59 protein-coding genes (1 of these 59 cut by a window edge) are annotated in these 55,111 nt (G+C 66.9%); 31 read left to right on the forward strand and 28 right to left on the reverse strand.

The window, feature by feature from the left end:
- Window positions 1–178: 178 nt before the first annotated feature.
- From DDE13_RS22800 to mdh, 4 genes are all read right to left on the reverse strand, one after another.
- Complete coding sequence (locus DDE13_RS22800) at window positions 179–322, reverse strand: hypothetical protein (protein ID WP_162630911.1); 144 nt, start codon at window positions 320–322, stop codon at window positions 179–181.
- Between the two features lie 18 nt (window positions 323–340).
- Complete coding sequence (locus DDE13_RS07860; RefSeq protein WP_111403170.1) at window positions 341–859, reverse strand: hypothetical protein; 519 nt, start codon at window positions 857–859, stop codon at window positions 341–343.
- A gap of 4 nt (window positions 860–863) precedes the next feature.
- Window positions 864–2,057 (reverse strand): ADP-forming succinate--CoA ligase subunit beta, encoded by a 1,194-nt coding sequence (sucC, locus tag DDE13_RS07865; RefSeq protein ID WP_111403172.1) that lies wholly within the window; start codon window positions 2,055–2,057, stop codon window positions 864–866.
- 315 nt (window positions 2,058–2,372) lie between these two features.
- Window positions 2,373–3,335 carry a malate dehydrogenase gene (gene mdh, locus DDE13_RS07870; protein WP_111403289.1) on the reverse strand — a complete coding sequence of 321 codons (963 nt, stop codon included), beginning with the start codon at window positions 3,333–3,335 and terminating at the stop codon, window positions 2,373–2,375.
- A gap of 164 nt (window positions 3,336–3,499) precedes the next feature.
- On the opposite strand from mdh, the gene DDE13_RS07875 reads away from it, so the two are divergent.
- From DDE13_RS07875 to DDE13_RS07935, 13 genes are all read left to right on the forward strand, one after another.
- A complete protein-coding gene (locus DDE13_RS07875) occupies window positions 3,500–4,252 on the forward strand; it encodes a sulfite exporter TauE/SafE family protein (RefSeq protein WP_111403174.1) in 753 nt (250 codons plus the stop codon).
- 162 nt (window positions 4,253–4,414) lie between these two features.
- Window positions 4,415–5,287, forward strand: a complete 873-nt coding sequence (locus DDE13_RS07880; protein WP_111403291.1) for an HpcH/HpaI aldolase/citrate lyase family protein — start codon at window positions 4,415–4,417, stop codon at window positions 5,285–5,287.
- A gap of 1 nt (window position 5,288) precedes the next feature.
- The gene (locus DDE13_RS07885; protein ID WP_111403176.1) at window positions 5,289–5,840 is read left to right on the forward strand and encodes an NnrU family protein; all 552 of its coding nucleotides are present in this window, start codon (window positions 5,289–5,291) and stop codon (window positions 5,838–5,840) included.
- On the forward strand, window positions 5,833–6,048 hold the full coding sequence (locus DDE13_RS07890) for a DUF1737 domain-containing protein (protein WP_235868634.1): 216 nt from the start codon (window positions 5,833–5,835) through the stop codon (window positions 6,046–6,048). Before DDE13_RS07885 ends, DDE13_RS07890 begins: the two co-directional genes overlap by 8 nt.
- Window positions 6,048–7,082 (forward strand): MaoC family dehydratase, encoded by a 1,035-nt coding sequence (locus tag DDE13_RS07895; RefSeq protein WP_111403180.1) that lies wholly within the window; start codon window positions 6,048–6,050, stop codon window positions 7,080–7,082. The genes DDE13_RS07890 and DDE13_RS07895 overlap by 1 nt, the downstream gene beginning before the upstream one ends.
- A gap of 27 nt (window positions 7,083–7,109) precedes the next feature.
- Window positions 7,110–7,520: a hypothetical protein gene (locus tag DDE13_RS07900; protein ID WP_111403182.1), complete on the forward strand. Its 411-nt coding sequence runs from the start codon at window positions 7,110–7,112 to the stop codon at window positions 7,518–7,520.
- Window positions 7,521–7,692: 172 nt separating this feature from the next.
- A complete protein-coding gene (gene sdhC, locus DDE13_RS07905) occupies window positions 7,693–8,076 on the forward strand; it encodes a succinate dehydrogenase, cytochrome b556 subunit (protein ID WP_111403184.1) in 384 nt (127 codons plus the stop codon).
- A 10-nt stretch (window positions 8,077–8,086) separates the two neighbouring features.
- Window positions 8,087–8,458, forward strand: a complete 372-nt coding sequence (gene sdhD / locus DDE13_RS07910) for a succinate dehydrogenase, hydrophobic membrane anchor protein (protein WP_111403186.1) — start codon at window positions 8,087–8,089, stop codon at window positions 8,456–8,458.
- Window positions 8,459–8,494: 36 nt separating this feature from the next.
- Window positions 8,495–10,297 carry a succinate dehydrogenase flavoprotein subunit gene (gene sdhA / locus DDE13_RS07915; RefSeq protein WP_111403187.1) on the forward strand — a complete coding sequence of 601 codons (1,803 nt, stop codon included), beginning with the start codon at window positions 8,495–8,497 and terminating at the stop codon, window positions 10,295–10,297.
- Window positions 10,298–10,309: 12 nt separating this feature from the next.
- Complete coding sequence (locus DDE13_RS07920; protein WP_111403189.1) at window positions 10,310–11,089, forward strand: succinate dehydrogenase iron-sulfur subunit; 780 nt, start codon at window positions 10,310–10,312, stop codon at window positions 11,087–11,089.
- A 10-nt stretch (window positions 11,090–11,099) separates the two neighbouring features.
- Window positions 11,100–11,801, forward strand: coding sequence for a ZIP family metal transporter (locus DDE13_RS07925; protein ID WP_235868635.1), 702 nt, complete (start codon window positions 11,100–11,102; stop codon window positions 11,799–11,801).
- 3 nt (window positions 11,802–11,804) lie between these two features.
- Window positions 11,805–12,023, forward strand: a complete 219-nt coding sequence (locus tag DDE13_RS07930; protein ID WP_111403193.1) for a hypothetical protein — start codon at window positions 11,805–11,807, stop codon at window positions 12,021–12,023.
- Window positions 12,020–12,889, forward strand: a complete 870-nt coding sequence (locus tag DDE13_RS07935; RefSeq protein ID WP_111403195.1) for an urea carboxylase-associated family protein — start codon at window positions 12,020–12,022, stop codon at window positions 12,887–12,889. The genes DDE13_RS07930 and DDE13_RS07935 overlap by 4 nt, the downstream gene beginning before the upstream one ends.
- Here the strand turns inward: DDE13_RS07935 and deoD are convergent.
- On the reverse strand, window positions 12,886–13,596 hold the full coding sequence (gene deoD, locus DDE13_RS07940; protein ID WP_111403197.1) for a purine-nucleoside phosphorylase: 711 nt from the start codon (window positions 13,594–13,596) through the stop codon (window positions 12,886–12,888). The genes DDE13_RS07935 and deoD overlap by 4 nt on opposite strands.
- A gap of 81 nt (window positions 13,597–13,677) precedes the next feature.
- Window positions 13,678–15,645, reverse strand: a complete 1,968-nt coding sequence (locus tag DDE13_RS07945) for a protein meaA (protein ID WP_111403199.1) — start codon at window positions 15,643–15,645, stop codon at window positions 13,678–13,680.
- Window positions 15,646–16,050: 405 nt separating this feature from the next.
- Between DDE13_RS07945 and ccrA the strand changes: the two genes are divergently transcribed.
- The 4 genes from ccrA (at window position 16,051) to DDE13_RS07970 (ending at window position 20,749) form a co-directional block, all read left to right on the forward strand.
- A complete protein-coding gene (ccrA, locus tag DDE13_RS07950; RefSeq protein WP_111403201.1) occupies window positions 16,051–17,343 on the forward strand; it encodes a crotonyl-CoA carboxylase/reductase in 1,293 nt (430 codons plus the stop codon).
- Window positions 17,344–17,702: 359 nt separating this feature from the next.
- A complete protein-coding gene (locus DDE13_RS07960; protein WP_111403205.1) occupies window positions 17,703–18,416 on the forward strand; it encodes a helix-turn-helix transcriptional regulator in 714 nt (237 codons plus the stop codon).
- Between the two features lie 94 nt (window positions 18,417–18,510).
- Entirely contained in the window at window positions 18,511–19,152 is a 642-nt protein-coding gene (locus DDE13_RS07965) for an acyl-homoserine-lactone synthase (RefSeq protein WP_111403207.1), read from the forward strand.
- Between the two features lie 40 nt (window positions 19,153–19,192).
- Complete coding sequence (locus DDE13_RS07970; protein WP_111403209.1) at window positions 19,193–20,749, forward strand: ATP-dependent DNA helicase; 1,557 nt, start codon at window positions 19,193–19,195, stop codon at window positions 20,747–20,749.
- Here DDE13_RS07970 and DDE13_RS07975 read toward each other — a convergent pair.
- From DDE13_RS07975 to trpS, 11 genes are all read right to left on the reverse strand, one after another.
- Window positions 20,720–21,487, reverse strand: coding sequence for a TIGR02186 family protein (locus tag DDE13_RS07975; protein WP_111403211.1), 768 nt, complete (start codon window positions 21,485–21,487; stop codon window positions 20,720–20,722). The two genes, DDE13_RS07970 and DDE13_RS07975, sit on opposite strands and share 30 nt — an antisense overlap.
- Window positions 21,484–22,398, reverse strand: coding sequence for a sulfite exporter TauE/SafE family protein (locus DDE13_RS07980; RefSeq protein WP_111403213.1), 915 nt, complete (start codon window positions 22,396–22,398; stop codon window positions 21,484–21,486). The genes DDE13_RS07975 and DDE13_RS07980 overlap by 4 nt, the downstream gene beginning before the upstream one ends.
- Before the next feature lie 98 nt (window positions 22,399–22,496).
- Window positions 22,497–23,465 carry an ABC transporter permease gene (locus DDE13_RS07985; RefSeq protein ID WP_111403215.1) on the reverse strand — a complete coding sequence of 323 codons (969 nt, stop codon included), beginning with the start codon at window positions 23,463–23,465 and terminating at the stop codon, window positions 22,497–22,499.
- Window positions 23,462–24,553 carry an ABC transporter permease gene (locus tag DDE13_RS07990; protein WP_111403217.1) on the reverse strand — a complete coding sequence of 364 codons (1,092 nt, stop codon included), beginning with the start codon at window positions 24,551–24,553 and terminating at the stop codon, window positions 23,462–23,464. The genes DDE13_RS07985 and DDE13_RS07990 overlap by 4 nt, the downstream gene beginning before the upstream one ends.
- Window positions 24,550–26,130 (reverse strand): ABC transporter ATP-binding protein, encoded by a 1,581-nt coding sequence (locus DDE13_RS07995; protein ID WP_111403219.1) that lies wholly within the window; start codon window positions 26,128–26,130, stop codon window positions 24,550–24,552. Before DDE13_RS07995 ends, DDE13_RS07990 begins: the two co-directional genes overlap by 4 nt.
- 4 nt (window positions 26,131–26,134) lie before the next feature.
- Window positions 26,135–27,130, reverse strand: coding sequence for a BMP family lipoprotein (locus DDE13_RS08000; protein WP_111403221.1), 996 nt, complete (start codon window positions 27,128–27,130; stop codon window positions 26,135–26,137).
- Between the two features lie 105 nt (window positions 27,131–27,235).
- Window positions 27,236–27,712: a ribosomal protein S18-alanine N-acetyltransferase gene (gene rimI, locus DDE13_RS08005; RefSeq protein WP_235868636.1), complete on the reverse strand. Its 477-nt coding sequence runs from the start codon at window positions 27,710–27,712 to the stop codon at window positions 27,236–27,238.
- A complete protein-coding gene (gene tsaB / locus DDE13_RS08010; RefSeq protein WP_111403225.1) occupies window positions 27,709–28,362 on the reverse strand; it encodes a tRNA (adenosine(37)-N6)-threonylcarbamoyltransferase complex dimerization subunit type 1 TsaB in 654 nt (217 codons plus the stop codon). Before tsaB ends, rimI begins: the two co-directional genes overlap by 4 nt.
- 12 nt (window positions 28,363–28,374) lie before the next feature.
- Window positions 28,375–28,935: a NifU family protein gene (locus DDE13_RS08015; protein ID WP_111403227.1), complete on the reverse strand. Its 561-nt coding sequence runs from the start codon at window positions 28,933–28,935 to the stop codon at window positions 28,375–28,377.
- Window positions 28,936–29,029: 94 nt separating this feature from the next.
- Window positions 29,030–29,485: a universal stress protein gene (locus DDE13_RS08020; RefSeq protein WP_111403229.1), complete on the reverse strand. Its 456-nt coding sequence runs from the start codon at window positions 29,483–29,485 to the stop codon at window positions 29,030–29,032.
- A gap of 55 nt (window positions 29,486–29,540) precedes the next feature.
- Window positions 29,541–30,587, reverse strand: a complete 1,047-nt coding sequence (trpS, locus tag DDE13_RS08025) for a tryptophan--tRNA ligase (protein ID WP_111403231.1) — start codon at window positions 30,585–30,587, stop codon at window positions 29,541–29,543.
- An 81-nt stretch (window positions 30,588–30,668) separates the two neighbouring features.
- Here trpS and DDE13_RS08030 point away from each other — a divergent pair, with 81 nt between their 5' ends.
- Complete coding sequence (locus DDE13_RS08030; protein WP_111403233.1) at window positions 30,669–31,376, forward strand: rhomboid family intramembrane serine protease; 708 nt, start codon at window positions 30,669–30,671, stop codon at window positions 31,374–31,376.
- Window positions 31,377–31,583: 207 nt separating this feature from the next.
- Entirely contained in the window at window positions 31,584–31,721 is a 138-nt protein-coding gene (locus DDE13_RS23185; protein ID WP_222626056.1) for a hypothetical protein, read from the forward strand.
- Between the two features lie 13 nt (window positions 31,722–31,734).
- Here DDE13_RS23185 and murJ read toward each other — a convergent pair whose 3' ends face one another.
- The 3 genes from murJ to DDE13_RS08045 are packed head-to-tail and all read right to left on the reverse strand — an operon-like array spanning window position 31,735 to window position 37,275.
- Window positions 31,735–33,294, reverse strand: coding sequence for a murein biosynthesis integral membrane protein MurJ (murJ, locus tag DDE13_RS08035; RefSeq protein WP_111403235.1), 1,560 nt, complete (start codon window positions 33,292–33,294; stop codon window positions 31,735–31,737).
- Entirely contained in the window at window positions 33,291–36,095 is a 2,805-nt protein-coding gene (locus tag DDE13_RS08040) for a [protein-PII] uridylyltransferase (protein ID WP_394340291.1), read from the reverse strand. The genes murJ and DDE13_RS08040 overlap by 4 nt, the downstream gene beginning before the upstream one ends.
- A gap of 25 nt (window positions 36,096–36,120) precedes the next feature.
- A complete protein-coding gene (locus DDE13_RS08045; RefSeq protein WP_111403237.1) occupies window positions 36,121–37,275 on the reverse strand; it encodes a penicillin-binding protein activator in 1,155 nt (384 codons plus the stop codon).
- Between the two features lie 125 nt (window positions 37,276–37,400).
- Between DDE13_RS08045 and rsmI the strand changes: the two genes are divergently transcribed.
- From rsmI to gshB, 3 genes are all read left to right on the forward strand, one after another.
- Window positions 37,401–38,279, forward strand: a complete 879-nt coding sequence (gene rsmI / locus DDE13_RS08050; protein ID WP_111403239.1) for a 16S rRNA (cytidine(1402)-2'-O)-methyltransferase — start codon at window positions 37,401–37,403, stop codon at window positions 38,277–38,279.
- Between the two features lie 43 nt (window positions 38,280–38,322).
- On the forward strand, window positions 38,323–38,661 hold the full coding sequence (locus DDE13_RS08055) for a YraN family protein (protein WP_235868637.1): 339 nt from the start codon (window positions 38,323–38,325) through the stop codon (window positions 38,659–38,661).
- A gap of 73 nt (window positions 38,662–38,734) precedes the next feature.
- Window positions 38,735–39,682: a glutathione synthase gene (gene gshB / locus DDE13_RS08060; RefSeq protein ID WP_111403243.1), complete on the forward strand. Its 948-nt coding sequence runs from the start codon at window positions 38,735–38,737 to the stop codon at window positions 39,680–39,682.
- A gap of 12 nt (window positions 39,683–39,694) precedes the next feature.
- Here gshB and DDE13_RS08065 read toward each other — a convergent pair whose 3' ends face one another.
- The 3 genes from DDE13_RS08065 to cobU all read right to left on the reverse strand — a co-directional run bounded on the left by DDE13_RS08065 (window position 39,695) and on the right by cobU (window position 42,384).
- Window positions 39,695–41,203: a YifB family Mg chelatase-like AAA ATPase gene (locus DDE13_RS08065; protein WP_111403245.1), complete on the reverse strand. Its 1,509-nt coding sequence runs from the start codon at window positions 41,201–41,203 to the stop codon at window positions 39,695–39,697.
- Window positions 41,204–41,278: 75 nt separating this feature from the next.
- Window positions 41,279–41,851 carry a histidine phosphatase family protein gene (locus DDE13_RS08070; RefSeq protein WP_111403295.1) on the reverse strand — a complete coding sequence of 191 codons (573 nt, stop codon included), beginning with the start codon at window positions 41,849–41,851 and terminating at the stop codon, window positions 41,279–41,281.
- Window positions 41,848–42,384, reverse strand: coding sequence for a bifunctional adenosylcobinamide kinase/adenosylcobinamide-phosphate guanylyltransferase (gene cobU / locus DDE13_RS08075; protein WP_111403247.1), 537 nt, complete (start codon window positions 42,382–42,384; stop codon window positions 41,848–41,850). Before cobU ends, DDE13_RS08070 begins: the two co-directional genes overlap by 4 nt.
- A gap of 85 nt (window positions 42,385–42,469) precedes the next feature.
- Here cobU and DDE13_RS08080 point away from each other — a divergent pair, with 85 nt between their 5' ends.
- The 6 genes from DDE13_RS08080 to DDE13_RS08105 are packed head-to-tail and all read left to right on the forward strand — an operon-like array spanning window position 42,470 to window position 49,005.
- Window positions 42,470–43,348 carry an RNA polymerase factor sigma-32 gene (locus DDE13_RS08080; protein ID WP_111403249.1) on the forward strand — a complete coding sequence of 293 codons (879 nt, stop codon included), beginning with the start codon at window positions 42,470–42,472 and terminating at the stop codon, window positions 43,346–43,348.
- Window positions 43,341–44,168 (forward strand): ChaN family lipoprotein, encoded by an 828-nt coding sequence (locus tag DDE13_RS08085; protein ID WP_111403251.1) that lies wholly within the window; start codon window positions 43,341–43,343, stop codon window positions 44,166–44,168. The genes DDE13_RS08080 and DDE13_RS08085 overlap by 8 nt, the downstream gene beginning before the upstream one ends.
- A gap of 39 nt (window positions 44,169–44,207) precedes the next feature.
- Window positions 44,208–45,410 carry a bifunctional phosphopantothenoylcysteine decarboxylase/phosphopantothenate--cysteine ligase CoaBC gene (gene coaBC, locus DDE13_RS08090; protein WP_111403253.1) on the forward strand — a complete coding sequence of 401 codons (1,203 nt, stop codon included), beginning with the start codon at window positions 44,208–44,210 and terminating at the stop codon, window positions 45,408–45,410.
- On the forward strand, window positions 45,407–45,874 hold the full coding sequence (dut, locus tag DDE13_RS08095) for a dUTP diphosphatase (RefSeq protein WP_111403255.1): 468 nt from the start codon (window positions 45,407–45,409) through the stop codon (window positions 45,872–45,874). The genes coaBC and dut overlap by 4 nt, the downstream gene beginning before the upstream one ends.
- The gene (locus DDE13_RS08100) at window positions 45,874–46,944 is read left to right on the forward strand and encodes a HesA/MoeB/ThiF family protein (protein ID WP_111403257.1); all 1,071 of its coding nucleotides are present in this window, start codon (window positions 45,874–45,876) and stop codon (window positions 46,942–46,944) included. The genes dut and DDE13_RS08100 overlap by 1 nt, the downstream gene beginning before the upstream one ends.
- Window positions 46,945–46,977: 33 nt before the next feature.
- On the forward strand, window positions 46,978–49,005 hold the full coding sequence (locus tag DDE13_RS08105) for a M3 family metallopeptidase (protein ID WP_111403259.1): 2,028 nt from the start codon (window positions 46,978–46,980) through the stop codon (window positions 49,003–49,005).
- 297 nt (window positions 49,006–49,302) lie between these two features.
- On the opposite strand, the gene DDE13_RS08115 is transcribed toward DDE13_RS08105, so the two are convergent.
- The gene (locus DDE13_RS08115; protein ID WP_111403261.1) at window positions 49,303–50,226 is read right to left on the reverse strand and encodes a cation diffusion facilitator family transporter; all 924 of its coding nucleotides are present in this window, start codon (window positions 50,224–50,226) and stop codon (window positions 49,303–49,305) included.
- 99 nt (window positions 50,227–50,325) lie between these two features.
- The gene (locus DDE13_RS08120; protein WP_235868638.1) at window positions 50,326–50,880 is read right to left on the reverse strand and encodes an SH3 domain-containing protein; all 555 of its coding nucleotides are present in this window, start codon (window positions 50,878–50,880) and stop codon (window positions 50,326–50,328) included.
- A gap of 177 nt (window positions 50,881–51,057) precedes the next feature.
- On the opposite strand from DDE13_RS08120, the gene DDE13_RS08125 reads away from it, so the two are divergent.
- The 3 genes from DDE13_RS08125 to DDE13_RS08135 are packed head-to-tail and all read left to right on the forward strand — an operon-like array spanning window position 51,058 to window position 52,811.
- The gene (locus DDE13_RS08125) at window positions 51,058–52,044 is read left to right on the forward strand and encodes a 2-hydroxyacid dehydrogenase (RefSeq protein WP_111403263.1); all 987 of its coding nucleotides are present in this window, start codon (window positions 51,058–51,060) and stop codon (window positions 52,042–52,044) included.
- Window positions 52,041–52,310, forward strand: coding sequence for a hypothetical protein (locus DDE13_RS08130; RefSeq protein WP_111403265.1), 270 nt, complete (start codon window positions 52,041–52,043; stop codon window positions 52,308–52,310). Before DDE13_RS08125 ends, DDE13_RS08130 begins: the two co-directional genes overlap by 4 nt.
- 9 nt (window positions 52,311–52,319) lie before the next feature.
- Window positions 52,320–52,811, forward strand: a complete 492-nt coding sequence (locus DDE13_RS08135) for an asparaginase domain-containing protein (protein ID WP_111403267.1) — start codon at window positions 52,320–52,322, stop codon at window positions 52,809–52,811.
- Window positions 52,812–52,949: 138 nt separating this feature from the next.
- Here DDE13_RS08135 and DDE13_RS08140 read toward each other — a convergent pair whose 3' ends face one another.
- The 3 genes in view from DDE13_RS08140 to DDE13_RS08145 are tightly spaced (at most 37 nt apart) and all read right to left on the reverse strand, a layout consistent with a single transcriptional unit that may run on beyond the window.
- Window positions 52,950–53,915 (reverse strand): 2-hydroxyacid dehydrogenase, encoded by a 966-nt coding sequence (locus tag DDE13_RS08140; protein ID WP_111403269.1) that lies wholly within the window; start codon window positions 53,913–53,915, stop codon window positions 52,950–52,952.
- Window positions 53,916–53,929: 14 nt separating this feature from the next.
- Window positions 53,930–54,091, reverse strand: coding sequence for a hypothetical protein (locus tag DDE13_RS23190; RefSeq protein WP_222626057.1), 162 nt, complete (start codon window positions 54,089–54,091; stop codon window positions 53,930–53,932).
- Window positions 54,092–54,128: 37 nt separating this feature from the next.
- A protein-coding gene (locus DDE13_RS08145) for an amidase (RefSeq protein WP_111403271.1) crosses the window boundary here: on the reverse strand, window positions 54,129–55,111 show its 3' portion. Its footprint extends 364 nt past the window's final position; only the last 983 of its 1,347 coding nucleotides appear in the window; its start codon lies off the right edge, out of view; its stop codon occupies window positions 54,129–54,131.

The raw sequence follows: 55,111 nt of genomic DNA on the forward strand, positions 1-55,111 counted from the left end.
CCCGGCGACGGCACCGGCGGCCCCGGTCGCGGCCGACCCTACGGCCCCGGCTGCCGCGCCGATCCCGCTGCCCACGGCCGACCCGGCGGCCATCAGCGTCTTGCCCGGCGAACAGGCCGCAAGCCCGACCGCAGAGACGACCATGATGACAGGGGCAGGGGGCAACGGGCGCATCGGGTCAATCCTTCACCGCCGCCATCGTTTCCGCATCGTCCCCGCCCCTCGTGCACGGCGCGATGGCCTGCCCGCCGGGAAATGCCCCCGGCGAGCCGGTGAAGCCCCGGCAGTTGATCCGGGCGGTTGCATCGATGAGAACGGCCATGGCTGGTCCTCGCGTTCGTTATCCGGGAAACGCCATGGACACTTCGACCGTGCCCGGCGCTTCGTACCTGTGGTTGTCGGCGATCGTGCGCAGCGTGATGATGAGCGGCAGCTCCGCCGCGCCACGCACGATCCATTCGTTCGGTCCCCGCAGTTCGGCGCCCGCGTATTCCGGCCAGAGCGCGTTCGAAACGATCTGGCGCACAGCGTCCTCACCGAGATGGCGGGTCAACACCTTGCACAGGCCCATAGGCCCGTCCGCTGCCATCACTTCGGCCTTGGCCGTCTCCGCCGGGGCATCGAAGAAGTGGTCCACGCCGAGCGCGACACCATGGTCATTGGTGCCACGGTCGATCGCGCGATACGCAAAGCCCGACGACCCGAAAAGGGAACTGGCGCTCGATCCCGACATCATGCCGTTGGTGCACAGCGTGACGGCCAGCGCCACGTTTGCCCGGACCGCGTCCTCGAAGCTCTGCGAGGACGCCATGGGCGCGCTGGCCAGTGCAGCGACGAGGGTCAGCCAGGCAACACGCATCGGCTCAGCCCTTGACCGCCTTCACGATCTTCTCCGCGCCGTCCTTCAGGTTCTCGGCGGCGATCACGTTCAGGCCGGAATTGGCGATGATCTCCTTGCCCTTCTCGACATTGGTCCCTTCCAGACGCACCACCAGCGGCACCTGAAGCCCGACTTCCTTCACCGCCGCGATCACGCCTTCCGCGATCACGTCGCAGCGCATGATGCCGCCGAAGATGTTCACGAGGATCCCCTTCACGTTCGGATCGCTCGTGATGATCTTGAACGCTTCGGTGACCTTGTCCTTGGTCGCCCCGCCGCCCACATCGAGGAAGTTGGCAGGTTCCGCACCGTAAAGCTTGATGATGTCCATCGTCGCCATGGCCAGGCCCGCGCCGTTGACCATGCAGCCGATCTCGCCGTCCAGCGCGATGTAGTTCAGGTCATACTTGGACGCCTGCAATTCCTTGGGGTCTTCCTCCGTCTCGTCGCGCAGGGCGGCGATGTCTGGATGCCGGTAGATCGCGTTCCCGTCGAAACCGAACTTGGCGTCCAGCACCTTCAGGTCCCCGCCATCGGTCACGATCAGCGGGTTGATCTCCAGCATCTCCATGTCCTTGTCGGTGAACAGCTTGTAGAGCGTCCCCATCAACGCGACGCACTGTTTCACCTGCGGACCCTTCAGGCCCAGCTCGAACGCGATGCGGCGCCCGTGGAAGGGTTGGTAGCCGGTCACGGGATCGACCGAGAAGGACAGCAACTTCTCGGGCGTGTTCGCCGCGACTTCCTCGATGTCCATGCCGCCCTCGGTCGAGCAGACAAAGGAAATCCGCGACGTCACACGGTCCACCAGAAGCGCCAGGTACAGCTCCGTCTCGATGCCCGACCCGGCCTCGATATAGACGCGGTTGACCTGTTTGCCCGCGGGGCCGGTCTGGTGCGTGACCAGCGTGCGGCCAAGCATCTTCTGGGCTTCCTCGGCGGCTTCCTCCACCGACTTGGCAAGACGGACACCGCCCTTTTCACCGGCGGACGCTTCCTTGAAGCTGCCCTTGCCGCGCCCGCCCGCGTGGATCTGCGCCTTCACGACCCAGAGCGGGCCATCCATCTCGCCCGCCGCGGTCTTGGCCTCTTCGGCCTTCATCACGATCCGCCCGTCCGACACCGGCGCGCCATAGCTGCGCAGCAGCGACTTGGCCTGATATTCATGGATGTTCATGAAGCTGTCCCGTCCCTAGTGTATTGTCGCACCCGACTAAACACAGGATACGGGCCTCGGAAAACACCATAAGGTCGCAGTTCCGCAGATTTTACGGAAAAAGCGCCTTATGTGATCACAGCGAAAAAACGTGTGATCACAAACCTGCACGATGCAACGCGATCGCATGGCGGCGGCGCATCGGACGGGGCGACCGGCGGGGCTTTCCCAGCGTCAGGCGAATCACGTTCCCGCCCGGAACCCGCCGCCTGAACGCGAAAAGGCCGCGCCCCCCCGGGGGCACGGCCTTCCTGTCGTGGCGGCGGCGCGGTCCGCTCAGGCGAGCGTCTCGTCGATCCCCTTGCAGGCGGTCACGAGACCCTTCACCGCGTCCACGGACTTGTCGAACATGGCCTGTTCGTCCTTGGTCATGGAAATCTCCATGACCCGCTCGATGCCGCCTGCGCCGATCACCGTGGGCACACCCACATACATGCCCTTCAGCCCGAACTCGCCGTCGCACCATGCCGCGCAGGGCAGAACGCGCTTCTGGTCCTTCAGATAGGCCTCGGCCATCTCGATGGCGCTCGTGGCGGGGGCGTAGAACGCGCTGCCGGTCTTCAGCAGGCCGACGATCTCGGCCCCGCCGTCGCGGGTGCGCTGGACGATCGCGTCCAGCTTGTCCTGGCTCGTCCAGCCCATCTTCACCAGGTCCGGCAGCGGCACGCCCGCCACCGTCGAATACCGCGTCAGCGGCACCATCGTGTCGCCATGCCCGCCCAGCACGAAGGCGGTCACGTCCTTCATGGACACGTTGAATTCCACGCTCAGGAAATGACGGAAGCGCGCGCTGTCCAGAACGCCCGCCATGCCGCAGACCTTGGCATGGGGCAGGCCGGAAAACTCGCGCAGTGCCCAGACCATCGCATCCAGCGGGTTGGTGATGCAGATCACGAACGCGTCGGGCGCGTTGGCGGCGATTCCTTCGCCCACGGCCTTCATGACCTTCAGGTTGATGCCCAGCAGGTCGTCGCGGCTCATGCCCGGCTTGCGCGGCACGCCCGCGGTCACGATGCACACGTCCGCGCCCGCGATGTCGGCATAGTCGTTCGTGCCCTTCAGCGTGGCGTCGAACCCGTCGGCGGGGCCGGATTGCGCGATGTCCAGCGCCTTGCCCTGGGGGGTGCCTTCGGCAATGTCGAACAGAACGACATCGCCAAGTTCCTTGAGCGCGACGAGATGGGCAAGCGTGCCGCCGATCTGCCCCGCACCGATCAGGGCGATTTTGGGTCTGGCCATGGTCATTGATCTCCGATCCAGTGGATGACGTGCGCGGTGCGTAGTCCGATTGCCCCAGCGGTGCAAGCACGGGTGACGCGGCGTTCGGTTGCAGCCAGCGCGATCACCGGGCAAGAGTGCAACCGAAGCGGTGCCAGGGGCGTGGCGCAGCACCGGGGCAGGGCATGGATATCGACATTTTCTTTCTCGTGGCCGCCATCGGCGGGGTGCTGATTGCGGGCCTGTCCAAGGGCGGGTTCGGCGGCGGCGGGTCCTTCGTGGCGACGCCGATCCTCGCGCTGGTGATCGACCCGGGGCTCGCGCTCGGGGTGATGCTGCCGCTGCTGATGGTGATGGATGTCGCCGGCCTGCGCGCCTATTGGCGGCAATGGTCCGGGCCTGTCTCGCGGCGGCTGATCGTCGGCGGTCTGCCCGGAATCCTGCTCGCGGCAGCGGTCTGGCGGTTCGCCGATCCGGACCTGTTCCGATTCCTGATCGGGGCGGTGTCGCTGTGGTTCGTGGTCTCGCAACTGGGCCGCGCGCGGGGCTGGTGGGTGCCGCGCGCGCGGCCCTTGCCCCCGGCCGTGGGTTACGGGGTCGGCGCGGCGGCGGGTTTCACCAGCTTCGTGGCCCATGCAGGCGGCCCCCCGGCGCTGGTCTACCTGCTGTCGCAGGGGCTGACCAAGCTGCAGTTCCAGGCGACGACCGTGGCGGTCTTCGCCGTCTACAATATTCTCAAGGCGGGGATCTACGGCGGCATCGGCATCTTTAGCGCCCAGACCCTGATGCTGTCGCTGTGGCTCGCGCCCGTGGCGCTCGTGGGCGTGCTGATCGGCGTGCGCGCCCATCGCGCGATCCCGGAGCGGGCGTTCTTCGGCCTGACATACGTGCTGCTGACCGGGGCGGGGGTGAAGCTGATCTGGGATGCGCTGGGCTGATCGCGTGGCGCGCGGGTCCGACCGGAATCATATGGGATTCATATGCGAGTCATATGGAATTCATATGCCACCGCATCGATGACGCAGCGCAGCATTCTTCCGGCTTCGGGGTTCCCCGCGCATGATTATTATGCGATTGCAGCATCAGCAAACGAGGGAATCATGACCGCCACAGCCCGCCCCTTCCGTTCCGTTCTCTACATCCCCGGCGACAAGCCCCGCGCGCTCGACAAGGCCCGCGGCCTGCCCGTGGACGCCATCATCTTCGATCTCGAAGACGCCGTCGCCGTCGAGGCGAAGGCCGATGCGCGCGCCACGCTGGCCGATGCGCTGGCACAGGGCGGATACGGACAACGCTTTGGAATCGTGCGGATAAACGGGATGGACAGCGACTGGGGCAGCGCCGATCTGGACGCGATCCTGCCCGCCGGCCCGCAGGCCGTGCTGCTGCCCAAGGCGGAATCCGCCGCCCAGGTCGAAGCGGTCGCAGCGCGGCTCGACGCCGTGCCGGCCTGCGCCACAACGCAGATCTGGACCATGATGGAAACGCCGCGCGGTATCCTCAACGCGGCCGCGATTGCTGCGGCGCCGCGCATGGGCGGGTTTGTGATGGGCACCAACGATCTGGCGAAGGAGCTGCGCACCCGCTTCACCCCCGACCGCCAACCCCTTGTAACGTCACTGCAAATCTGCCTCCTGGCCGCCCGCGCGGAAGGCATCGCCATCGTGGACGGGGTCTATAACGCCTTCAAGGACGACGACGGCCTTCGCCGCGAGTGCGAACAGGGCCGCGACATGGGCTTCGACGGCAAGACCCTGATCCATCCCGCCCAGATCCCCGTTGCCAACGAGATTTTCGCGCCTTCTCAAGACGATATCGACCTCGCCCGCCGCCAGATCGAAGCCTTCGAGGCGGCGGAAGCCGAAGGCAAGGGCGTCGCGGTCGTGGACGGCAAGATCGTCGAGAACTTGCACATCGTGACCGCCCGTCAGACACTCAGCAAAGCCGAAGCCATCGCCGCACTGGAGAGCTGACATGGGATTCCCCTTTCTGATACTGGGACTTGCGCTATGGGTCGCAGCGCATCTGTTCAAACGGGTCGCCCCGGAACGGCGTGCCGCACTGGGCGACAAGGGCAAAGGCATCGTCGCCGTCCTGCTGCTTGTGTCGCTGGTCCTCATCGTTATCGGCTACCGCAACACGATGCAGATCGACCTGTGGTATCCGCCGTTCTGGCTGACGCATCTGAACAACGTGCTGATGCTGGCGGCTTTCTATTCCTTCGGCATCGGCGCCTCCAAGGGTCGCCACGCGCAGAAGATCCGCCATCCGCAACTGACCGCGGTGAAGATCTGGGCCGTGGCGCACCTGATCGCCAACGGCGATCTCGCGTCGCTACTGCTGTTCGGAACGATGCTTGGCTGGGCCGTGGCAGAGGTCGTGCTCATCAACAAGGCGGAAGGCCCGTGGCAGAAGCCCACCGAGATCCGCCCCAACGGTGACATCAAGAATGCGGTCATCGCCGCGGTTCTCTACGCCATTGTCGCGGGTATCCATGTCTGGCTCGGAGTCTATCCCTTTGGCTGACACTTCAACGCTGTACCGTTTCCTGTCGGGGGACGACACGTCCGAGTTCTGCCACAAGGTCAGCGCGGCACTTGCCCGCGGCTGGGCCTTGCACGGCAGCCCGACATACGCTTTCGACGCGACGCGCGGCGTGATGCGCTGCGGGCAGGCCGTGACCAAGACCGTTTCGGTTCCCTACGCGCCCGACATGAAGCTTGGGGACCAGTGATGGCCAAGACGAACCCGGGCCGCTTCTTCGAGGATTACACCGTCGGCGACGTGATCCCCCATGCCGTCCCCCGCACGGTGGCCGAAGGCGAGCGCGCGCTTTACCACGCGCTCTACCCGGCGCGCCACGCGCTCTATTCCTCGGACGTGTTCGCGCAGGATTGCGGACTGGACGGGTCGCCCATCGACGATCTTGCCGCGTTCCATGTGGTGTTCGGCAAGACTGTGCCGGACATCTCGCTCAATGCCGTGGCCAATCTTGGCTATGCCGAGGGGCGGTTCCTGCGCCCGGTCTGGCCCGGCGATACTCTGCGCGCGATGTCCAAGGTGATCGGGGTCAAGGAGAACTCCCACGGCAAGACCGGCGTGGTCTGGGTCCGCTCCACCGGGCTGAACCAGGACGATGAATCGGTGATGTCCTATATCCGCTGGGTCATGGTGCGCAAGCGGGACGAAGCCGCGCCCGCACCCGAAACGGTCGTGCCGAACCTGAAACCGGCGCTGGATGCGGCCGACCTTGTAATCCCCGAGGGGCTGGATTTCACCCGATACGATTTCGCGCTGGCGGGGGAACCGCATCGCTGGGGTGACTACGAGATCGGGGAAATCATCGACCACGTCGATGGCGTGACGCTGGAAGAATCCGAGCACATGATGGCCACGCGCTTGTGGCAGAACACCGCCAAGGTGCATTTCGACGCGACCTTCCGGCCCGACGGGCAGCGGCTGATCTATGGCGGGCACATCATCAGCCTGGCGCGGACGCTGTCCTTCAACGGGCTGGCCAACGCGCAGATGGTGGCGGGGATCAACGCGGGTGCACATGCCAACCCTGCCTTCGCCGGGCTGACCGTGAAGGCGTGGTCGGAAGTGCTGGACAAGGCCCCGACCGACGCGCCGGGGGTCGGCGCGATCCGGCTGCGGCTGGTGGCGGTCAAGGCCGGGTCGGAACCGGGCGCGCTGCGGGCCGAGGATGGGAAGTACCTGCCCGAGGTGCTGCTGGATCTGGACTACTGGGCATTGATGCCGACCTGACGCCCCCGACTGCTAGGGGAGGGCCCCATGAGTTTCGCAGAAGCCGTGCAGACGATGGCCGTGCCGCTGCGGCTCTGGGTGCTGTGGCTGACGGTCGCGATGGTGGCGGTGCCGCTGATATTGCTGATGTTCCGCGCAACCCGGCGCGACGGGGTGATCGTTCTGGCCAGCACCGTGGCGGTGATGGTGTCGATGCATGCGCTGTATCAGGCCGTCGGATTTGTCCGACTCCTCGGTCTGCCGCATGTGGTGATCTGGGGGCCGCTGGCGGTATGGCTGGCGTTCCGGTTGCGCGACGCTGCACTGCCGCGACCGGCGCGGGCGGTGATGGCGGTCTTCCTGCTGACGATATGTGTCTCGCTCGTCTTCGACGTGATCGATGTGGCCCGCTGGGTTGCCGGGGCGCGTGAGTCGATGTTGCCGGAGCGTGCAGGCTAAATTGTGATCACGAAATTTCCTGCTGTGATCACAAATCTTGTTCGTTATCGCTAAATATCGTGTCTTGCGCCAAAACACCGCGCCTGACGCAGGGTGCGGCCCGTGACTCGGTCGTGAAAGGTGATATCACTACGGCCATCAACGCATGTGGATATGCCAAAGGATTGCCCCCATGGCTGACGTCAACCGCGGGAACCGCCCGCTTTCGCCCCATCTTCAGGTCTATCGCCCGCAACTGACATCGATCACGTCGATCCTGACCCGCATCACCGGCAACGCGCTTCTGCTCGCCGCACTTCTGATCGTCTGGTGGCTGCTCGCCGCAAGTTATGGCCCCGACTATTTCGCAACCGCCGACGCTGTTCTGACTTCGTGGTTCGGGGATCTCGTGCTGGCGCTGTCGGTGCTGGGGTTGTGGTATCACACGCTGGCTGGCGTGCGGCACCTGGTCTGGGACTCCGGCCACGGGTTCGAGGTCAAGACCGCCGAGCGGATGGGCCTGGCCTGCATCGGCGGTTCCGTCGTTCTGACGCTCATCACCCTGATCGCCGTCTGAGGAGGCACCCATGGCATTCCTGACCGATATCAAGCGCGCGCGCGGCATGGGGTCGGCCAAGTCCGGCACCGAGCATCACTGGCAGATGGTCGTGTCGTCCGTGGCGCTTCTGGTGCTGATCCCGCTGTTCGTCTTTACCGTCGGGCCGATGATCGGCGCGCCCTATGAAGACGTCGTCGCCCATTTCGAACGGCCCTTCCCGGCCATCGTGACCGGGCTGACCATCGTCGTCGGGTTCCTGCATTTCAAGGGCGGTGTGCAGACCCTGATCGAGGACTATGTCCACGGGATGGCTCGCAAGGTCTGGATCATCGCCATGATCTGTCTCAGCTACGCGGCGATCGGCACCGGCCTGTTCGCGCTTGTGCGCCTTGCGCTGTGACCCCCCCGCGCGCTGTGATTTGACGGAGTGAACCGAATGGCTGCTTACGAATACGAGACGCATGAATTTGACGTCGTTGTGGTGGGTGCGGGCGGCGCCGGGCTGCGCGCGACGCTGGGCATGGCGGAACAGGGTCTGCGCACCGCCTGCGTGACCAAGGTGTTTCCGACCCGGTCGCACACGGTGGCGGCACAGGGCGGCATCGCGGCCAGCCTTGGCAACATGGGCCCCGACAGCTGGCAATGGCACATGTACGACACCGTGAAGGGGTCTGACTGGCTGGGCGATACGGACGCGATGGAATACCTCGCCCGCGAGGCGCCCAAGGCCGTGTACGAGCTGGAACATTACGGCGTGCCGTTTTCGCGCACCGAGGACGGCAAGATCTACCAGCGGCCCTTCGGCGGGCACACCACGCAGTTCGGTGAAGGCCCGCCCGTGCAGCGCACCTGCGCCGCGGCGGATCGCACGGGCCACGCGATCCTGCACACGCTCTACGGCCAGTCGCTGAAGCAGAAGGCGGAATTCTACATCGAGTATTTCGCCATCGACCTGATCATGTCCGAAGACGGCACATGCCAGGGCGTTCTGGCGTGGAAACTGGACGACGGCACGCTGCACCTGTTCAACGCCAAGATGACCGTGCTGGCCACGGGCGGCTATGGGCGGGCCTATTTCTCGGCCACCTCGGCGCATACCTGCACCGGCGACGGCGGCGGGATGGTGGCGCGGCAAGGCCTGCCGCTGCAGGACATGGAATTCGTGCAGTTCCACCCGACAGGGATCTATGGTGCCGGGTGCCTGATCACCGAGGGTGCGCGGGGCGAGGGCGGGTATCTGACCAACTCCGAAGGCGAGCGGTTCATGGAACGCTACGCGCCGACCTACAAGGATCTGGCGTCGCGCGACGTGGTCAGCCGCTGCATGACGATGGAAATCCGCGAAGGCCGCGGCGTGGGCCCGGATGGCGATCACATCCACCTGCACTTGAACCACCTGCCGCCCGAAACGCTGCACCTGCGCCTGCCCGGCATTTCCGAGTCCGCGCGCATTTTCGCGGGCGTGGACGTGAACAAGGAACCGATCCCGGTGCTGCCGACCGTGCACTACAACATGGGCGGCATTCCCACGAACTACTGGGGCGAGGTGCTGAACCCGACCGCCGATGACCCGGACCGGCTGGCACCCGGCCTGATGGCCGTGGGCGAGGCCGGCTGCGCGTCTGTGCACGGGGCAAACCGGCTCGGCTCCAACAGCCTGATCGATCTGGTGGTCTTCGGGCGCGCCGCGGCCATCAAGGCGGGTGAAGTCGTGGACCCCAAGGAACCGAACCCGCGGGTCAACACGGCTTCGGTGGAAAAGGCACTCGACCGGTTCGACGCGTTGCGCCACGCCAACGGCACCACGGGCACGGCCGAACTGAGGCTCGAGATGCAGAAGACCATGCAGCAGGATGCCGCCGTCTTCCGTACCGACAAGACTCTGGCCGAGGGCTGCGAGAAGATGGACAGCGTCGCCGGCAAGATGGACGACCTGAAGGTCACCGACCGGTCCATGGTCTGGAACACCGACCTGATGGAAACGCTGGAACTGACCAACCTGATGCCCAACGCGCTGGCGACGATCCATTCGGCCGAAGCGCGCAAGGAAAGCCGCGGCGCCCACGCGCATGAGGACTATCCCGACCGCGACGACGAGAACTGGCGCAAGCACACGCTGGCCTGGGTGAACGGCAAGGTGGACCTTGATTACCGCCCGGTGCACCTGAACCCGCTGATGGGCCACAACGAAGGCGGCATCGACCTCGCCAAGATCGCGCCCAAGGCGCGGGTCTATTAAGGAGCGAACGACATGGTTCAACTGACCCTGCCCAAGAACTCGCGTATCACGATCGGCAAGACATGGCCGAAGCCCGAGGGGGCCAAGAACGTGCGGAAATTCCAGATCTATCGCTGGAACCCGGATGACGGGAAGAACCCGCAGGTCGATACCTACTATGTCGACCTCGACACCTGCGGGCCGATGGTTCTGGATGCGCTCATCAAGATCAAGAACGAGATCGACCCGACGCTCACGTTCCGCCGGTCTTGCCGCGAAGGCATCTGCGGATCGTGCGCGATGAACATCGATGGGATCAACACGCTCGCCTGCATCTACGGGATGGACGAGATCAAGGGCGACGTGAAGATCTACCCGCTGCCGCACATGCCGGTGGTCAAGGACCTGATCCCGGACCTGACGCATTTCTATGCGCAGCACGCGTCGATCATGCCCTGGCTGGAAACCAAGACCAACACCCCCGCGAAGGAGTGGCGCCAGTCGGTGGAAGACCGCGAAAAGCTCGACGGTCTTTATGAATGCGTCATGTGCGCGTGCTGCTCGACCTCGTGCCCGTCCTACTGGTGGAACGGCGACCGCTACCTTGGACCCGCGGCGCTGCTGCACGCCTATCGCTGGATTATCGACAGCCGGGACGAGGCGACGGGCGAGCGGCTGGATGATCTTGAGGACCCATTCAAGCTCTATCGCTGCCACACGATCATGAACTGCGCCAAGACCTGCCCCAAGGGGCTGAACCCCGCGAAGGCGATCGGGTCCATCAAGAAGATGATGGTCGAGCGGCACGTCTGATCCGATGTTGATGACGGGACTTGCATTGGCCGCCCTTGCCGGGGCGGCCATTCCGTTTGGGGCATGGCTCGGCACTCGTGGCTTTGCGCCCGGCCCGAACACGCTGGCCCTGCAACACGGAATCGTGGCGTTCGGGGCCGGGGCGCTTCTGTCCGCCGTGGCGCTGGTACTGGTGCCCGAGGGGGCCGAGCGCGTGCATCCGGTCGCGGTGCCGCTGATCTTCGTCGCGGGCGGTGCGGCCTTCGCCTTCGTGGATCGGGCGCTGGCGCGTCGGGGCGGGCATGTGGCGCAGTTCCTTGCCATGATGCTCGATTACCTGCCCGAGGCGCTGGCGCTGGGGGCCATGCTGGCGGGCGACCGCGCGACGGCGATACTTCTGGCGCTGCTGATCGCCATGCAGAATCTGCCCGAAGGGTTCAACGCCTTCCGCGAGATGCGCGGCGCCAACGGTTGGTCGGACCGGCGGCTACTGGGCCTGTTCAGCGCGATGGCCTGCCTGGGTCCGGTCATGGCCTTCATCGGCATGGCGGTGATCGAGGCGGATTCGCCGCTGCTGGGCGGGATCATGCTGTTCTCGGCGGGCGGTATCCTTTACCTGCTGTTCGAGGACGTGGCCCCAAAGGTGCCGCTGGAAAACGTCTGGGCGCCGCCCTTCGGTGCCATTGCCGGGTTCGCTTTGGGTCTGGCCGGGCATCTGGCGACCGGGGGTTAGGCCATGCCGATCCTGCTGATCGTCGCCCTCGGCGTGTTCGTCTGGATGCTGCTGACCTATCGCGCCCGGCAGCGCACGAAAAACTGCCGCTGGCGCGAGGATCGCAGCCGCGACACGCCGGAGGGGCGGTATTTCACCTGCGTGTCCTGCGGGGCGGAGACGTTCAGCCCCGACAACATGCCGCCCCGCGTCTGCCTGAAACCCGAAGGGTCCGAAAGATGAAGCCAGCCGAGCCACGCCACGCTGCCCCTGCCGATGCCGAGACGCGCCGCGCCGTGGCGCCGGTGATCTGCTATCCGCCCGATACGCTGCCGCAACCCGACATGGCCCGGTATCGCGCGGCACAGGACGGCATGGTTGCAGCCGGCGCGGTGACGGTGCCCCCGCGCGGTGCGGCCTGCTTTCGCGTGCGGGCCGGGCAGTTGTTTCGTATCACTTGTACCGAAGGGGCGCAGGTCGGGGACCTGAATCTCTGGGCCGCCGATGACCTGTCCGAACGATTCTACGCGGGCAAGACCCGGGCGCTGCACGGCACGCATCTGTCCACGGGCGATCGGCTCTGGTCCGCGTTTCCGCATATGCGGCCCATGGCGACGATCATCGACGACAGCCTCGACTGGTACGGGTTCGACGCCGATGGCGGGTCGGTTCATGACGTGATCGGCACGCGCTGCGACCCCTATACCGGGCGGGTGCTGTCAGGGACGGATTATCACCACTGCTGTCATTCCAACCTGACACGGGCGCTGGCCGCCGCAACGGGTCTGTCGCTGGCCGAGGCCGAGCACCATGTCCACGACGTGCTCAACGTCTTCATGTGCACCGGGTTCAACCGAGACACGGGGCAATACTTCATGAAGGCAAGTCCGGTGCGCCCGGGAGATTACCTGGATTTCATGGCCGAGATCGACCTGCTGGGCGCGTTGTCCGCCTGCCCGGGCGGCGATTGCGGAGCGGAACACTCCAGCGACACTGCGTCCTGCCACCCGCTGCTTGTGCAAGTCTTCGACCCCGCGCCCGGCAGCATGGAAGGCTGGGCACCGCCCGCACGCAATGCCTATGGCGGCGGGCACGGCGCTTCGGGTTAGGTCTCGGCGAAGGCGGCTGTCAGGGCGATCTCGACCATGTCGGCGAAGCTGTTCTCCCGCTCGCGGCCCTCGAGTGCAGCGCCGGTCAGAAGGTGATCGCTAACGGTCAGGATGGCCAGCGCGCGCGCGCCATGCCTGGCGGCGAGGGTGTAAAGCTCCGCCGCCTCCATCTCCACCGCCAGAACCCCGTGGCGTGTCATCTGCTTGTTCAGATCGGGGCGTTCGTCGTAGAACGTGTCCGATGAATAGATGCCGCCCACATGGGTCGGCACGCCCTTCGCCTTCGCCGCATCTGCCGCCGCGCGCAGGAGGCTGTAATCGGCGCAAGGCGCGTAGCGCAACTCGCGGAAGATGGTGGAAGACGGCGTCGACACGCTGGAACAGGTCATCGCGAGTACTAGGTCGCGCAGGCTGACATGATCCTGCATGGCACCCGTGGAGCCGATCCGGATCAGGGTCTTCGCCCCATAGTCGCGCAAGAGTTCGTTCGCGTAGATGGACAAGGACGGCATGCCCATTCCCGACCCGTGGATCGTGACCCGGTGGCCGTTCCACGTGCCGGTATAGCCCAGCATCCCGCGCAGATCGTTCACGCAGACCGGATCGGTCAGGAATGTCTCGGCCGCCCATTTCGCCCGGCGCGGATCGCCGGGCATCAGGACGGTTTCGGCGATGTCGCCCGGCTTGGCGGCGATGTGGATGGTCATGGCGCTTCCCCGTCTGCACGTTGCGCGTGCGACCTTAGGAGCGCACTGGCGGGGGGGAAAGCACGATCTGGCGGCTACGGGCTATTCCGCGGCGACAGCTTCGGGGTCGGCCAGTGTCACGATATCGAACATGATCCTGTTCAGCTCGAAATCCTTGGGCGTATAGACCCGCGCGACACCCATGGCGCGCAGTTTGCGGGCATCGTCTTCGGGGATGATGCCGCCGACCAGCACCGGGATTTGGTCCAGCCCCTCGGCGCGCAGCTTGCCCATCAGGTCTTCGACCAGCGGCATGTGGCTGCCCGACAGGATCGACAGGCCGATGACATGGGGTTCCTCGCGCCTGGCGGCGGCGATGATTTCGTCCGGGGTCAGGCGGATGCCTTCGTAGTCGATCTCCATCCCGCAATCCCGCGCGCGGAACGCGATCTGTTCGGCGCCGTTGGAATGGCCGTCCAGCCCCGGCTTGCCCATCAGGAACTTCAACCGGCGGCCCAGCTTGTCCGACACCGCATCCACGGCGGCGCGGATATCGTCCAACCCCTCGGTCTTGTTGCTGATCGCGCGGCTGACACCGGTCGGGCCGCGATACTGGCCGAAGACCTGTCGCATGGTTTCGGCCCATTCCCCCGTGGTCACGCCCGCCTTGGCGGCCGCGATGGATGGGCCCATGATGTTTGTTCCATCCTGCGCCGCCTTGCGCAGGGCCGCCAGCGCCGCAGTCACCCCATCGGCATCCCGCGCCGCCCGCCAGTCGTTCAGACGCCCGATCTGGTCGGCCTCCACGCCCGGATCGACGGTCATGATGCCACCCTGCTCGTCCACCAGCGGCGAGGGTTCGCCCTCGACGTAACGGTTCACGCCGACGACCACTGTGACCCCCGTTTCGATCCCGTTCACACGGTCGGCATTGGCATCGACCAGCCGGCCCTTCATGTACTCGATCGCGGCGACGGCCCCGCCCATCGCGTCGATATTGGTCAGTTCGGCGCGGGCGATCTCTTTCAAAGCTTCGACCTTCTGTTCCACCGCCGGGTTGCCGTCGAAAAGGTCATCGTATTCCAGAAGGTCGGTCTCGAACGCCATGATCTGCTGCATACGCAGCGACCATTGCTGGTCCCACGGGCGGGGCAGGCCAAGCGCTTCGTTCCAAGCGGGCAATTGTACGGCCCGGGCGCGCGCGCGCTTGGAGAGCGTCACCGCCAGCATCTCGATCAGGATGCGGTACACGTTGTTTTCGGGCTGCTGCTCGGTCAGGCCAAGCGAGTTGACCTGCACGCCATAACGGAAACGGCGGAATTTTTCGTTTTCCACGCCATACCGGTCGCGGCAGATTTCATCCCAGAGGTCCACGAAGGCGCGCATCTTGCACATTTCGGCCACGAACTTGATGCCCGCGTTGACGAAGAAGCTGATCCGCCCGACGAGGATCGGGAAATCGTCCTCGGGCACCTTGCCCTTCAGGTCGTCCAGCACCGCACAGGCGGTGGCCAGCGCGAAGGCCAGTTCCTGCTCGGGCGTCGCCCCGGCCTCTTGCAGGTGATAGGAACACACGTTCATCGGGTTCCATTTGGGCACGTTGGTGTAGCAATAGGCGGCCACGTCCGTGATAAGCCGCAGCGACGGGGCGGGCGGGCAGATATAGGTGCCGCGCGACAGGTATTCCTTGATGATGTCGTTCTGGACCGTGCCCTGAAGCTGCGCGATATCCGCGCCCTGTTCCTCGGCCACGGCGATGTAGAGCGCGAGCAGCCACGGCGCCGTCGCGTTGATCGTCATCGACGTGTTCATCTGTTCGAGCGGGATATCGTCGAACAGCGTGCGCATGTCGCCCAGATGGCTGATCGGCACGCCGACCTTGCCGACTTCGCCGCGCGCCAGTTCGTGATCGCTGTCGTAACCCGTCTGTGTGGGCAGATCGAAGGCGACGGACAGCCCGGTCTGCCCCTTGGCGAGGTTCCCGCGATAGAGCGCGTTGGACGCCTTGGCCGTGGAGTGGCCGGCATAGGTGCGAAACAGCCAGGGCTTGTCTCTCGGAACGTCACTCATCGGTCGCCTCTCACCGTTTGATTGCGTAATTAACATGCGCAGAAATGGCCATACTTGAAATAAACTGTCCCTGTCAATGTGCTGCGCCGCGGCAGGGCCAGCGCGGAAACCGATCGCCCCACGTGGAAGGATATCGGATAATGCTGCAAAGCAAAGTGAAACGCAGCGGCTTCTGGCAAGCTGATACCTTTGCGCCGTTCGTTGTTGCGTTGCAGCGTTGCGCCGGGCACGGTCACCGGCAGCGCATCGAGCGACTATAACCGGCAAATTTGCTGCATACTTGGACAGAAAGTTTCAAATGGTGACCCTTGTCCGTTGCAATGTTGCGCGGCTCCGTCTAAGCCATGGCCAAATGGCGCGTCGATTCTGCGGCGCGGCACCGGCTTGAAGGATCAAGGAGGCTCCATGGCACTGGACAAGAACCCGGCGATCGCCGCGTATGAAGCACCGCAGAAGGACCTCTATGAAGTGGGCGAGATGCCCCCGATGGGGTTCGTTCCGCCGAAGATGTATGCATGGGCCATCCGGCGCGAACGCCATGGTGAACCCGACAAGTCCTTTCAGGTCGAAGTGGTCGATACGCCGACACTCGACAGCCACGAGGTGCTGGTTCTCGTGATGGCGGCGGGCGTGAACTACAACGGGGTGTGGGCCGGGCTCGGCGTCCCGATCTCGCCTTTCGACGGGCACGGGCAGCCCTATCATGTCGCCGGGTCCGATGCGTCTGGCATCGTTTGGGCGGTGGGCGACAAGGTCAACCGCTGGAAGGTGGGCGACGAGGTCGTGATCCACTGCAACCAGGACGACGGCGATGACGAGGAATGCAACGGGGGCGACCCGATGTATTCGCCCAGCCAGCGCATCTGGGGATACGAAACCCCCGACGGGTCTTTCGCACAGTTCACGCGCGTGCAGGCCCAGCAGCTCATGCCCCGGCCAAGGCATCTGAGCTGGGAGGAGTCGGCCTGCTACACGCTGACGCTCGCCACGGCCTACCGGATGCTGTTCGGGCATCACCCACACGAGTTGAAGCCCGGTCAGAACGTGCTGGTCTGGGGCGCATCCGGCGGGCTGGGGTCCTTCGCGATCCAGCTGGCCAACACCGCGGGCGCGAACGCCATCGCCGTGATCTCGGACGAGGACAAGCGCGACTTCGTCATGGGGCTGGGCGCGAAGGGCGTCATCAACCGCAAGGATTTCAATTGCTGGGGGCAATTGCCGCCGGTCGGCACGACCGAATACAACGAATGGTTCAAGGAAGCGCGCAAGTTCGGCAAGGCGATCTGGGACATCACCGGCAAGGGCAACAACGTGGACATGGTGTTCGAGCACCCCGGCGAATCGACCTTCCCGGTTTCCACCTTCGTGTGCAAGAAGGGCGGCATGGTGGTCATCTGTGCCGGCACGACCGGGTTCAACTGCACCTTCGACGTGCGCTACATGTGGATGCACCAGAAGCGCCTGCAGGGTAGCCACTTCGCCCATCTCAAGCAGGCGTCCGCGGCCAACAAGCTGGTGATCGAGCGCCGGATCGATCCCTGCATGTCCGAAGTCTTCCCCTGGGCAGAGATACCGGATGCGCACATGAAGATGCGGCGCAACGAACACAAGCCGGGCAACATGGCCGTTCTGGTGCAGGCGCCGCGCACCGGTCTGCGCACCTTCGAGGACACGCTGGAGGCGTCTGTCCAGGCCTGATCGTATCGATCCGCATCACGCCATTGACGGGGCCGTCCCGGCGGGGGCGGCCCTTCGTCTTTGCGGGGTGTGTTTCGGATCAATGGCTTGGCGCTAGTAGCCTCGCCATTTTGGGGAAGCCCGTTGCCGCGAGTATTCCGGCACGAAGCGCCATGCTACCGTGGGTTTAACGGTTTCTTAAGCAATAGGGGTAAGGGTGATGCGCGATGACTGGGTTCTCGACGTCCTGGCGGATTTGCGAGCCTTTGCGCGCCAGAATGCATTTTCGGCCTTGGCGGAACAACTCGACGACACCATTATCGTGGCGGCGGCAGACATCCATCGGACCTGCCAGGTCCAAGCGGGGCGGGCGGGCGATCATGAAGGACAAGCTGGAATCGCTCATCACCGGTCTGGAGGCGGCGACTTCCCATGCTGATCTTCAGGATGTCATCATCGGCCTGCGCGATGTCTACGACGTCGACCATATTGTCTATCACGCCGTCAACAGGTCCGGTCAGCAATACGCGGCGCTGACCTATGACCCCGACTGGGTCGATCGGTACATCGAGAAGGAATATGCCCGGATCGATCCGGTGGTGCAGGGCTGCTATCAGCGGTTCCACCCGGTCGACTGGAAGATGCTCGACTGGTCCAGCCCCCGCGCGCGGAACTTCATGGGCGAGGCATCGGAAGCCGGTGTCGGCAACCAGGGTCTGTCGGTGCCTATCCGCGGCCCGAACGGGCAGTTCGCGCTGTTCACGGCCAGCAGCCGCAGTTCGGACCAGACATGGGAACGCTATGCGCGCAGCAACGTGGGCGAGCTGATCCTCGTGGCGCATTTCGTCAACCAGAAGGCGCTCGAACTGGACAACGGCACCGATGTCCAGAAAACCGCCAGCCTGTCCCCGCGGGAGGTCGATACCCTCAGCCTTCTGGCGATGGGGTATTCGCGGGCACAGGCCGCCGACAGCCTGTCGATTTCCGAGCACACACTGCGGGTATATATCGAATCCGCGCGGTTCAAGCTGGGTGCGCAAAACACGACTCATGCCGTTGCCAAGGCCATCGCCCACGGGCTCATAGCCGTCTGAACATCGCGTTAATGCACCGCGCGCAGGCGCCGCACGCGGTTAAGCGATTCGCCTCGAAGGTCTGCCAATGAACAGATCACAGGGGACGACGACAATGCTGCACTACATCTACGCCGACCAGCTGCATCTTCATCCTGGCCTGCGCGACACGATGTTCCGCGACCGGGCCGATCAGTTCGCAAGCCGCCTTGGCTGGGAGGTCGCGGTCGACGCCAACGGGGAAGAACGGGACGCCTATGACGCGCTGAACCCGCTATACGTCATCTGGGAAAACGCCGATGGCAGCCATGGCGGGTCCATGCGGTTCCTGCCGACTTCGGGTCCGGTCATGGTCAACGACCACTTCCTGAACCTGCTCGATGGCCATCCGATCCGTAATCCGCTGGTCTGGGAATGTACCCGGTTCTGTCTGGCGCGCAACTCCGCCCCGCGCGTCTCGGCGGCGCTGATGCTCGCGGGGGCAGAGTTGGGGCTCGGGTTCGATCTGACCTTTTCGCTGGGCGTGTTCGATGCGCGCATGGTGCGGATCTACAGTCGTCTCGGTTGGCCGCCAATGGTGCTTGGGACCGCCGGCGAAGGCCGCGACGCGATCAGCGCGGGTCTGTGGAGCTTCTCCGAAACGCGGGCCAACGCGCTGGCAGAGAAGGCGGATATCCCGCGCGGTTTGTCGCGGTTGTGGTTCCACAAGGCGATGTCGTGCGGCGAACCTGCTCACGCGCTCAAGCGGATTGCCTGACCCTCTGGCAGACCGTCGCGGCAGGGGATAGGGTCCCGCCATGGCGCGCGGCACTCCCCCAACCCTGTCGGACGATCAGAAGGCCGCCCACGGGCGCCTGAGCGCCATGCTGGCGAAGGCAGGCATCGATCTGGCCACGGGTTCGCTGATGCCGCCGGGCAAGTCGACCGCCGTCATGGCCGTGCTGGGCAAGGCCGGGTCGGGCAAGACGCTGCTGCTGGCGCAACTCTACCAGGCGCTCAGGGCTGCGGGGGTGGAGATCGTGTCGGGCGACTACGAATCCCGGCGCAAGCGGGAACGCCGCAGCCTCGCGATCCTTGCCCCGACCAACAAGGCCGCAAGCGTGTTGCGCATGCGCGGCGTGCCCGCCACGACGATCCACCGGGTGCTCTATACCCCGGTCTATGACCCGGAATACGAAAAGATCGCCGAATGGCTGGCGGGCAAGGGCGACAAGCCCGTGACGGACCTGCTGCCCGATGCGGCACTCGATCGGGCTGCCGCTTTCTATGCGCAGCACGCGTCGGTGCCCGGCGCGCTGGCCTCTGCGGGGTTGCGGGGGTCGGATTTCATCACGGGCTGGAAACGCCGGGACGAGCCGCTGGATATCGGCTTCGTCGACGAAAGCTCCATGCTCGACAAGCGCCAGCTCGACGACCTGCGCGAGATCTTTCCGACCCTCGTGCTGTTCGGGGACCCGGCCCAGCTCGCGCCCGTGGGCCAGTCGGGCGAAATGGTGTTCGACGCGCTGCCGGACCCTGACCGGATCGTCCTGTCACGCATTCACCGGCAGGCGCGCGGGAACCCGATCCTCGATCTGGCGCACGCGCTGGGGGACCCGCACCTTCAGTTCGAGGACTTCGAACGCATGGTCGAGGACGCCGCGGCCCGCGACGACCGCGTCGTGATGGCGGGGCGGGTGGAAGCGGACCTGATGGCGCGCTCCCCCGTGCTTGTGTGGCGCAACGCGACACGCATCCGGCTGATCCAGGCGTTCCGCGCGGCCCATGATGCGCCGGCCGATGCGCTGCTGCCCGGCGAGCCGCTGATCTGCGACGGGTTGGAACTGCCGCTCAAGCACCGCAAGCGGCGGCTGGACCTCGAAGCGCGGGGGCTCATCAAGGGGGCGCAGGTCGTGTTCCTCGGCCCCGGGCGGCGCGACGGGTTTGCGCGGCTGCACGTGGTGGGCGCGCCGGAACCGCAGGTATCGGCGGCGTCGATCATCAAGATCGAACATCCCGACGAGGAAGAACCCTTCATCCCTTCCGCCGCGCGGATGGGGGCCGCGTTCCTGCATGGCGCGGCGGTGACGATCCACAAGGCGCAGGGGTCGCAATGGCCCGCGGTGCAGGTCTTCGCCCCGGACCTCTACGCCGCTGCCCGCGCCGGGCGCTCCGAGGCCGGTCTGCCCCTGTGGATGCGGCTGGCCTATGTGGCGATCACGCGGGCGGAGGAACGGCTGCACTGGGTCACGCGCTACCGGCTGGGCAAGCCGACGGTGCCGCTGGGCATCGACGATCTGGCCGTGCCGGCCGCGCCCGACCTGATCCGCGAGCTGGATCCCGACCTAGCGCTGCAACAGCCGGAACAGGGCTGACGCGCCCCAGCCCGCGGCAATGGCGATGACCAGCGACATCAGACCATACAGCACCGGCTGCGTGTTCGCGGTGGTATAGAGCCAGCGTTCCATCCCGACCTTGCGCACCGGGATGCCGGTCGTGAATATGTCCACCACATCGCGGTTGCGCAGCAGGAAAATCCGGGTCTGGTAGCTGCCTTCGACAAGGTTCGACGGCAGCTCGATGGACGTGCGGAACAGTGTCTGCTGGTCCAGCGCGACACTGCCCTCGTTGATCTGGTAGAGTCCCTCGCTTTCGCGGATGCGGCGCAGCGCGGCGGTGAAATTCTCCACGTCCTGCACGCTTTCCCGCGCGCCCACGGTGTTGATGACCTGACCGAGCGTGATGCCGTGGCGCAGGTCCTCCACGGGTGACAGTATATCCTTCAGCGGCCCGGTGCTGGCGACGGCGTAGAAACTCGGCGCCTCAGACAGCCACACGCTGTCGGCGTTGACCCAGATGCCGAACTGCCGTTCCTTGCGCCGCACGTCCAGCGGGCCAAGCGGACCGGTCACCGTGATGATCACCTCCAGCCGGCCGTCCGACGGGATGGGTGCCTCGCGGCTGACCGCGCCGAAGATCAGCAGCGACGAGCCGTCGAAGGTGGCGGTGATCGCCACCTCGTCCTGTGAAAGGCCAAGCACGATCCGTTCCGAGGCAAGACCGGGCAGCGTGCCGACCCACAGGATCGCCGCGGCAAGGACTGCACGGATCATTGCGCCACCTCGAGACTGTAGAGTTCGGACGGTTCCAGCAGCAGGTCGAGCGCGAGCTTGCCGCACACAAGCAGCACCAGCGATGCAAGCAGGATGCGCAACTGTTCCGCCTTCAGGTTCGTGCCCATGCGCGACCCGATCTGCGCCCCGATCACCCCGCCGAGGATCAGCAGAACCGCCAGCACCACGTCCACGGATTGCGTGGTGATCGCGTGCATCAGCGTGGCGAAGGCGGTGACGAAGATGATCTGGAACAGCGATGTGCCGATCACGACCTTTGTGGGCATGCCGAGCAGATAGATCATAGCGGGCACCATGATGAACCCGCCGCCGACACCCATGATGGCCGACAGGATACCCACGCCTGCGCCGATCAGGACAGGGGGAATGACCGAGATATACATCCCCGACGTGCGGAATTTCATCTTCAACGGCAGCGCATGGATCCAGTTGTGCCTCTTGCGTTTGGATACAGGGCCGCCGGGGTTGCGGGCACGGCGCATGGATCGCAGGCTTTCCCAGAACATCAGCCCGCCCACGGCCCCCAGGAACACGACGTAGAACAGGGTCACCAGAAGATCGACCTGGCCGCGCGCCTTGAGGGCCGCGAAGACCTGAACGCCCAGACCCGCACCCACGAGCCCGCCGGCAAGCAGCACCCCGCCCATGCGAAAATCCACGGTCTTGCGGCGCAGATGCGCCAGCACGGCGGAAAAGGAAGAGGCCACGATCTGGTTTGCGCCCGTGGCCACGGCGACGGCGGGCGGAATGCCAACGAAGAACAGCAGCGGTGTCATCAGGAAGCCGCCGCCCACCCCGAACAGGCCCGACAGCAGGCCCACCAGACCGCCGAGACCGAGCAGAAGCAATGCGTTCACCGCGACCTCGGCGATGGGCAGGTAGATCTGCATCCCAACTGGGCCCTTTCCGGCGGCGATGGCGTATGGTGTGAACCTAGAACGGCGCGGGCGCCAATGCAAAGCCCCGCTTGGGCCGGCGCGGAGGACCTCTAGCGTTCCTTGACGTAGGGGGTGCCGCCGGCGCGGGGCGGGGTCGCCTTGCCGACGAAACCCGCGAGGATCACGACGGTAAGGATATAGGGCAGGGCCTGCATGAATTGCGTGGGCACCGTCGCGCCGAACAGATCAAGGCTCTGGAACCTGTTGCCGAGCGCGTCGAGCAGCCCGAACAGCAGGCACGCCCCCAGCGCATACCAAGGCCGCCACTTGGCAAAGATCAAAGCTGCAAGCGCGATGAACCCGCGCCCCGCGCTCATGTCCTTGACGAAGCCCGCGGACAGGCCGGTGGCCAGATGTGCGCCCGCAAGCCCGCACAGAAGCCCGCAGATGATGACGGCGGAATAGCGCAGCCGGACGACCGAGATACCGGCCGTGTCCACTGCACCGGGGTTCTCGCCCACGGCGCGCAGCCGCAGGCCGAACCGCGTGCGGAACAGCACGAACCACGTTGCCGGGACCGCAAGCAGCCCGACATAGACCAGGATGGAATGGCCCGACAGCACCTCGGCATAGAGCGGCCCGAGAACGGGAATGCCCGACAGCGTGCCGGCCAGCGGCAACGTGATCTCCTGAAATCGGGCCGCTCCCTCCAGCGCGGGGGTGCGCCCGCCCAGTTCGAACCACGCCTCGCCGATCACCACGGTCAGCCCGGCAGCCAGGAAATTGATCGCCACGCCGGATATCAGCTGGTTGCCGCGGAACGTGATCGACGCCGCGCCATGCAGCAGCGACAGCGCCACTGAGGATGCGATGCCCGCGACCAGACCCAGCCAGACCGAACCGGTCATCGCGGCGGCGGCGGCGGCGAAGAACGCCGCGGCGAGCATCTTGCCTTCAAGTCCGATGTCGAAGATGCCCGCGCGTTCGGAAAACAGTCCCGCCAGGCAGGCGAACAGCAGCGGCGTGGCCAGCCGCAACGTGCTGTCCAGAAGCTGGATCAGGGTCGATAGGTCCATCATGCGGCCCCTTTGCGCGGGCGGCGGAACATCCCCTCGACCGGGCCGCGCACCATGTTGTCGAGCGCGCCTGTAAACAGGATGACGAGTGCCTGGATGACCACGATCATCTCGCGCGAAATCGCGGGGATCTCGAATTCAAGCTCTGCCCCGCCCTGGTAGAGCGCCCCGAACAGGATCGCCGCCAGCAGCACGCCCAGCGGGTGCGACCGGCCCATCAGCGCCACGGCGATGCCCACGAAGCCCGCGCCCTGCACGCTGTCGATGATGAGCCGCTCGGCCTCCCCCTGCACTGCGTTGACGGCCATCAGGCCCGCCAGCCCGCCCGAGATCAGCATGGCGATCATGATGGTGCGCACGGGGCGGATGCCGGCGTATTTCGCCGCCGGTTCCGACTGCCCGAAAGCGCGGATTTCATATCCGAGCCGCGTCTTCCAGATCAGCACCCAGACCGCGACGCAGCACCCGAGCGCGAGGAAGAATGCCACGTTCAGCGGCGCGGACCGCCCGAAGCCCATCCATGCGCCCCAGTCATAGGCCGAAGGCAGCCGCGCGCCTTCGGGAAAGCGGGCGGTTTCGGGGGCCATGGAACCCGGCACCTTGAGCACGTTCACCAGAAGATAGACCAACAGCGCCGAGGCGATGAAGTTGAACATGATCGTGGTGATGACGATATGGCTTCCGCGCGTCGCCTGAAGCCAGGCGGGGACTGCCGCCCATGCCGCGCCGAACAGCGCCGCACCGAAGGACGCTGCGACCAGCGCCAGCGTCCAGTGCGGCCACGGGATCGCAAGGCACACCAGCGCCACGCCAAGGCCCCCCAGCGCCGCCTGGCCTTCGCCGCCGATATTGAACATCCGCGCATGGAACGCCACGGCGACGGCAAGCCCAGTGAAGATGAAGTTGGTCGCATAGTAAAGCGTGTAGCCCCAGCCATAGGCCGACCCGACAGCGCCCCGGATCATCACGCCCATCGCGTCGGCCGGGTTCTCGCCGATCAGTGCAATCACCAGCGCGGAAACCAGCAGCGCAAGCGCGAGGTTGATCAGAGGGATCAGCGCGATATCGACCCAGCGGGGAATTCCGTTCATGTCCGGCGTCCTTCGGCCATCCCGGCCATCATCAGCCCCAACTCTGTCTCATCGGTCTGTTCGGGCAAGCGTTCGCCCATGATGCGCCCGTCGAACATCACCGCGATCCGGTCGGACAGGGCGAAGATCTCGTCCAGTTCGACGCTCACCAGCAGGATCGCTTTGCCCGCGTCCCGCATCTCGATCAGGCGCTGGTGGATGAATTCGATCGCGCCGATATCCACGCCGCGCGTGGGCTGGCCCACCAGAAGCAGGTCGGGATCGCACTCGATCTCGCGGGCGAGCACGATCTTCTGTTGGTTGCCGCCGGAAAAGTTCTTGGCATGCAGCCAGCAATCGGCCGGCCGAACATCGAAACGCTGCATCTTGCCTTGCGCATCGCGGCGCATGGCTTGCTGGTCGATCAGCGCGCCGGTGCCATACTCGGCCCGATCCTGGTATCCGAAACCTGTATTTTCCCATGCGGTGAAATCGAGGATCAGGCCCAGCCGGTGCCGGTCTTCGGGGACATGGGCAATGCCCGCATCGCGGCGCGCGCGCCCGTCGGCCCGCGGTCCGGTCAGGTCCAGCGGCTGGCCGTTCAGCGTGACAGCGCCGGAAGCCTCGCGGATACCGCCCAGCACCTCCAGCAGTTCCGACTGCCCGTTGCCCGCCACGCCCGCGATCCCGAGGATCTCGCCCGCGCGCACCTGGAAATCGATCCCGCGCAGCCGTTCCACACCCTTGCCGTCGGTCACGCGCAGGCCTTGCACGTCGAGAACCACGGCGCCGGGCTGTGCCGGGGTCTTGTCCACCCGCAGGAGCACCTTTCGCCCGACCATCAGCTCGGCAAGGTCCGTGGGCGATGTGTCTGCGGTGCGCACGGTCGCCACCATTTCGCCCCGCCGCATGACGCTGACATTGTCGGTCACGTCCATGATTTCACGCAGCTTATGGGTGATCAGCACGATGGTCTTGCCCTCGTCCCGCAGCCCGCGCAGGATCCGGAACAGGTGGTCGGCCTCGGACGGCGTCAGCACGCCTGTGGGCTCGTCGAGGATCAGGATATCGGCCTGCCGATACAGCGCCTTGAGGATCTCCACCCGCTGCTGCATCCCGACGCCCAGATCTTCTATCTTGGCGTCCGGGTCGACCTGCAATTCGTATTCCCGCGCAAGGTCCACGAGAAGCTTGCGCGCCTTCGCAAGCGAAGGACGCAGCATCGCGCCGTCTTCGGCCCCGAGCACGACATTTTCCAGCACGGTGAAGTTTTCCACCAGCTTGAAATGCTGGAACACCATGCCGATGCCCGCGCGGATCGCGGCCTGGCTGTCGGGGATCTCGGTCCGCTGCCCACCGATCAGGATCTCGCCCGCATCGGCCTTGTAGAACCCATACAGGATCGACATGAGCGTCGACTTGCCCGCGCCGTTCTCGCCGATGATGCCGTGGATCGTACCGCGCTCCACCCGGATCGCGATGTCCTTGTTGGCCTGCACCGGCCCGAACGCCTTGGAAATGCCGCGCAGCTCGATCGCTGGCACCTTGCCGGGGGCGGCCGCACCGGGCCGCCCCGCGATTGTGTCGATTGCCGTCATCCGGTCAGTAGGCCGGACAGCTGCTGTCGGTGGTGTAATCGTGCACGACGATATCGCCCGCGATGATGCGTTCCTTGGTTTCTTCCACCGTGGCTTTCATCGACTCGGTGATCAGGTCCGCGTTGTATTCGTCCTGCGCCCAGCCGACCCCGTTGTTGTCGAGCCCCATGACCTTGATCCCCGGCTCGAACGTGCCGTTCATGCCGGCCTCGAACGCTTCATACACGGCGTTGTCCACGCGCTTGACCATCGAGGTCAGGACCTGCCCCGGGTGCAGGTGGTTCTGGTTGCTGTCCACGCCGATGGACAGGATGCCTTCGTCCGCCGCCGCTTGCAGCACGCCGATCCCCGTGCCGCCCGCTGCCGCATAAACCACGTCGGACCCCTGGCTGATCTGCGACCGGGTCAGTTCCGCACCGCGCACCGGGTCGTTCCACGCGGTCGGCGTGGTGCCGGTCATGTTGACGATCACGTTCGCATCCGGCTTCACGGCCTTCACGCCTTGCGCGTAGCCGCAGGCGAACTTGGAAATCAGCGGCACATCCATCCCGCCCACGAAGCTGACGGTGCCGGTTTCGGATGCCATCGCGGCCAGCACACCCACGAGATAGCTGCCTTCGTGTTCCTTGAACACGACCGACTGCACGTTCGGCGCATCCACGACCATGTCCACGATGGTGAAGTTGGTATCCGGATAATCCGGCGCGACCTTTTCCAGCGTGGAGGCATTGGCGAAGCCCAGCACCACGACCGGATTCGCACCGCTTTCGGCCATCCGGCGCATTGACTGTTCGCGCTGCGCCTCGGACGCCAACTCGGATTCGCGATAACTGCCGCCCGTGTCCTCCATCCAGCGCTGCGCACCGGTAAACGCGCTTTCGTTGAACGACTTGTCGAACTTGCCGCCCAGGTCGATGATCAGGCCCGGTTCTGCCAGCGCGGCACCCGCGGCGAACGTGGCAAGGGCGGTCGCGCCGAGAAAGGATGCGATGCGTGTCATGGATGTCTCCTGCTGCTGGTTCCCGGCCCGGATCGATCTCCGGCCCGGCAATGCGGCCTTGCGGCCTGTTTCATTGGCCAAATAGTTCGCAGCCGCCGGGCAGGGTCAATAGCTTTCTGGAGCTGCGGGTTCACGACGCTGCGCGGTCGTGCGGCGCATGGGCAGATCGCAGGCCATCACGCGCGCATCGCAGGCGGTTCCGTCCGGCATGCGGTAGTATCGCGGACGCAGGCCGACCTGACGAAATCCGAAGCGGTCATAGAGACGGCAGGCCGCCGCATTGTCTGCCGCCACTTCGAGGAAACACGACCGGGCACCGGCTCTGGCAGCGCGATCCAGCAGTCTTGCCAGCAGGGCCGTGGCGACGCCCTGACCGCGGGCTTCCGGCGCCGTGGTAATGGTGAGCAGTTCCGACTCGTCCAGTGTCACGCGCAACAGCGCGAAGCCCGTCTCGGCGGCCTCCAGCAACGTGTCGGGCCGCGCAAGCAGGTCGGCGAAGGCCGCTTTGGACCAGGGCGGCGGCACCGCGAACCCGGCGCGGTGCAGGTCCGCCATCCATGCGGCGGTCCGGTCCTGCGTCACGGCAGGATCGCGGGCGGGCGGTCGCTGGCCGGCGCGGCGTCGGCGGCACGCAGATAGAGCGGGCGGGGCCGATCCGCGGTGTCGGCGGCGCGTGCGCAGGCGATGCGCGCGATCGACACAGCGTGCGGGGCGGCGGGACGAACGACCGTGCCCCCGATCCGCGCCGCCACATCGTTCGCTACGTCGCCGCAGACGGGTACCGGCGGCAGGGCTGCTGCGGCCAGTTCATCCAGCGTCAGGGTCTCGGGCGCGTGAACCTCGCCCTGCCTGTGGCGTTGCAGATAGATCGAACCGCGCCGCGCCGGCACGACGGTCAGACAGGGCTGGGGCAGGCCGTGGGCGAGCGCGTCCAGCGTGCTCACTCCGATAGCCGGGCAGCCCAGCGACAGGGCCAGCCCGCGTGCGGCCGCGACGGAAATGCGGATGCCGGTGAAATTGCCCGGCCCGGTGCCGACGCCGATCCGGCCCACGTCGCCCCATGCCAGCCCGGCGGCGCTCAGAAGCTCGTCCAGCAGCGGAAACAGCCGTTCAGCCTGTCCGCGCGCCATCTGTTCGACCGTGTCCGCGATGATCGTTTCACCGGACAGGATTGCGGCGCAGCAGGCAGGGCCGGACGTGTCGAAAGCCAGCGTAACCACGCCGGGCAGCATGTTCGCCACGGATCACACGGCGACGGGTCGGACCTCGACCACTTCGGGGATGTAATGGCGCAACAGGTTCTCGATCCCCATCTTCAGGGTCAGGGTCGAAGACGGGCAGCCGGCGCAGGCTCCCTGCATGTGCAGGTAGACCACACCGCGGTCAAAGCCGTGGAAGGTGATGTCGCCGCCGTCCTGCGCCACGGCGGGCCGCACGCGGGTGTCGAGCAGTTCCTTGATCTGACCCACGATCTCGGCATCCGGTCCGTCGTGGTCGGCATGGCCCGCGCTGTGGCCCTCGCCCTCGATCGCTGCCTCGCCCGACTGGAAATGCTCCATTACCGCACCGAGAATGGCGGGTTTGACATGGTCCCAATCGACGTCGTCGGCCTTTGTCACGGTCACGAAGTCGCTGCCGAGGAAAACCCCCGTTACCCCGCCAACGGCGAAGATCCGGCGTGCCAGCGGCGCGTTGCCCACCGTGTCCGCCGACGGGAAATCGGCAGTGCCGGTTTCCAGAACGGTCTGGCCGGGCAGGAATTTCAGGGTGGCGGGGTTGGGTGTGGACTCGGTCTGGATGAACATGGCGTATCCTCTGGTTGACCCTCGATATGCGCATCTGCGCGGCTCGAGTCAATGTTTGGAACGGTTCCAAACTGGTCGATGCGTGTCGGGATCGTCAGGTCACCGCCTCAAGATCGTCGCGCGACATGCCCCCCGGCACGACCGTAAAGGGGATGCGCAGGCTGCCCGACGCCTTGACGATCTGCGTGACCAGTGGGCCGGGGCCGTTCTTGTCGGTGCCCGCACCGAGCACGAGCACGCCGATATCGCGGTTCTCGTCGATCTGCGCGAGCACCTCGCGAAACACGTCGCCTTCGCGGATCGCAAGGGTCGGGTTGACCCCCTGCTTGTCACGCATCCACTTGGCGAAAACCTCGAAATGGGCTTCGATCCGTTCGCGGGCCTCTTCGCGCATGATGTCGCCTACGCCGATCCAGTGGTTGAAATCCTCCGGCGGGATCACCGACAGGACTTCGACGCCGCCGCCCGTGCGCGCGGCGCGCATCGCGGCGAAGCGCATGGCGTTCAGGCATTCGCGGCTGTCATCGAGCACGACAAGGAATGTGCGCATCAGGGCCTCCGCCTCTGACGATGCCAGCAAGCACGCCAGGAAGGCAAGCCGCCTGTCAGCCCACCATCCCGACGATGTCGTAGGTGCGGCGCAGGATCGGTGCCGCGATGGCGCGGGCGCGGTCCGCCCCGTCGGCAAGGATGCGGTCGATTTCCGCCGGATCCTGCATCAGCCGGGCCATTTCCGACGACAGGGGGGACAGCTTTTCCACCGCCAGATCGGCCAGCGCGGGCTTGAAGGCGGAAAAGGGCTGGCCCGCGAACTCGTGGATCACGGCGTCGGGCGTGGTGTCGGCCAAAGCGGCGTAGATGTTCACGAGGTTGCGCGCCTCGGGCCGCTCCGCGAGCGCGTCAAGATTGTCGGGCAGGGGATCCGGGTCGGTCTTTGCCTTGCGCAGCTTCTTGGCGATCGTGTCGGCATCGTCGGTCAGGTTGATGCGGCTCATGTCCGACGGGTCGGATTTGCTCATCTTCTTCGTGCCGTCGCGCAGGCTCATGACGCGGGTGCCCGCACCTTCGATCACCGGCTCGGTGACGGGGAAGAAATCGACGCCATAGTCGTTGTTGAACTTGATGGCGATGTCGCGGGTCAGCTCCAGATGCTGCTTCTGATCCTCGCCCACGGGCACCTTGGTCGCGTGATAGGCCAAGATATCGGCAGCCATCAGGTTGGGATAGGTGAACAGCCCCACCGACGCGGCCTCGCGGTTCTTGCCGGCCTTGTCCTTGAACTGGGTCATGCGGCTCAGCCAGCCCATGCGTGCGACGCAGTTGAACACCCAGGCCAGTTGCGCATGTTCGGGCACGCGCGACTGGTTGAACAAGATCGACCGCGCGGGATCCAGCCCGGCGGCGATGTATCCCGCGGCCAGTTCGCGGGTCGCGCGGGTCAGGTCGGCGGGGTCCTGCCAGACGGTGATCGCATGCATGTCCACGATGCAGTAGATCGTTTCGATCCCGCTGTCCTGCATGGCGACGAACCGTTTGACCGCACCAAGGTAGTTGCCCAGTTGCAGGTGGTTCGTCGGCTGGATGCCGGAAAACACCCGCGGCGTGAAACCGGCATTGGCATCCGCGGCGGTGTGGGTGTCCGCATCCGTCATGGGGCTTGGTCTCCGTCTGGAACTTCGTGCCCGGTTCGCTTATCCGGGGCATCAGATGCCGTCAATCACGGGAGACGCGGGATGCCGCAGCCACAGCCCAGCCGACAACTCCCGCCCGTGCAGGGGCCGGTGAACCCGCTGCCCGCCGCAGTGATCGCGCTGGCCGCCGTCATCATCGGGGTGGAGGCGCTGTTCAACCTTGCGGACCGCGGCATCATCGGCGGGGCCGGCGGCGTCGGGATCCGCAGCGCGGCCATCCGCGATTACGCCTTCTTCGGCGAGGCGCTGCAATGGATGCTGGCGAATGGCCGGTTCCCGCCGGACATGCTGGCCCGCTTCGTGACCTATCCGTTGCTGCATCTCAGCTTCACGCATGCGCTGTTCGTGTGCGTCTTCGTGCTCGCCATGGGCAAGATGGTGGGCGAGGCGTTAGGGAACATGGCGGTTCTCGTGATCTTCTTCGGCGCGTCCATCGGGGGGGCGCTGGTCTATGGGCTGCTCCTGAGCGATCCTTTCCCGCTGGTGGGGGGCTATCCCGGCGTCTACGGGCTGATCGGCGGCTATACCTTCCTGATGTGGGTGCAGGCGCGGCTATTGCAGGAAAGCCAGGTGATGGCGTTCCGGTTGATCGGCCTGCTGCTTGGTATCCAGTTGCTGTTCGGGCTGCTGTTCGGGTCGCGCAACGACTGGCTGGCTGACCTGGCGGGGTTCGGCGTGGGGTTCGGGCTGTGTTTCCTGCTGGTGCCGGGCGGTTGGCGACGGCTGCGAGCGATGATCGCGCGGCGCTGAACGAAACCGCTTGCGCGAAACCGGAATCGGGCGCAACGCTGTTACGTTCGCGCACGCAACGGGCTTGGGGATCATACCTGATTCCATGTCGGGTGTCGTGACCGGACCGGATCGACCGGGCGCGTTCCGCCCGTCCGCACCCGCCATCTCATCCCACGTTCACCGGGCGGCATTCGCTGCGCCGGTCCCTGTCTGAAAGGCAATTCCATGAGCAAGGGCGACAAGCAGCGCGGCAACCGCGAAGTCAAGAAGCCGAAGCAGATCAAGGCCAAACCCTCTGCCGTACCCGAGGGGCTGGTCAGCAAGATCACGACCGCATCCGCGGCCGGGAAGAAGAAGCGCTAGGCGCCGTGCAGGATCACCCGGCGGTGCGGTTCCCCGACCGCCGGAAAGCGGCCTTCAGGTCCGACAGCGGCAGACCCCGCAACACATGGGCGGCGGCAAAATAGGCCGCGCCGCCCGCGCCCACCAGCAGCGCGAGCGCGGCGTAGCGAAGGCCGGGCATGTGCAACGCGGTGTCGAGCACGTTCGCCCCGCCCCACAGCATGACACCCATGAGTCCCGCCGCCGCCGCGATCCGGGGGATGCGCCGGACGAAACGTGCGTCGAAGCGTGCGACATCGCCCATTCCGCGCGCCCCGCGCCACAGGAACAGCACCATCGCCCACGCGGCCAGCGTCGTCGCCAGCGCGGCGGCAGGCCAGCCCAGCACAGGCGCCAGACCGATGGCGCACGCGGCGTTCACGGCCATCGCCCATAACGCGAAGCGGAACGGGCTTCGCGTGTCCGAACGCGCGAAATAGAGCGGCTGAAGCACCTTTTGCAGCACGAAGGCGGGCAGGCCCGCGCCATAGATCGCACAGGCAAGCGCGGTGGCCGCCGTGTCCTCGGGCGTGAAGCGGCCCCGTTCGAACAGTACCGACACGAGCGGGCCGGGTATCACCATCAGCGCCACCGCCGCCGGAAGGGTCAGGGCCAGAGCGATTTCCCCCGCGCGGCTGAGCGCGGCCTGTCCGCCCGCATCGTCGCCCGCCGCCAGCCTGCGCGACAGGTCCGGCAGCAGCACGATCCCCACGGCGACGCCGACCACCCCCAGCGGCAACTGGTAGAGCCGGTCGGCGGTATACATCCAGTCGATGGCCCGGTCAAAATAGCTGGCCACCTGCCGCCCCACCAGCAGGTTGATTTGCACCACGCCCGAGGCAAGCGCCGCCGGTGCCGCGATCACGGCGAGTGCGCGGATTTCCGGGGTCAGGCGTGGCCAGGCGGGGCGCATGGCGAATCCCGCCTGCCGCGCCGCGTGCCAAAGCAGCGCAAACTGCGCCATTCCCGCGACGGGCACCGCCCAGATCAGCGCGCGGCCCACGTTCCAGCCAAGCGCCGCGGCCGCGGCCATGAACCCGATGAAGATGATGTTGAGCAACACGGGCGCCGCAGCCGCGACGGCGAAGCGGCCCGTCGCGTTCAACACACCCGACAGCATCGCCGCGAGCGCGATGAACAGGATATAGGGAAAGGCGATGCGCCCGAAATCCACTGCAAGGTCGAATTCGGGCCCGCCGCGAAAGCCACTCGCCATCGCCAGCACGAGGAACGGCATCGCCAGTTGTGCCAGCAGCGTCAGCGCGATCAACACCCCCGACAAGGCCGCGAAGGCCTCCTGCGCGAAATCCGCCGGGCGGTCGCCGGTCTCCAGTCGCTTCGCGAACAGCGGCACGAAGGCCATGTTGAACGCGCCCTCGGCAAAAAGGCGCCGGAACATGTTGGGCAGTGAAAAGGCCACGATGAAAGCCGAATAGGCGGGGCCGGTGCCCAGAAGCGCCACGATCATGGCATCGCGCACGAAGCCGAGCACACGGCTGGCCATGGTCCAGCCGCCTACGGTCAGCAGCCCGGACAGCAGGCGGATGGGCTTCATTCCGTGGCGGCCTTGGTGGCACCCCGTTCAATGGCGTCCTTCAACTTGCGTTCGAGTGCATCGAGCTTCGTCTTGCCCATGATCTTCAGCCCGAACATGTCCTTGACATAGAAGGTGTCCACGGCCTGCGCGCCGTAGGTCGCGATCTGGGCCGACGAGATGTAGATGTTGCTTGCCGCCAGTGTCCGCGCCAGGTCATAGAGCAGGCCGGGACGGTCACGGGTGTCCACTTCCACGATGGTGTAGATGTCCGAGCCTTCGTTGTCGAACGAGATCGTGGTCGGGTGGCGGAAGGCGCGCTCGCGCTTCTTGATCTTGTCGCGCTGGACCATGGCGTCGCCGGTCACGACTTCGCCATGCAGGGTCTTGCGGATCATCGCGCGCAGCCGGTTCATCCGGTCGGCATCATAGGGCGATCCGTCGCCGTCCTGCACCCAGAACACGGCGGTGGCATAGCCGTCCTTGGAGGTATAGGTGCGCGCATCCACCACGTTCGCGCCGACAAGTGCCAGCGACCCGGCCAGCCGCGCGAAGATGCCGGGGTGATCCGCCATCACGAAACAGACGCGCGTGGCGTCGCGACCGGTGTCTTCCTTCAGGTCCACCCTGATCTCGTCGTCGCCCAGCCCGTCGAGAAGGCGGGCGAAGACAACGTGGGTTTCCGTCTGCAGGCCCTGCCAGTATGGACCGTAGTGGCGCCCGAGTTCGGTGCGCAGCTTGGTCTTGTCCATGTCTCCGAGCGCATCGCGCAGCGCGCGCTTCGCCTCGCTTTCACGGGCTTCGCGGTTGACGTCCTCCAGCCCGTTGGCAAGCGCATCGCTGGTCTGGCGATAGAGATTGCGCAGCAGCATCGCCTTCCAGTTGTTCCAGACATTCGGGCCGACGCCCATGATGTCGCAGCATGTCAGCACCAGCAGCAGGTCGAGCCGCTTCTGGGTCTTCACGGCCTTGGCGAAGTCCCGCACCGTGCGCGGATCGGCGATGTCGCGCTTCTGGGCCATGTCCGACATCAGCAGGTGATAGCGCACCAGCCATTCCACGGTGGCGCATTCCTGGGGTTTCAGCCCCAGCCGCGGCGCCACCCTTCGGGCGATGCGCGCGCCCAGGACCGAATGATCCTCGGGGCGGCCCTTGCCGATGTCATGCAGCAAGAGCGCGAGATAGAGCACCCGGCGGTTCACGCCTTCGGACATGATGCGCGTGCTGAGCGGCAGTTCCTCCGCCAGTTCGCCTGCCTCGATCCGTTCGAGAACGCTGATGCACACGATGGTATGCTCGTCCACCGTGTAACTGTGATACATGTTGAACTGCATCATCGCCACGATGGGCTGGAATTCCGGCAGGAAGGCGCCCAGAACACCGGTTTCCTTCATGCGGTGCAGGGCGCGGGACGGTGCGCCGCGCTTCAGCAGCAGCCCGAGGAACAGGCGGTTCGCTTCCGCATCGCGGCGCATCGTGTCGTCGATCAGGTGCAGGTTGGCGACGACCATGCGCGTGGCATCCGGGTGCAGCGGATAGCCGGTGCGCAACGCCTCGTCGAAAAGGCGCAGCAGGTTCAGCTTGTCGGACAGGAAGACGGTCTCGTTTTCGACCGACAGGCGGTTTTGCACGACCTTGAAACCGGTCCGAACCTTGCGGCGGCGGGTGAAAAGCCCGCGCAGCGTTGGCATCCGCTTGATGTGATTGGCTTCCATCACAGTCAGGAACACGCGCGTCAGGTCGCCCACGCGCGTGGCATGCCGAAAGAAATCCTGCATGAAATGTTCGACCGCCCGCCGACCCGCGCGATCTGTGTATCCCAGCCGCTCGGCCACCTCGACCTGAAGGTCGAAGGTCAATTGATCCATCGCGCGCCCGGTCACCAAGTGCAACTGGTTGCGCACCGCCCAGAGGAAATTCTGCGCTCGGTCGAAATACCTGTACTCCTCGGCCGAAAAGACGCCGAGCGCCACGAGATCCTGCGGATCGTCCACGGCGTGCACGTACTTGGCGATCCAGAACAGTGTCTGTAGATCGCGCAGGCCGCCCTTGCCCTCCTTGACATTGGGTTCGACGACGTAGCGCTGGCCGCCCTGCTTCTTGTGGCGGCTGGCGCGCTCGGCCAGCTTTGCCTCGATGAAATCGGCGGCGGTGTTGCGGAACAGGTCGCTGCGCAGTCGATCCTTAAGTTCCGCGGCCAGCGCGGGGTTGCCGTCGAGAAAGCGGTTCTCCAGCAGCGCGGTGCGGATCGTGTAGTCTTCCCGCCCCAGCCGCAGGCAGTCGGCGACGGTGCGGCTGGCATGGCCGACCTTCAGCCGCAGGTCCCACAGCATGTAGAGCATCGATTCGATGACACTCTCGGCCCATGGCGTGGTCTTCCAGGGCGTCAGGAACAGCAGGTCCACATCGGAAGCCGGCGACATCTCGGCGCGGCCATAGCCGCCGACGGCCAGCACGGCGAGGGAACCCGCAGTATCCGCGGAACGGCTGGGATGGAGGTGCCGGGTGGCGACATGCAGGCAGCACCGCACGATCGCGTCGGTGAGCCATGTGTAGCTGCGTACCGCGGCACGCGCATCGAACGGACGCTCGCAAATGGCGCGTGCGATGGTCGTCATCCCGTTGCCGCGCCAGGTCTGCAACAGCCCGACCGTCGCCTTGCGCAACGCCATCGGGTCGGCGTTCTGCGCGGCGACCGCGTCCAACTCCGCGAAGGCTGCATCGAGATCGATGATGTCCGTCGCGGGGCGGATCAGGTCATGCGGGGCGACGCCGGGCCGCGCCGCGTTCCCGGGTCTTTCCCGGGTCTCCGTGTCCGTCACGCATGGGTCTCCTTGCGGCGGGAGGTCACAGACCCGCGCCGCCAAAGCTTGCAGGCGCCTGCTCGATGATCCGCACGATCTGGTTCTCGATCGTGGCGATGGACAGGGCGCGCTGGTTGCCACCGTCCTGCAGCAGGCGGAATGCACCGCTGGCGCCCGCGAACCCGCGCGACTGCACCAGAGTTTCCGCTGTGATCCGGCGGCCGGCCCCGGCGAGCGCGCCAACGGCGGCCACGGCATCGTAGCCCAGACCGGCGACGGCCTGGGGTGCCGCCCCATAGGTTTCGCTGTAACGCGAAGCGAAGCGCGTGAACGCCCCGGAATCCGGCAGCGCAAACCAGCCGCCCTGCACGCCGGGCAGCGACAGCGCAGATGCAGGCACGTCCCAGCGGGTCAGGCCCGCATACTGGATTTCGCCCGGTGGAAGCCCGTTCTCGGGCAGCAACTGCGTGATGATGGGCAGGGCCGTATCGGTGTTGGAGGTCAGGAACAGCAGGTCTGCGCCGCTGGATTCGGCCTGCTGCACGATCCCCGGAACGGCGGCGACGACGCCTTCCTGCGACATGGCGAACCCGGTGACCGCGCTGACGGTGAGGCCATGGACCTGTGCTGCGCGCACGATGGCGTCGCGCCCGGCGCGTTCCGCCTCGGTCTCGCCATGCACGACGAGCACGCTGGATTTGCCCTGCCGTCGCGCGAAGTCGAGCAACCGGTTGGCGGTATTGTCGAAGGTCGGCCCCAGGACGAAGACGTTGCCGCCGGCCACGGCGGTGTTGTTCGAGAAGCTCAGCACCGGGATACCGGCACGCGCCGCCACGAGACCCGCGGCGTTCGCACCATCCGCAAACAGCGGCCCGATGATGACGCTGGCGCCTTCGTCGATGGCCTGCTGCGCAAGTTGCCCGGCGCGATCCGCCTGCCCAGCGGTGTCGTAGATGCGCAGATCGATCTCCACCCCTTCGAGGTCGGCCGCCGCGAGTTTCGCCGCATTCGCAAGGTTCTGGCCTAGCGCCGCCACGTTCGGATCGCTCGCGCCTGCGGGCACCAGAACGGCCACGGGAACGCGCCCGCCCGTGCTGGGTCCGGCAACGCCGAATCCTGCCGGATCGCAGGCCGCCACCCCGATCACGCAGGCCAGCGCACCGATCAGCCGAAGGATTCTCCTGCGCGTGCCACCCATGCCGTTCCGCTCCCTTCCGCACGGGACGCGCCCGCTATCCATTCGTTGCCGAGGGCACGGTCGCTTGCGGACCGCACCCCTTTCGCTTACCCAAACCCTACGCATCTGTTCAAGCGGGGCCAACCGTGAATCATCAAGCGGTCGCATTGCCCGCCGGGCTGCACGTCGTGGCGACACCGATCGGGGCCGCCCGCGACATCACCCTTCGCGCGCTCGACATCCTCGCCTCCGCCGACATCCTGGTCGCAGAGGACACGAGAAGTCTGAAGAAACTCCTGACGTTGCATGGCGTCCCGCTCGGCCAGCGCCCGGTCTGGAGCTATCACGATCACACCGGAGACAAGGTGCGCGACAGGATCGTGGCCGAGGTCCATGCCGGGCGCAGTGTCGCCTATGCGTCCGAGGCGGGAACGCCGCTCGTGTCGGACCCCGGCTTCGAACTGGTTCGGGCGCTCGCGGAAACCGGCGGCAGGATCAGCACGGCCCCGGGGCCGTCAGCCGTGCTGGCCGCGCTGACCCTCGCCGGTTTGCCGACCGATCGATTCGCGTTTCTCGGTTTCCTGCCGCCGAAGCGGGGGCCGCGCACGCGGGTCCTGAATGCCTTTGCGAGCCTGCCTGCAACGCTCGTCATGTACGAAGCCCCCAAGCGCGTTCAGGATACGTTAGGGGAATTATGCGACGCGTTGGGGGAAGACAGGCAGGCGGTGCTGTGCCGCGAAATGACGAAGCGCTTCGAAGAAGTCATTCGCGCGCCCCTCGCCGCATTGCGCGACCAGCTTGCGGGCCGCGACCTGAAGGGAGAATGCGTGATCGCAGTCGGTCCACCCACGACGCAGGCGGCGGACCCGCGCGATGTCGATCTTGCGCTCACCGATGCCCTGTCCCGCGGAAGCCTGCGCGATGCAGCCTCCGAGATTGCCGAAGTCTTCGGGATCCCGCGCAAGGACGTCTATGCCATGGCGCTGGCGCGCGGATCCGCGGGTTCGGGCGATAAGAGCGACTGAGATGAAGGAACCGCCCGCGAATCCGCGCAGGAACCGCGGGCGCATGGCAGATTTCGCCGGCCGGTCGGCGGAGGCCATCGTGTCCCGTCACTACCAGGACCGGGGGGCGCAGTTGCTGGTCTGCCGCTGGCGCGGAACAGGCGGTGAAATCGACCTGATCTTCGAACACGCGGGGGCCACGGTCTTTGTCGAGGTGAAGAAGGCTGCTGATTTTGCGGCAGCTTCCGCGCGCATCGGGCCGCGCCAGATCGCGCGCCTGTCGCAGGCCGCGGAGGAGTATCTGGGACGGCACGCGGGATCGGTTGCGGCGGAGTGCCGGTTCGACGTGGCGCTGGTCGATCGCGTCGGACGTGTCCAGGTTCTGGAGAACGCCTTCGCCTGACCCACGCCCGGCGTTGCACTGGCGGTCCGTTTTCGCCATGCAGGGGCCGAACGACGTGGCGAGGATCAGAACGATGCGTGTGGCATTCCAGATGGATGCGATCGAACAGGTGAATATCGACGCGGACAGCACATTCCGCATCGCGGAAGAGGCGCAGGCGCGTGGCCACGACCTGTTTTTCTATCTGCCAGATCACATGTGGTTCGATGACGGAGAAGTCTGGGCGTCCGGCCAGCCGATGACGCTGCGGCGCGAAAAGGGCAATCACGTGACGCTTGGGCCCGTCGAAACGCGGCCGCTGAAGGCGTTCGACGTGGTCTGGCTGCGCCAGGATCCGCCCTTCGACATGGGCTACATCACCACGACCCATCTGCTCGATCTCGTGCATCCGCGCCCGCTGGTGGTGAACGACCCGTTCTGGGTGCGCAATTTCCCCGAGAAGCTTCTGGTGCTGAAGTTTCCCGACCTTATCCCGGCAACGATGATTGCCCGGGATCTCGCTGCGCTGAAGGCCTTCAAGGCGCGTCACGGCGACATCATCGTCAAGCCGCTCTATGGCAATGGCGGGGCGGGTGTTTTCCGGCTCGGGCCCGATGACCGGAACCTCAACGCCTTGTTCGAAACCTTCACCGCGATCAACCGCGAACCCCTGATTGCGCAAGAATACCTGCCCGCGATCACCAAAGGGGACAAGCGGATCATCCTTGTGGACGGCGTGCCCATCGGCGCAATCAACCGGGTGCCACAGAACGGCGAGACGCGGTCGAACATGCATGTGGGCGGGCGCGCGGAAAAGGCGGTTCTGACGGAGCGGGACATGGACATCTGCGCCGCCATCGGCCCCACGCTGCGCGATCACGGGCAGGTCTTCGTCGGCATCGACGTGATCGGCGACCGGCTGACCGAGATCAACGTGACCTCGCCCACCGGCCTGCAGGAGATGGAGCGTTTCGACGGACGCAACTACACCGCCGGGCTGTGGGACGCCATCGAGGCACGCTGTGCTGCCCGCGACGCCTGAGCGGCCGCGCAGTCATCCCGAGCCGGCCAGGCGGTAGCCAAGCGCCTCGGCCACATGGGTGCGTCCCACGCCGTCGGACCCGTCCAGATCGGCGATGGTGCGCGCAACGCGCAGGACCCGGTGATATCCGCGCGCGGTCAGGCTGAACCGGTCCGCCGCGCGCGTCAGCAGGTCGCGCCCGTCCGCATCGGGCGCGGCGATCCTTTCCAGAAGCTCGCCCTCGGCGTCGGCGTTCACGCGCAGACCGTCATGGCCCGCAAAACGATCCGCCTGTATCGCCCGTGCGGCGGCGACACGTGCCGCGACAGTGGCGCTGTCGTCGCCCGACGGCGGCAGGTCCAGGTCCTGGAATGCCACCGGCGGCACCTCGATGCGCAGGTCGAACCGGTCCATCAGCGGTCCCGACACGCGCCCCATGTAGTCCGCCCCGCATTTCGGCGCGCGCACGCAGGCCTGGTTCGGATCGGTCAGGTAGCCGCAGCGGCACGGGTTCGCTGCCGCCACGAGAAGGAACCGCGCGGGATAACGGCAATGGGCGTTGGCGCGCGATACCACGACATCGCCGGTCTCGATCGGCTGGCGCAGGGTTTCCAGCACGCCGCGGGGAAACTCGGGCAACTCGTCGAGAAACAGCACGCCATTGTGGGCGAGGCTGATTTCCCCCGGCTTTGCGCCCTTGCCGCCGCCCACGATGGAGGCGACCGAGGCCGTGTGATGGGGGCGGCGGAACGGTCTGACCCGCGAAATGCCGCCTTCGTCGAGCAGTCCGGCCAGCGAATGGACCATCGACGTCTCCAGCGCCTCCGCCGCCGACAGCGGCGGCAGCAGGCCGGGCAAACGCGCGGCCAGCATGGATTTGCCAGACCCCGGCGGCCCGGTCATCAGCATGTGGTGCCGCCCGGCGGCCGCGATTTCCAGCGCGCGCTTGGCCCGCTCCTGCCCCTTTACGTCGCGCAGGTCGGTGGCGGCGGGGTCGGTGTGGATCTCGCCCGGCGTCGCCTCGGGGATCGGGGCCTGTCCCGTGAAATGGCGCACGACCTCGGCCAGCGACCCGGCGGCCAGCACGCGCGCGGCCCCGACCCAGGCGGCTTCCCGCCCGCAGGCGGTGGGACAGACCAGCGCGCGGTTCGCCTCGGCCGCCGCGAGGGCGGCGGGCAGCGCGCCGATCACCGGGTGCAGCGTACCGTCAAGCGACATTTCCCCCAGCGCCACGGTATCGGCGATATCCTCCGCGGGCAGGATCTGGAGCGCGGCCATCAGCGCCATGGCGATGGGAAGGTCGAAATGCGCGCCTTCCTTGGGCAGATCGGCGGGCGAAAGGTTGATCGTGATCCGCTTGCTGGGCAGCGCGATGGACATGGCCCCAAGCGCCGTGCGCACCCGGTCGCGGGCCTCCGACACCGCCTTGTCCGGCAGGCCCACGATGGAAAACGCGGGCAGGCCGGGTGTGACGGCGCATTGCACCTCGACCATGCGGGCTTCCAGCCCTTCGAACGCCACTGTGAAGGCCCGCGCGATCATGCCTGCCCCGTCCCGCCAAGGTTACTCAAACCTTACCTGAGGGGCGGGTGGTTTCAGAACCGTTAACGCGGATGGTCAGGGCTTGTGATTGACCGGTCCGACCCGCCAGTTTCCACCATCGCAGTCCAAACGCGTGACCGACAGGTTGTCGATGCCCTGCGCGAAGACTTCGGTCGTGGTCTGGCCGGTGGCGCGTTCGATCTGCGTCAGGATCGCGCCGAAATGCGCGACGACGATCACGTCCGGCGCGCGCCCGACCAGACGGTCGGCGGCGCGCGTCACCCGTGCGGACAGGTCGTGCCAGCCCTCGCCGCCGGGGGCGCGCACGGCGCCGGGGGTTTCCCAGAACGCGCGGATCAGGTCCGGCGTCTCGGTGTCGATCTCGGCGAAGCTGCGGTCTTCCCACGCGCCGAAATGCAGCTCACGCAGGTCGGGGTCGTGGGGCAGGCGGGGGCGCGCATGCTGTACCGCATCCGCGGTTGCCACCGCCCGCGACAGGTCGGACGAGATCACCGGCGCATCCGCTGGCAGGAACACCGACAGCCGTGCCAACGCCGCCCGGTCCGAAAGGTCGGCGGGCCGGTCCGTCCAGCCGATCATGGTGCGTGCATGGGTCGGCCCGTGCCGTACCCACCAAAGACGCGTCACGCCCATGCCATCCCTTTCAGCACCAGCGGCAGGCCTGACATCACCGCGACCACTCTGTCGGCCTGCGCCGCGATGCGCTGGTTCAGGCGCCCTTGCGCTTCGCGGAAGCGCCGACCGAGTGCGCTGTCCGGCACGATCCCTTGCCCCACCTCGTTCGTCACGCACACGACGGGGGCAGCGCAGCCCGCAAGCGCGGCGACAAGCCGGGCCTCTTCAGCGTCAAGATCGGCCTCGGCCAGCATGACATTCGTGAGCCACAGGGTCAGGCAATCGACCAGTGCCGCCTCACCCGCACGCAGAGTGGCCAGCGCGGCGGGCAGGTCGATGGGGGCTTCGATGTCGCGCCAGCCGGACCGCCGGGCGCGGTGGCGGGCGATCTTCGCGCGCATCTCGTCATCCCAAGCTTGCGCGGTGGCGATGTAGACCGGCGCCAGCCCGCTGCCCAGCACATGCGCCTCTGCCAGCTTCGACTTGCCCGATGCGGCCCCGCCCGTGACCAGCGTCAGGGGCGGAAGCGAAATTTTATGTCCCATCTTTGATCCGCTTTTATCCCGTGTGCGTAACTCCCACATCAAGACGGCATGAAACGTCGACAGAACAGACCGGGAGTTATCACCAATGGCACTGGACGGATATGCAGATCAATCCTTGTCGCGCCGGGCGATGAAAGCGGAGCTTCTCGATGCGGAAACGGAACTGAAGCTTGCCTATGCATGGCGCGATCACCGCGACGAGGCCGCGCTGCACCGTCTGATCACCGCGTACATGCGGCTGGCCATCTCCATGGCGGCGAAGTTCAAGCGCTACGGCGCGCCGATGAACGACCTGATCCAGGAAGCCGGCCTTGGCCTGATGAAGGCCGCCGACAAGTTCGACCCGGATCGCGGCGTGCGGTTTTCGACCTACGCTGTCTGGTGGATCAAGGCGTCGATCCAGGATTACGTGATGCGCAACTGGTCGATGGTGCGCACCGGGTCCACGTCCAGCCAAAAATCGCTGTTCTTCAACATGCGCCGGGTGCAGGCCCGTCTGGAACGCGAAGCGAATGCGCGCGGCGAGCGACTGGACCGGCACCAGTTGCGCCAGATGATCGCGACCGAGGTCGGCGTACCGCTCCATGATGTCGAAATGATGGAAGGGCGTCTTTCCGGGTCCGACTATTCGCTCAACGCCACGCAATCTTCGGAGGATGAAGGCCGCGAATGGATCGAGACGCTGGAGGATCAGGGCCAGCAGGCGCAGGAAATCGTCGAACATGATCGCGACATGTCCACGCTGCGTGAATGGCTTCTGTCGGCCATGCAGGAACTGAATGATCGCGAACGGTTCATCGTGCGGGAACGCAAGCTGCGCGACGATCCGCGGACGCTTGAAAGCCTCGGGCAGGAACTTGGCCTGTCGAAGGAGCGGGTGCGCCAACTCGAGGCCGCCGCCTTCGGCAAGATGCGCAAGAGCCTTTCCGCCCATTCGTCCGAGGTGCAGGCGTTTCTTGCGTGACGTGATCCTTGCCGCGCTGGCCGTGCTGACGGGTGCGGCCGCGCAAGCCCGACAGATCGAACCGTCGGCACTGTCGGTATTGCCGCCCGTGGACGTGGTCATACTTGGCGAGGTTCATGACAATCCGCGCCACCATCTGAACCAGGCCGCGGCCTTGGAAGCGATTGCGCCCGCGGCCGTGCTGTTCGAGATGCTGTCGCCGGAGCAGGCCGAAATCGTGCAGGCGAGGGATCGGGTCGGCGCCGCGCTGGGTGTCGCGCTGGAGTGGGCGACATCCGGCTGGCCGCCTTTCGAGATCTATCAGCCGGTATTCGATGCCCTGGGCTCCGCGCGCGTTTACGGGATGGCGGTGCCACGTGACCGGGTGGGCGCCGCGTTCGAGGATGGTCCGGCGGCCGCCTTCGGAACCGATGCGCCGCGTTTCGATCTGGATCAGCCGCTTCCCCCGTCCGAGCAATCTGCGCGGGAGGCCATGCAGGCCGATGCTCATTGTGACGCCCTTCCGCCGGAAATGCTGCCGGACATGGTGGCCGCCCAGCGTTTCCGGGATGCCAGCTTTGCCGACACGGTGCTGACCGCGCTGGCCGACACGGGCGGCCCCGTCGCCGTCATCACCGGGTCGGGCCATGCGCGCATCGACTGGGGCATCCCTGCCGCGCTGAGCCGGGCTGGGCCTGATCTGCGGGTGCTGTCGATCGGCCAGTTGGAGGATCATGGGGACCTGCCGGACGATCTGCCCTTCGACCTGTGGCTCGTGACCCCGCCCACCGACCGTCCCGACCCCTGTGCCGGGTTGCGTGCCCGCGGCGAGGGTGATTGAGTTCACGCGCGCCCGACCGGGCGGGGCAGGGGGCACGGCATGCTGACCGACAGGCGGATACTTCTCATCGTGGGCGGCGGGATCGCGGCCTACAAGGCTTTGGAGCTTGTGCGCCTGCTCAAACGCGGCGGGGCTTCGGTGACACCCGTGCTGACCCGTGCCGGGAGCCAGTTCGTCACACCGCTATCGCTGTCCGCGCTGGCGGGCGAGGCGGTGCATACGGACCTGTTCGACCTGACTGCCGAAGCGGAAATGGGCCATATTCAGCTCAGCCGTGCCGCCGATCTGGTGGTGGTGGCCCCCGCGACGGCAGACCTGATGGCGAAGATGGCGGGCGGGCATGCCGACGATCTGGCCACGACGCTGCTGATGGCCACGGACAAGCGCGTGCTGATCGCACCCGCGATGAACGTGCGGATGTGGAACCACCCGGCCACGCAACGCAACCTTGCCGCGCTGCGCGGTGACGGAATCGCGGTGGTCGGGCCCGACGACGGCGACATGGCCTGCGGCGAGTACGGCCCCGGGCGCATGGCGGAACCGCCCGCCATCTTGGATGCGATCCGGGGGATGCTGGGGGCCGGCTCCGGCCCGCTGGCAGGGCGACATGTCATCGTGACGTCAGGCCCGACGCACGAACCCATCGACCCGGTGCGCTACATCGCCAACCGGTCCTCGGGCGCGCAGGGCACGGCGGTCGCTGCGGCGCTGGCAGAAATGGGCGCGCGGGTCAGCTTTGTCACCGGCCCCGCGGCAGTGCCGCCGCCGCCCGGCGTGACGGTCGTCCCGGTGCAGACCGCGCAGGAGATGCTGGTCGCCGTGCAGGCCGCGTTGCCCGCCGATGCCGCCGTCTTTGCCGCCGCCGTCGCCGACTGGCGCATGGCCGAAGCCGAGCCACAGAAGTTGAAGAAGGACGGAAACGGTGCGCCGCCCGTCCTGCGATTTACCGAGAACCCGGATATCCTTGCCACCATCGCGCGGATGGGCGCCGGGCGGCCCCGGCTGGTCGTCGGGTTCGCCGCCGAAACCGAACGGGTGACCGAACACGCCACCGCAAAGCGCGCCCGGAAAGGGTGCGACTGGATCGTGGCCAACGACGTGTCCGCGGGGACGGGGATCATGGGCGGGGCCGACAACGCGGTGACGCTCGTCACCGCCGACGGGGCTGAGGACTGGCCGCGCCTGCCAAAGGCCGAAGTCGCCCGCCGTCTTGCCGCCCGCATGGCGGAGGCGATGGCATGACGCCGCGGATCGTGCTCGCATGGACCGAGGAGGCCGACCGTGCCGTGCCCCTGCCCGCCTATGCCACGGACGGCGCGGCGGGGGCGGATTTGCGCGCGAACTTGCCCGCGGATCAGCGCGCCGGTGGCCTGACGCTTGCCCCTGGTGCCCGCACTCTGGTGCCGACGGGCCTGCGCATGGCCATCCCCGACGGGTTCGAGGTGCAGTTGCGCCCGCGTTCCGGCCTTGCACTTAAGCACGGGCTGACCCTGCCCAACAGCCCCGGCACCATCGACAGCGACTATCGCGGCCCCGTCGGCGTGATCGTGCAGAACGGCGGTGACGCCCCCGTGACCATTGCCCATGGCGACAGGATCGCGCAGATGGTGGTCGCCCCGGTGATCCGCGCCAGTTTCGCCGTTGCCGAGGGGCTGGACGATACCGCGCGGGGCACGGGCGGTTTCGGATCGACGGGGCGCGACTGATGGGACTGTTCTTGCTGATTTCAGCTGTGATCTGGGGGATCGGCTGGAAGATGGGCACGCCGCGGCAGGCGCGCTGGTTGCTCATCGGGCTCCTGTACGTGCTGATCGTGGCGCTTCTGGTGGTGCTGCCGCAAGGGGCGGCCCTTCGTGCGACGCTTGGCGGCTCGCCGGGCAACTGGCTGGCGCTGGGGGCGCTGGTGGGGCTGGGTTTCGCCTATTCCATGGGGCTGCAACGGCTGCGCGCCATGGTACGACCGGAAAATCGCCCCGTGGAAGACGCCCCCGCAGCGCCACCGGAACCGGCGGGGGACGGGCCTCTCACCGATACCGAACTGGATCGCTATGCCCGCCACATCGTGCTGCGCGAACTCGGCGGGCCGGGCCAGCGTGCCCTGCGCCGGGCGCGGGTGCTGGTCGTCGGTGCCGGGGGGCTGGGCGCGCCGGTGCTGCACTACCTGACCGCAGCGGGTGTCGGGCTGATCGGTGTGATCGACGACGACACGGTGTCTCTGTCCAACCTCCAGCGGCAGGTGATCTTCGGCACCGATGACATCGACCGGCCCAAGGTGTTCGCGGCCCGCGATGCCATGGCGCGGCTCAACCCCCATGTGGCGGTGCGCTGCTACAACCGCAGGCTCACGCCCGACATCGCGACGGAACTGGCCGGGGAGTATGATATCGTCATCGACGGGTCGGACAATTTCGCCACGCGGGACCTGGTCAACCGGGCCTGTGTCGCGGCGGGCGTGCCGCTCGTGTCCGGGGCCATCGCGCAATGGGAAGGGCAGGTCGGCGTCTACGCGCCCGCGCGCGGCGGTCCGTGTTATGCCTGCGTCTTCCCGCAGGCGCCCGCGCCCGGCAGCGCGCCATCCTGCGCCGAGGCCGGGGTGATCGGCCCCTTGCCCGGCGTGATCGGGTCCATGATGGCCGCGGAGGCGATGAAGCTGATCGCCGGTGCCGGCACGCCGCTGATCGGGCGCCTTGTGATCTTCGACGCGCTCGAAGGCGAGAGCCGGAGCATAGCCGTGGCGCGCCGGGACGATTGCCCGGTTTGCGGTGGGACTGCCTGAGCCTATATCAATCTGAGCCGCACAGGAGCCCCCATGACCAACCCGCTGCTCGAAAACTGGACCACGCCATACGGCCTGCCGCCATTCGCCGATCTGACCGATGCCGATTTTGCCCCCGCGATCGATGCCGCACTGGCCGAGGCGCGCGCGGCCATATCGGCCATCGCGGACAACCCGGATGTGCCGAGCTTCGCCAACACGATCGAGGCGCTGGAGGTCGCGGATGACAAGCTGAACGCGGTGTTGGGCGCGTTCTTCACCCTGTCGGGCACGGATTCCAATGACGCGCGCGAGGCGCTGATGCGGGATCTGTCCCCGAAGCTTGCGGCCTACGGATCCGAAATCACGATGAACGCGGCCCTGTTCGCGCGGATCGACGATCTGTGGGCGCGGCGCGACGATCTCGGCCTGACGGCGGAACAGGAGCGGCTGCTGATGCTGACGCGGCGCGGCTTCGTGCGGGCGGGGGCGCAGTTGAAGGGAGGTGGCCGCGACCGGTTGACGGCTATCAAGGAACGCTTGGCGGTGCTCGGGACGCAGTTCGGCCAGAACCTTCTGGCCGACGAACGCGGCTGGTCGATGGACCTGTCCGAGGACGATCTCGTGGGGCTTCCGGGGTTCCTGAAGGCCGCGGCGCGCGCGGCGGGGGAAGAACGGGGTGCCGCCGGGCCGGTCGTCACGCTGTCACGGTCGCTGATCACGCCGTTCCTGCAATTCTGCCCCCGCCGGGACCTGCGCCAGAAGGCTTACGAGGCCTATGTGGCGCGCGGCGCGAATGGCGGTGAGACCGACAACCGCAGGATTGCGCAGGAGATCCTCGGGCTGCGAAAGGAACGCGCGGAACTTCTGGGGTATGACAGTTTCGCGGCTTACAAGCTGGAAACCGAGATGGCCGCGGCCCCCGACGCGGTGCGCGACCTGCTGATGGCGGTCTGGCACCCGGCGCGCGCGCGGGCCGAGGCGGACGCGCAGGCGCTGGAGGCGCTGATGGCGGCGGACGGGATCAACGGCCCGCTGGAACCGTGGGACTGGCATTACTACGCCGAAAAGCGGCGCAAGGCGGAACACGACCTCGATGAGGGGGAGTTGAAGCCCTACCTGCAACTCGACCGGATGATCGAGGCGGCGTTCGACACGGCGCACCGGTTGTTCGGGCTCTCGTTCGCGCCGGTGGACGTGCAACTGCACCACCCGGACGCGCGCGCTTGGGACGTGACCCGCGACGGACAGCATATGGCCTTGTTCGTGGGGGATTATTTCGCGCGCGCGTCGAAGCGGTCGGGGGCTTGGTGTTCGACGATGCGCAGCCAGCGCAAGTTCGGGGGCGCGCACCGGCCCATCGTGGTGAATGTTTGCAACTTCTCCAAGCCCGCTGCGGGGGAGCCTGCGCTCTTGTCCTATGACGATGCGCGGACGCTGTTCCATGAATTCGGGCATGCGCTGCACAACATCCTGTCGGACGTGACCTATGGCTCCATTTCGGGCACGTCGGTCGCGCGGGATTTCGTGGAACTGCCCAGCCAGCTTTACGAGCATTGGCTGGAAGTGCCTGAGGTCATGGCGAGATTCGCCACCCATGCGGATACGGGCGAACCGATGCCCGCCGATCTGCTGGACCGCCTGCTGGCAGCGCAGAACGCCGATCAGGGCTTCGCGACAGTGGAATACGTGGCTTCGGCGCTGGTGGATCTGGAGTATCACAGTGGGCCGGTGCCGGAGGATATCATGGCGCGGCAGGCGGAGATCCTGGACGGGATCGGCATGCCGCGGGCCATTCGGATGCGCCACGCCACGCCGCATTTTGCCCATGTTTTCAGTGGGGATGGGTATTCGGCGGGGTATTACAGCTACATGTGGTCCGAGGTGATGGATGCCGACGCCTTCGCCGCCTTCGAGGAGGCGGGCAGCCCGTTCGACCGGGACACGGCGGCGAGGCTGGAACGGTTCATCCTGTCCGCGGGCGGGACCGAGGATCCGGCGGCCTTGTACCTGAAATTCCGGGGGAAAATGCCCCAGGTCGAGGCGCTTCTGAAGGGGCGAGGGCTGGCCGACGCGGCCTGATCCGCCCCGCCGTCGCCGCATGACATGCCCGTCTGCCGACCCCGGCAGGCGGGTTTTTTCGTGCCGCGACGGCTGCGGGGGGCGGCATATGACTCCCATATGACTTTCATAGGAATCCTGTAGGACTCTTGTAGGAGTCCTGTCGGAGTCCCGCGCCGGGTCGGACGGGGCTGGCCGCCTTGCCATGTCTCGCCGCCGCGCGCGACAACGTCGTCCGACCCGGCGCGGCGGCGTCCCCTGCGGCGGACCGGAGGCGCAGCGGCTGCCGTGGTGCCGGTGCCGCATCAGGCCGCGCCGTCAGTCGCCGCGCGTGCGCCCGGCGACGTCCTTGTGGATGATGACCTCGCAGCGGGGGTATTTCGCCCGGATCGCCGCGCGCAGGCCCGCGCCGATGTCATGGGCCTCGCGCAGGGGCAGGTCGCCGTCGAGTTCCACGTGCAGGTTCACGAACACGCGGGAGCCCGCCTGCCGGGTCTGCAGGTCGTGGAAGCCTTCGATACCCGGCCAGTCACGGGCGAGCGTTTCGATGCCCGCGACGGTGGCGGGGTCGGCGGCGCGGTCCATCAGTGCGTCCCACGCGCCGCGCCCGATCCGCACGGCCCCGGTGGCCAGCATCAGGGCCGCGGCGAGCGCGATCACCGCGTCGATCTGGTACAGCCCGAAGTGCTGTGCGGCCACCAGCGCCACGATGGCGCCCACATTGGGCACGAGGTCGCCGAGGTAGTGGAGCCGGTCGGCGGCCACCACCCGGCTGCCTGTGGCGCGCGCCACCCGGCCTTGCCACAGCACCAGCCCGAAGGTCATCACGATGGACAGGACCATGACGGCGATCCCCGCCTCGGCCGCGGCGAGCGGCGCGGTGTCGGGGTGCCAGAGCCGCCGTATTGCCGCCACGCCGATCACCCCCGCGGCCACGAGGATGAACAGGGATTGCGCGAGCGCCGCGAGATCCTCGACCGAGGTATGCCCGAACGTGTGGTCGTCATCGGCTGGCCGCGCGGCATAAAGCACCGCGGCCAGCCCGGCGAGAGACATCATCAGGTCGAGCCCGCTATCGGCCAGCGCTGCCGCGACCGACAGGGACCCGGTTGCCGCGAAGGCCCAGAGCTTGGCGATGCTGAGCACCAGCGCCACCGACACGGAGGCGAGCGTCGCCGACAGGTTCAGCCGCGCATCGGCGCGTAGCGGGTCGGGGTGCTTTTCGGAAAGCGGGGCGGGCATGGCATTGGCCTGCGTTGCGGCGGTCGCGGCAGCACTACCCCGGACGCCGTGCCGGGGCCAAGCCCCGACGGGCGGTCCCGCGGTCGCAGTCCGGGCGGATCAGTCCGTGGCGGAAGCGGTCGCCGTGGCCGTGTCCGGGTCGCGCAGGCTGACCCCCCAGAGCGCCGCCGCCTCGGCCCAGCCGTCATGTCGGCCGGCGCTGAGTTCGCACCAGCCATCTGCGCAGTCGCCCAGCCGTGCGATGGCGCCGCGTTCCAGACGGGCGACCAGGGGCGCATCCCGGTCGGGGCGGCGGCGCAGGTCGGCCATGTCCACGTCCACGATCACCGTGCGGACCCCGGACAGGAGCGCGTAATGAATCCAGCCGCCCAGCCCGTCGCGGTCCTTCACGCGGCGCCAGTGGCCGTATTCGGCGGTGACGATCACCGGCAGGCCGGGATGGCGGAACACCCAGTCGATCCTGTGGGTCATGGACGGGCCGCGCCGCGCATTCGCGGTGGAGGACTTCACCGACACGAAGCGTGGCAGGGGCTGGCCGCTGAAGGCACCGATCCGGGGGGCGGGCGGTTGCGCGGCCTGCGCGGCGGTTTCGGCTGCCTGGGCGGCGGCCGGTGCGGCGAGCAGCGCTAGCGCACAGGCCAGCGCGGCCTGCAAGACCCATGTTCGCCGCGATCGCCGCGGTAATGCCCGCACGCCTGCCACCAGATTTGCCCGCTTTTGCCGGCCTGCGCCGACCTTATTGTCGCTGTGCCGCAGCTTTGCTTGTGCCGCACACCGCTTTGCGACAGTTTGCCAGACAAGCCGACCAAGGGAAAGACGAGGAGTCCCCGAATGCCTGCAAAGCCCGTGCGTGTTGTTGTGACGCGACGCCTGCCCGACCCGGTAGAGCGCCGCTTGCAGGATCTGTTCGACGTGCGGCTGGCCGCGGACGACACGCCGATGACCAAGGCGGACCTGATCGCCGCCATGCAGGAGGCCGAGGTGCTGGTGCCGTCGGTTACCGACCAGATCGACGCGGGCATGCTGGCGCAGGCGGGTGACGGGCTGCGGCTGATCGCGAGCTATGGCGCGGGGGTGGATCACATCGACGTCGCCTCGGCCCGGCAGCGTGGGGTTCTGGTGACCAACACGCCGGGCGTCGTGACGGAGGACACCGCCGACATGGCCATGGCGCTGATGCTGGGTGTGACCCGGCGGATGCCCGAAGGGCTGGCGATGATGCAGCGGGGCCAGTGGACCGGCTGGGCGCCCACGGCGCTGCTGGGCGGGCGGATTTCCGGCCGCCGGCTGGGCATCCTGGGGATGGGGCGGATCGGGCAGGCGGTGGCACGGCGCGCGACGGCGTTCGGGATGCAGATCCATTACCACAACCGCCGCCGCGTGTCGGCCGAGGTGGAGACGCAGCTTGGCGCCACCTACTGGGAGGATCTCGACGAGATGGTGAAGCGCATCGACATCCTGTCGGTGAACTGCCCGTCCACGCCCGAGACCTTTCACCTGATGAACGCGCGGCGGTTGCAGTTGATGAAGCCCACGGCGGTGATCGTGAACACCGCGCGTGGCGACGTGATCGACGAGGGCGCGCTGGTGCGGATGCTGCGGGCGGGCGAGTTGGCGGGGGCGGGCCTCGATGTCTACGAGCACGGGGCGACGGTGAACCCGGCGCTGCGCGAGTTGCCCAACGTGGTGCTGCTGCCGCACATGTCGTCCGCCACCGAGGAGGGGCGGATCGAGATGGGCGAGAAGGTCATCATCAACATCAAGACCTATGCCGACGGCCACCGCCCACCGGACCAGGTGGTGCCGGGGGTGATGTGAGGCGGGTTCTGGCGCTGCTGCTGATTGCGGGCTGTGCCGCGCCGGTGGAACCGGTGGCGCCCGCGCCGCCGGGCACGGCAGAGGCGGCTTGCGCGCGGGAAGTCGCGCGGCGGTCGGGGGGTGCGGCGCGGATCGTCAGCGTGCAGATCTTCGAGGACCAGCGCGGGATCGTGAAGGCGCGCGCCCCGTTCGGGACCGACTATACCTGCTTCACCAATCCGCAGGGCCGCGTGGTCAACGTGGCGGTGGACAGGCGGCGGTTCTGAGAGGGGTGCATGATGGATGGGGCTGTGCGGATCCTCGTGACCGGGGGGACGATCGACAAGGTGCATGACTGGGCGCGCGAGGCGCTGGTGCTGGACGGAAGCAGCGCCGTGCCGGGGCTTCTGGAGGCCGGGCGCTGCCGGGTCGCGGCGGTGCAGTCGGTGCTGTGCATGGACAGCCTGGACATGGGGAATGCAGACCGGGCGGCCATCGCCGCCGCGGTACGGGCCGCCCCCGAGGGGCGCCTGGTGGTGACCCATGGCACGGGCACGATGGGGGCCACGGCGCGGTATCTGGACGGTTTGGCGCTGGGCAAGACCGTGGTGCTGACGGGCGCCATGCGACCCGCGTCGGTGCTGGGGTCGGACGCGGCATTCAACCTTGGCGGCGCGGTCGTGGCGGCGGGCGTGCTGGGGCCGGGCGTCTGGGGCGTGATGAACGGGCGAGTCTTCCCGGCGCGGGTGCTGGAGAAGGACACGGAAACGGGGCGCTTCGACGGCTGAGGGCGCAAGTCCGCGCACCGCTCCATTCGGGCTCCGGGGGCTGTGCCATCCCGTGCAAGTCGATCCGGGGTCTGACGTGAAACCGGCGGCCGCCGAACAGGACCGGTGTGCGTCGTGGCCCCGTGGCCGGTGCGGCGGTCAGGTCAGCGCGTCGCGCGGGCGTTCGCCGCGGAAGAAGGCATCGAGATTGTCGAGCGCGCGAAAGCCCATGGCGTCGCGGGTGCGGCGGGTGGCGCTGCCCGCGTGGGGCATCATGAAGACCTGGTCGAACCGTGCGAAGGCCGGGTTGCCGCCGGGTTCCGTCACGAAGCAATCCAGCCCCGCCGCGCCCACATGCCCGCTGTCGAGTGCCGCGACCAGCGCGGCTTCGTCCACCAGCGCGCCGCGGGCGGTGTTCACGACGATGGCGCCCTTGGGCAGTTGCGCAATGCGGTCGGCGTTCAGCAGGCCGGTCGTGTCGGGCGTGGCCGGGCAGTGCAGCGACAGGAAATCCGCCTTTGGCAGCAGCGTGTCGAGATCCGGGTGGAAGGTCGCGCCGTGTTCGTCCTCGGGCGCGAGGCGGCTGCGGTTGTGGTAGTGGATCTCCATCCCCAGGCCGCGGGCCATGCGGGCGAAGGCCCGGCCCACGCGGCCCATGCCCACGATTCCGAGACTTGCGCCCGATACCTGCGTGCCGACCATGAAGGCGGGGGACCAGTCCTTCCATTCGCCGGTGCGCACCAGCCGGTCGCCTTCGACGGCGCGGCGCGCGGCGCCCAGCATCAGCATCAGCGCCAGTTCGGCGGTGGCGTCGGACAGCACGTCGGGCGTGTTCGTGACCATGATCCCGCGCGCGCCGAGCGCCTTGAGGTCGCAATGGTCCACGCCGACCGAATGGTTGGCCACGATCTTCAGCCGCGGGTCGAGCCGTGCCGCGACATCCGCGGTGAAATGTTCCGAGTGGCAGGGGATCATGCCGTCCGCCCGCGCGCTCATGGCGACGATCTCGTCGGCGGTGCCGGGACGGTCCTCGGGGGCGAGGATCACGTCATAGTCGCGGCGCGCGCGGTCGAGCGCTGCCGCCGACAGGTGCCGGGGGATCCACAGGGTCTTGCGGTCGGTCATGATGTGTCCTTGGGTCAGTCCTTGGGGTCGCGCGCCGAGGTGACGAAGTCATAGGCCACCAGCCCGAAGGTCAGCACCGCGACGGCGATCAGGTCGGGGCTTGGCACGTTGACGGCGAGGATGCCGATGAAGACTCCGATGATGGCGAGGGCAAAGAGGGCGAGAAGCTTGTTCATCGAGATCTCCGGTTCCGGGTTTCGGGGCGGGGGCGGGTCATGCGCTGTCCGCCCAGCTTTCGAGCCAGCGGGCGTTGCGCATCAGCCGCGCGTCGTTGCCGCGGGCGGCGATCATCTGCACGCCCATGGGCAGGCCGTTTTCCGCGGTCAGCAGGGGAAGGGTGATGGCGGGCGTGCCGAGATAGGTCCACAGCCCGTTGAACACCGGATTGCCGGTGCTGCCCAGCCCTTCGGGCGCGGGACCGGTCGCGGCGGGGCACAGGATCGCGTCGCAGCGGTCGAACACCTCGGCCAGCGCCGGGTTCAGCACCTTCGGCAGGTCGAGCGCGGCAAGGTAGTCGCGCGCACGGATGTCGTTCCCGGTGTTGATCCCGTGGCGCAGGCTTTCGCCCAGTTCGTCGCCGCCGTCGCGGGCATAGGTGTAGTAGCACCGGGCCATTTCCGCGAGATGGATGCGTTCGCGGGCGGGTAGTGCATCGTCGAAGAGCGCGGGCAGCGTCAGCGGAAAGGCCTGATCGCCGAGCGCCTCGGTCAACTGGCCCATCGCGGCCTGCATTTCGGGACTGGCCTGCGCCCAGCCCGGCGGCTGCAGCACGGCGAAGACCGGCTTCACGGGCGGGTCCTGCATCGCCGTCTCGAGTAGGCGGGGATGCGGGATCAGCGCCGTGGCGGGGTCGGTCGCGTCGAAGCCGTACAGCACCTCGGCCACCAGCGCGGCATCGGCGGCCGTGCGCGCGAAGACGCCCACGGTGTCGAGGCTGGGGGATTGGGCGAGCACGCCGCGGCGCGGGATCGCGCCGAAGCTGGGCTTGAACCCGGTCACACCGCAGAAGGAGGCGGGCCGGATCACCGATCCGCCGGTCTGGGTGCCGATGGCGAGCGGCACCATGGCCGCCGCGACCGCCGCCGCCGATCCCGCGGACGAACCGCCCGGCGTATGGGCGGGATTGTGCGGGTTGCGCGTTTCGGCGGGGTCCATGAAGGCCAGTTCCGTTGTCACGGTCTTGCCGATGATGACCG

Origin of the sequence: Meridianimarinicoccus zhengii, from assembly GCF_003254465.1 — a bacterium.
Lineage (GTDB): Bacteria > Pseudomonadota > Alphaproteobacteria > Rhodobacterales > Rhodobacteraceae > Meridianimarinicoccus > Meridianimarinicoccus zhengii.

Bases quoted from the DNA above. Each gene is read 5' to 3' on its own strand.
- sdhC (WP_111403184.1), top strand. From the start codon at position 7,693: ATGGCTGACGTCAACCGCGGGAACCGCCCGCTTTCGCCCCATCTTCAG.
- DDE13_RS08140 (WP_111403269.1), bottom strand. From the start codon at position 53,915: ATGACCGACCGCAAGACCCTGTGGATCCCCCGGCACCTGTCGGCGGCA.
- trpS (WP_111403231.1), bottom strand. From the start codon at position 30,587: ATGACGGATGCGGACACCCACACCGCCGCGGATGCCAATGCCGGTTTC.
- cobU (WP_111403247.1), bottom strand. From the start codon at position 42,384: ATGGGACATAAAATTTCGCTTCCGCCCCTGACGCTGGTCACGGGCGGG.
- DDE13_RS23190 (WP_222626057.1), bottom strand. From the start codon at position 54,091: ATGAACAAGCTTCTCGCCCTCTTTGCCCTCGCCATCATCGGAGTCTTC.
- mdh (WP_111403289.1), bottom strand. From the start codon at position 3,335: ATGGCCAGACCCAAAATCGCCCTGATCGGTGCGGGGCAGATCGGCGGC.
- DDE13_RS07980 (WP_111403213.1), bottom strand. From the start codon at position 22,398: ATGCAGATCTACCTGCCCATCGCCGAGGTCGCGGTGAACGCATTGCTT.
- sucC (WP_111403172.1), bottom strand. From the start codon at position 2,057: ATGAACATCCATGAATATCAGGCCAAGTCGCTGCTGCGCAGCTATGGC.
- DDE13_RS07875 (WP_111403174.1), top strand. From the start codon at position 3,500: ATGGATATCGACATTTTCTTTCTCGTGGCCGCCATCGGCGGGGTGCTG.
- DDE13_RS22800 (WP_162630911.1), bottom strand. From the start codon at position 322: ATGGCCGTTCTCATCGATGCAACCGCCCGGATCAACTGCCGGGGCTTC.
- murJ (WP_111403235.1), bottom strand. From the start codon at position 33,294: ATGAAGCCCATCCGCCTGCTGTCCGGGCTGCTGACCGTAGGCGGCTGG.
- DDE13_RS07985 (WP_111403215.1), bottom strand. From the start codon at position 23,465: ATGATGGACCTATCGACCCTGATCCAGCTTCTGGACAGCACGTTGCGG.
- DDE13_RS08125 (WP_111403263.1), top strand. From the start codon at position 51,058: ATGCCTGCAAAGCCCGTGCGTGTTGTTGTGACGCGACGCCTGCCCGAC.
- DDE13_RS08080 (WP_111403249.1), top strand. From the start codon at position 42,470: ATGGCACTGGACGGATATGCAGATCAATCCTTGTCGCGCCGGGCGATG.
- DDE13_RS07945 (WP_111403199.1), bottom strand. From the start codon at position 15,645: ATGAGTGACGTTCCGAGAGACAAGCCCTGGCTGTTTCGCACCTATGCC.
- coaBC (WP_111403253.1), top strand. From the start codon at position 44,208: ATGCTGACCGACAGGCGGATACTTCTCATCGTGGGCGGCGGGATCGCG.
- DDE13_RS08000 (WP_111403221.1), bottom strand. From the start codon at position 27,130: ATGACACGCATCGCATCCTTTCTCGGCGCGACCGCCCTTGCCACGTTC.
- DDE13_RS07920 (WP_111403189.1), top strand. From the start codon at position 10,310: ATGGTTCAACTGACCCTGCCCAAGAACTCGCGTATCACGATCGGCAAG.
- DDE13_RS08105 (WP_111403259.1), top strand. From the start codon at position 46,978: ATGACCAACCCGCTGCTCGAAAACTGGACCACGCCATACGGCCTGCCG.
- DDE13_RS08055 (WP_235868637.1), top strand. From the start codon at position 38,323: ATGGCAGATTTCGCCGGCCGGTCGGCGGAGGCCATCGTGTCCCGTCAC.
- DDE13_RS07975 (WP_111403211.1), bottom strand. From the start codon at position 21,487: ATGATCCGTGCAGTCCTTGCCGCGGCGATCCTGTGGGTCGGCACGCTG.
- tsaB (WP_111403225.1), bottom strand. From the start codon at position 28,362: ATGCTGCCCGGCGTGGTTACGCTGGCTTTCGACACGTCCGGCCCTGCC.
- gshB (WP_111403243.1), top strand. From the start codon at position 38,735: ATGCGTGTGGCATTCCAGATGGATGCGATCGAACAGGTGAATATCGAC.
- DDE13_RS08015 (WP_111403227.1), bottom strand. From the start codon at position 28,935: ATGTTCATCCAGACCGAGTCCACACCCAACCCCGCCACCCTGAAATTC.
- DDE13_RS08030 (WP_111403233.1), top strand. From the start codon at position 30,669: ATGCCGCAGCCACAGCCCAGCCGACAACTCCCGCCCGTGCAGGGGCCG.
- DDE13_RS08065 (WP_111403245.1), bottom strand. From the start codon at position 41,203: ATGATCGCGCGGGCCTTCACAGTGGCGTTCGAAGGGCTGGAAGCCCGC.
- sdhD (WP_111403186.1), top strand. From the start codon at position 8,087: ATGGCATTCCTGACCGATATCAAGCGCGCGCGCGGCATGGGGTCGGCC.
- DDE13_RS08045 (WP_111403237.1), bottom strand. From the start codon at position 37,275: ATGGGTGGCACGCGCAGGAGAATCCTTCGGCTGATCGGTGCGCTGGCC.
- sdhA (WP_111403187.1), top strand. From the start codon at position 8,495: ATGGCTGCTTACGAATACGAGACGCATGAATTTGACGTCGTTGTGGTG.
- deoD (WP_111403197.1), bottom strand. From the start codon at position 13,596: ATGACCATCCACATCGCCGCCAAGCCGGGCGACATCGCCGAAACCGTC.
- DDE13_RS23185 (WP_222626056.1), top strand. From the start codon at position 31,584: ATGAGCAAGGGCGACAAGCAGCGCGGCAACCGCGAAGTCAAGAAGCCG.
- DDE13_RS08020 (WP_111403229.1), bottom strand. From the start codon at position 29,485: ATGCGCACATTCCTTGTCGTGCTCGATGACAGCCGCGAATGCCTGAAC.
- dut (WP_111403255.1), top strand. From the start codon at position 45,407: ATGACGCCGCGGATCGTGCTCGCATGGACCGAGGAGGCCGACCGTGCC.
- DDE13_RS07900 (WP_111403182.1), top strand. From the start codon at position 7,110: ATGAGTTTCGCAGAAGCCGTGCAGACGATGGCCGTGCCGCTGCGGCTC.
- DDE13_RS07965 (WP_111403207.1), top strand. From the start codon at position 18,511: ATGCTGCACTACATCTACGCCGACCAGCTGCATCTTCATCCTGGCCTG.
- DDE13_RS07860 (WP_111403170.1), bottom strand. From the start codon at position 859: ATGCGTGTTGCCTGGCTGACCCTCGTCGCTGCACTGGCCAGCGCGCCC.
- DDE13_RS07935 (WP_111403195.1), top strand. From the start codon at position 12,020: ATGAAGCCAGCCGAGCCACGCCACGCTGCCCCTGCCGATGCCGAGACG.
- DDE13_RS08100 (WP_111403257.1), top strand. From the start codon at position 45,874: ATGGGACTGTTCTTGCTGATTTCAGCTGTGATCTGGGGGATCGGCTGG.
- DDE13_RS07960 (WP_111403205.1), top strand. From the start codon at position 17,703: ATGAAGGACAAGCTGGAATCGCTCATCACCGGTCTGGAGGCGGCGACT.
- DDE13_RS07880 (WP_111403291.1), top strand. From the start codon at position 4,415: ATGACCGCCACAGCCCGCCCCTTCCGTTCCGTTCTCTACATCCCCGGC.
- DDE13_RS07930 (WP_111403193.1), top strand. From the start codon at position 11,805: ATGCCGATCCTGCTGATCGTCGCCCTCGGCGTGTTCGTCTGGATGCTG.
- DDE13_RS07995 (WP_111403219.1), bottom strand. From the start codon at position 26,130: ATGACGGCAATCGACACAATCGCGGGGCGGCCCGGTGCGGCCGCCCCC.
- DDE13_RS07970 (WP_111403209.1), top strand. From the start codon at position 19,193: ATGGCGCGCGGCACTCCCCCAACCCTGTCGGACGATCAGAAGGCCGCC.
- DDE13_RS07895 (WP_111403180.1), top strand. From the start codon at position 6,048: ATGGCCAAGACGAACCCGGGCCGCTTCTTCGAGGATTACACCGTCGGC.
- DDE13_RS07885 (WP_111403176.1), top strand. From the start codon at position 5,289: ATGGGATTCCCCTTTCTGATACTGGGACTTGCGCTATGGGTCGCAGCG.
- DDE13_RS08115 (WP_111403261.1), bottom strand. From the start codon at position 50,226: ATGCCCGCCCCGCTTTCCGAAAAGCACCCCGACCCGCTACGCGCCGAT.
- DDE13_RS07925 (WP_235868635.1), top strand. From the start codon at position 11,100: ATGACGGGACTTGCATTGGCCGCCCTTGCCGGGGCGGCCATTCCGTTT.
- ccrA (WP_111403201.1), top strand. From the start codon at position 16,051: ATGGCACTGGACAAGAACCCGGCGATCGCCGCGTATGAAGCACCGCAG.
- DDE13_RS08135 (WP_111403267.1), top strand. From the start codon at position 52,320: ATGATGGATGGGGCTGTGCGGATCCTCGTGACCGGGGGGACGATCGAC.
- DDE13_RS07990 (WP_111403217.1), bottom strand. From the start codon at position 24,553: ATGAACGGAATTCCCCGCTGGGTCGATATCGCGCTGATCCCTCTGATC.